At 61.2% G+C, this 56,410-nt stretch carries 50 protein-coding genes and 3 pseudogenes (2 of these 53 only partly in view); 15 read left to right on the top strand and 38 right to left on the bottom strand.

What is annotated here, in order from left to right:
- Positions 1–3,044, top strand: partial view of a DEAD/DEAH box helicase gene (locus E4Q08_RS06230; RefSeq protein WP_169069730.1) — the 3' portion only. Its footprint begins 91 nt before the window's first position; the window shows 3,044 of its 3,135 coding nt (coding positions 92–3,135); its start codon lies off the left edge, out of view; its stop codon occupies positions 3,042–3,044.
- Positions 3,045–3,593: 549 nt separating this feature from the next.
- Here the strand turns inward: E4Q08_RS06230 and accC are convergent.
- The 4 genes and pseudogenes from accC to scpA form a co-directional block, all read right to left on the bottom strand.
- Positions 3,594–5,582: an acetyl-CoA carboxylase biotin carboxylase subunit gene (gene accC / locus E4Q08_RS06225; protein ID WP_169069729.1), complete on the bottom strand. Its 1,989-nt coding sequence runs from the start codon at positions 5,580–5,582 to the stop codon at positions 3,594–3,596.
- A gap of 19 nt (positions 5,583–5,601) precedes the next feature.
- On the bottom strand, positions 5,602–7,134 hold the full coding sequence (locus E4Q08_RS06220) for an acyl-CoA carboxylase subunit beta (RefSeq protein ID WP_034926362.1): 1,533 nt from the start codon (positions 7,132–7,134) through the stop codon (positions 5,602–5,604).
- Positions 7,135–7,206: 72 nt separating this feature from the next.
- The gene (meaB, locus tag E4Q08_RS06215; RefSeq protein WP_169069728.1) at positions 7,207–8,205 is read right to left on the bottom strand and encodes a methylmalonyl Co-A mutase-associated GTPase MeaB; all 999 of its coding nucleotides are present in this window, start codon (positions 8,203–8,205) and stop codon (positions 7,207–7,209) included.
- 30 nt (positions 8,206–8,235) lie between these two features.
- Positions 8,236–10,411, bottom strand: a pseudogene (gene scpA, locus E4Q08_RS06210) (methylmalonyl-CoA mutase).
- Between the two features lie 195 nt (positions 10,412–10,606).
- On the opposite strand from scpA, the gene E4Q08_RS06205 reads away from it, so the two are divergent.
- The gene (locus E4Q08_RS06205) at positions 10,607–11,278 is read left to right on the top strand and encodes a GntR family transcriptional regulator (RefSeq protein ID WP_034908811.1); all 672 of its coding nucleotides are present in this window, start codon (positions 10,607–10,609) and stop codon (positions 11,276–11,278) included.
- A complete protein-coding gene (locus E4Q08_RS06200; protein WP_169069727.1) occupies positions 11,275–12,054 on the top strand; it encodes an enoyl-CoA hydratase/isomerase family protein in 780 nt (259 codons plus the stop codon). Before E4Q08_RS06205 ends, E4Q08_RS06200 begins: the two co-directional genes overlap by 4 nt.
- A 12-nt stretch (positions 12,055–12,066) precedes the next feature.
- Here the strand turns inward: E4Q08_RS06200 and E4Q08_RS06195 are convergent, their stop codons facing one another.
- The 4 genes from E4Q08_RS06195 to E4Q08_RS06180 all read right to left on the bottom strand — a co-directional run bounded on the left by E4Q08_RS06195 (position 12,067) and on the right by E4Q08_RS06180 (position 16,408).
- Positions 12,067–12,876: a sulfite exporter TauE/SafE family protein gene (locus E4Q08_RS06195; protein ID WP_034908806.1), complete on the bottom strand. Its 810-nt coding sequence runs from the start codon at positions 12,874–12,876 to the stop codon at positions 12,067–12,069.
- A 53-nt stretch (positions 12,877–12,929) separates the two neighbouring features.
- Positions 12,930–13,826 (bottom strand): dTDP-4-dehydrorhamnose reductase, encoded by an 897-nt coding sequence (gene rfbD / locus E4Q08_RS06190; protein WP_034908804.1) that lies wholly within the window; start codon positions 13,824–13,826, stop codon positions 12,930–12,932.
- Positions 13,823–14,890 carry a dTDP-glucose 4,6-dehydratase gene (rfbB, locus tag E4Q08_RS06185; RefSeq protein WP_034908802.1) on the bottom strand — a complete coding sequence of 356 codons (1,068 nt, stop codon included), beginning with the start codon at positions 14,888–14,890 and terminating at the stop codon, positions 13,823–13,825. Before rfbB ends, rfbD begins: the two co-directional genes overlap by 4 nt.
- A gap of 96 nt (positions 14,891–14,986) precedes the next feature.
- The gene (locus tag E4Q08_RS06180; RefSeq protein WP_169069726.1) at positions 14,987–16,408 is read right to left on the bottom strand and encodes a mannose-1-phosphate guanylyltransferase/mannose-6-phosphate isomerase; all 1,422 of its coding nucleotides are present in this window, start codon (positions 16,406–16,408) and stop codon (positions 14,987–14,989) included.
- A gap of 152 nt (positions 16,409–16,560) precedes the next feature.
- On the opposite strand from E4Q08_RS06180, the gene waaC reads away from it, so the two are divergent.
- Positions 16,561–17,517 (top strand): lipopolysaccharide heptosyltransferase I, encoded by a 957-nt coding sequence (gene waaC, locus E4Q08_RS06175; protein ID WP_169069725.1) that lies wholly within the window; start codon positions 16,561–16,563, stop codon positions 17,515–17,517.
- On the top strand, positions 17,514–18,788 hold the full coding sequence (waaA, locus tag E4Q08_RS06170) for a lipid IV(A) 3-deoxy-D-manno-octulosonic acid transferase (RefSeq protein WP_169069724.1): 1,275 nt from the start codon (positions 17,514–17,516) through the stop codon (positions 18,786–18,788). The genes waaC and waaA overlap by 4 nt, the downstream gene beginning before the upstream one ends.
- Here waaA and E4Q08_RS06165 read toward each other — a convergent pair.
- The 12 genes from E4Q08_RS06165 to E4Q08_RS06110 all read right to left on the bottom strand — a co-directional run bounded on the left by E4Q08_RS06165 (position 18,763) and on the right by E4Q08_RS06110 (position 32,359).
- Positions 18,763–20,106, bottom strand: coding sequence for a TolC family outer membrane protein (locus E4Q08_RS06165; protein ID WP_169069723.1), 1,344 nt, complete (start codon positions 20,104–20,106; stop codon positions 18,763–18,765). The genes waaA and E4Q08_RS06165 overlap by 26 nt on opposite strands.
- Positions 20,107–20,206: 100 nt before the next feature.
- The gene (locus E4Q08_RS06160; RefSeq protein ID WP_169069746.1) at positions 20,207–20,857 is read right to left on the bottom strand and encodes a protein-L-isoaspartate O-methyltransferase family protein; all 651 of its coding nucleotides are present in this window, start codon (positions 20,855–20,857) and stop codon (positions 20,207–20,209) included.
- Positions 20,858–21,107: 250 nt separating this feature from the next.
- A complete protein-coding gene (rpsT, locus tag E4Q08_RS06155; protein ID WP_169069722.1) occupies positions 21,108–21,374 on the bottom strand; it encodes a 30S ribosomal protein S20 in 267 nt (88 codons plus the stop codon).
- Between the two features lie 157 nt (positions 21,375–21,531).
- The gene (locus E4Q08_RS06150; RefSeq protein ID WP_169069721.1) at positions 21,532–22,689 is read right to left on the bottom strand and encodes a porin; all 1,158 of its coding nucleotides are present in this window, start codon (positions 22,687–22,689) and stop codon (positions 21,532–21,534) included.
- 287 nt (positions 22,690–22,976) lie between these two features.
- Positions 22,977–24,173, bottom strand: coding sequence for a porin (locus E4Q08_RS06145; protein WP_169069720.1), 1,197 nt, complete (start codon positions 24,171–24,173; stop codon positions 22,977–22,979).
- 336 nt (positions 24,174–24,509) lie between these two features.
- Complete coding sequence (gene trpC, locus E4Q08_RS06140) at positions 24,510–25,298, bottom strand: indole-3-glycerol phosphate synthase TrpC (protein WP_169069719.1); 789 nt, start codon at positions 25,296–25,298, stop codon at positions 24,510–24,512.
- Positions 25,295–25,474 (bottom strand): PDDEXK family nuclease, encoded by a 180-nt coding sequence (locus E4Q08_RS24455; protein ID WP_034920260.1) that lies wholly within the window; start codon positions 25,472–25,474, stop codon positions 25,295–25,297. The genes trpC and E4Q08_RS24455 overlap by 4 nt, the downstream gene beginning before the upstream one ends.
- Positions 25,475–25,497: 23 nt before the next feature.
- Positions 25,498–26,523, bottom strand: a complete 1,026-nt coding sequence (gene trpD, locus E4Q08_RS06130; protein ID WP_169069718.1) for an anthranilate phosphoribosyltransferase — start codon at positions 26,521–26,523, stop codon at positions 25,498–25,500.
- Entirely contained in the window at positions 26,520–27,089 is a 570-nt protein-coding gene (locus E4Q08_RS06125) for an aminodeoxychorismate/anthranilate synthase component II (protein WP_169069717.1), read from the bottom strand. Before E4Q08_RS06125 ends, trpD begins: the two co-directional genes overlap by 4 nt.
- A 136-nt stretch (positions 27,090–27,225) precedes the next feature.
- Positions 27,226–28,368 (bottom strand): acyltransferase family protein, encoded by a 1,143-nt coding sequence (locus E4Q08_RS06120; protein ID WP_169069716.1) that lies wholly within the window; start codon positions 28,366–28,368, stop codon positions 27,226–27,228.
- A gap of 251 nt (positions 28,369–28,619) precedes the next feature.
- Positions 28,620–29,606, bottom strand: a complete 987-nt coding sequence (gene ybiB / locus E4Q08_RS06115; protein WP_169069715.1) for a DNA-binding protein YbiB — start codon at positions 29,604–29,606, stop codon at positions 28,620–28,622.
- Positions 29,607–29,623: 17 nt separating this feature from the next.
- On the bottom strand, positions 29,624–32,359 hold the full coding sequence (locus tag E4Q08_RS06110) for a nitrate reductase (RefSeq protein WP_169069714.1): 2,736 nt from the start codon (positions 32,357–32,359) through the stop codon (positions 29,624–29,626).
- A 578-nt stretch (positions 32,360–32,937) separates the two neighbouring features.
- On the opposite strand from E4Q08_RS06110, the gene E4Q08_RS06105 reads away from it, so the two are divergent.
- On the top strand, positions 32,938–33,129 hold the full coding sequence (locus E4Q08_RS06105; RefSeq protein ID WP_034918016.1) for a YjfB family protein: 192 nt from the start codon (positions 32,938–32,940) through the stop codon (positions 33,127–33,129).
- A 33-nt stretch (positions 33,130–33,162) separates the two neighbouring features.
- Here the strand turns inward: E4Q08_RS06105 and E4Q08_RS06100 are convergent.
- Positions 33,163–34,143: pseudogene (locus E4Q08_RS06100) on the bottom strand (tartrate dehydrogenase); the annotation flags it as partial.
- 124 nt (positions 34,144–34,267) lie between these two features.
- On the opposite strand from E4Q08_RS06100, the gene E4Q08_RS06095 reads away from it, so the two are divergent.
- From E4Q08_RS06095 to E4Q08_RS06085, 3 genes are read left to right on the top strand one after another with little or no spacing between them, the layout of a single operon-like run.
- Complete coding sequence (locus E4Q08_RS06095; protein ID WP_034918041.1) at positions 34,268–34,978, top strand: TIGR04283 family arsenosugar biosynthesis glycosyltransferase; 711 nt, start codon at positions 34,268–34,270, stop codon at positions 34,976–34,978.
- On the top strand, positions 34,953–35,606 hold the full coding sequence (locus E4Q08_RS06090; protein ID WP_034918018.1) for a TIGR04282 family arsenosugar biosynthesis glycosyltransferase: 654 nt from the start codon (positions 34,953–34,955) through the stop codon (positions 35,604–35,606). Before E4Q08_RS06095 ends, E4Q08_RS06090 begins: the two co-directional genes overlap by 26 nt.
- Complete coding sequence (locus E4Q08_RS06085; RefSeq protein ID WP_248594727.1) at positions 35,603–36,367, top strand: DUF3047 domain-containing protein; 765 nt, start codon at positions 35,603–35,605, stop codon at positions 36,365–36,367. The genes E4Q08_RS06090 and E4Q08_RS06085 overlap by 4 nt, the downstream gene beginning before the upstream one ends.
- 101 nt (positions 36,368–36,468) lie before the next feature.
- Here E4Q08_RS06085 and E4Q08_RS06080 read toward each other — a convergent pair whose 3' ends face one another.
- The gene (locus tag E4Q08_RS06080) at positions 36,469–37,335 is read right to left on the bottom strand and encodes a Tim44 domain-containing protein (RefSeq protein ID WP_169069712.1); all 867 of its coding nucleotides are present in this window, start codon (positions 37,333–37,335) and stop codon (positions 36,469–36,471) included.
- A gap of 125 nt (positions 37,336–37,460) precedes the next feature.
- Complete coding sequence (gene nhaR, locus E4Q08_RS06075) at positions 37,461–38,471, bottom strand: transcriptional activator NhaR (protein WP_169069711.1); 1,011 nt, start codon at positions 38,469–38,471, stop codon at positions 37,461–37,463.
- Between the two features lie 124 nt (positions 38,472–38,595).
- On the opposite strand from nhaR, the gene E4Q08_RS06070 reads away from it, so the two are divergent.
- The 5 genes and pseudogenes from E4Q08_RS06070 (at position 38,596) to E4Q08_RS06050 (ending at position 41,778) form a co-directional block, all read left to right on the top strand.
- Positions 38,596–39,003: an HPF/RaiA family ribosome-associated protein gene (locus E4Q08_RS06070; RefSeq protein WP_169069710.1), complete on the top strand. Its 408-nt coding sequence runs from the start codon at positions 38,596–38,598 to the stop codon at positions 39,001–39,003.
- 31 nt (positions 39,004–39,034) lie between these two features.
- A pseudogene (gene htpX, locus E4Q08_RS06065) lies at positions 39,035–39,914 on the top strand (protease HtpX).
- Positions 39,915–39,965: 51 nt separating this feature from the next.
- Positions 39,966–40,175 carry a carbonic anhydrase gene (locus E4Q08_RS06060; RefSeq protein WP_034918024.1) on the top strand — a complete coding sequence of 70 codons (210 nt, stop codon included), beginning with the start codon at positions 39,966–39,968 and terminating at the stop codon, positions 40,173–40,175.
- Between the two features lie 29 nt (positions 40,176–40,204).
- Positions 40,205–41,158, top strand: coding sequence for a TerC family protein (locus E4Q08_RS06055; RefSeq protein ID WP_034918052.1), 954 nt, complete (start codon positions 40,205–40,207; stop codon positions 41,156–41,158).
- Positions 41,159–41,289: 131 nt separating this feature from the next.
- Complete coding sequence (locus tag E4Q08_RS06050; RefSeq protein WP_034918028.1) at positions 41,290–41,778, top strand: phosphate-starvation-inducible PsiE family protein; 489 nt, start codon at positions 41,290–41,292, stop codon at positions 41,776–41,778.
- 265 nt (positions 41,779–42,043) lie between these two features.
- Here the strand turns inward: E4Q08_RS06050 and E4Q08_RS06045 are convergent, their stop codons facing one another.
- The 4 genes from E4Q08_RS06045 to E4Q08_RS06030 all read right to left on the bottom strand — a co-directional run bounded on the left by E4Q08_RS06045 (position 42,044) and on the right by E4Q08_RS06030 (position 46,130).
- On the bottom strand, positions 42,044–42,550 hold the full coding sequence (locus E4Q08_RS06045; RefSeq protein WP_034918034.1) for a tetratricopeptide repeat protein: 507 nt from the start codon (positions 42,548–42,550) through the stop codon (positions 42,044–42,046).
- A gap of 66 nt (positions 42,551–42,616) precedes the next feature.
- Positions 42,617–44,056, bottom strand: coding sequence for a DegQ family serine endoprotease (locus tag E4Q08_RS06040; protein ID WP_169069709.1), 1,440 nt, complete (start codon positions 44,054–44,056; stop codon positions 42,617–42,619).
- A 98-nt stretch (positions 44,057–44,154) separates the two neighbouring features.
- Positions 44,155–45,444 carry an ATP-binding protein gene (locus E4Q08_RS06035; protein WP_248594726.1) on the bottom strand — a complete coding sequence of 430 codons (1,290 nt, stop codon included), beginning with the start codon at positions 45,442–45,444 and terminating at the stop codon, positions 44,155–44,157.
- 23 nt (positions 45,445–45,467) lie between these two features.
- Positions 45,468–46,130, bottom strand: coding sequence for a response regulator (locus E4Q08_RS06030; protein ID WP_034918748.1), 663 nt, complete (start codon positions 46,128–46,130; stop codon positions 45,468–45,470).
- 206 nt (positions 46,131–46,336) lie between these two features.
- Between E4Q08_RS06030 and E4Q08_RS06025 the strand changes: the two genes are divergently transcribed.
- Positions 46,337–48,289 (top strand): hypothetical protein, encoded by a 1,953-nt coding sequence (locus E4Q08_RS06025; protein WP_169069708.1) that lies wholly within the window; start codon positions 46,337–46,339, stop codon positions 48,287–48,289.
- Positions 48,290–48,399: 110 nt separating this feature from the next.
- Here E4Q08_RS06025 and E4Q08_RS06020 read toward each other — a convergent pair whose 3' ends face one another.
- The 11 genes from E4Q08_RS06020 to E4Q08_RS05970 all read right to left on the bottom strand — a co-directional run.
- Complete coding sequence (locus E4Q08_RS06020) at positions 48,400–48,741, bottom strand: hypothetical protein (RefSeq protein WP_034918743.1); 342 nt, start codon at positions 48,739–48,741, stop codon at positions 48,400–48,402.
- A 46-nt stretch (positions 48,742–48,787) separates the two neighbouring features.
- Complete coding sequence (locus E4Q08_RS06015; protein ID WP_169069707.1) at positions 48,788–49,102, bottom strand: hypothetical protein; 315 nt, start codon at positions 49,100–49,102, stop codon at positions 48,788–48,790.
- A 41-nt stretch (positions 49,103–49,143) separates the two neighbouring features.
- Positions 49,144–49,761, bottom strand: a complete 618-nt coding sequence (locus E4Q08_RS06010) for an OmpA family protein (RefSeq protein WP_169069706.1) — start codon at positions 49,759–49,761, stop codon at positions 49,144–49,146.
- A gap of 7 nt (positions 49,762–49,768) precedes the next feature.
- Positions 49,769–50,080, bottom strand: a complete 312-nt coding sequence (locus E4Q08_RS06005; RefSeq protein WP_169069705.1) for a hypothetical protein — start codon at positions 50,078–50,080, stop codon at positions 49,769–49,771.
- On the bottom strand, positions 50,067–50,372 hold the full coding sequence (locus E4Q08_RS06000; protein ID WP_169069704.1) for a hypothetical protein: 306 nt from the start codon (positions 50,370–50,372) through the stop codon (positions 50,067–50,069). The genes E4Q08_RS06005 and E4Q08_RS06000 overlap by 14 nt, the downstream gene beginning before the upstream one ends.
- A gap of 10 nt (positions 50,373–50,382) precedes the next feature.
- A complete protein-coding gene (locus E4Q08_RS05995) occupies positions 50,383–51,273 on the bottom strand; it encodes a hypothetical protein (protein WP_169069703.1) in 891 nt (296 codons plus the stop codon).
- Between the two features lie 438 nt (positions 51,274–51,711).
- Complete coding sequence (locus E4Q08_RS05990; RefSeq protein WP_169069702.1) at positions 51,712–52,017, bottom strand: hypothetical protein; 306 nt, start codon at positions 52,015–52,017, stop codon at positions 51,712–51,714.
- A 70-nt stretch (positions 52,018–52,087) separates the two neighbouring features.
- On the bottom strand, positions 52,088–52,675 hold the full coding sequence (locus tag E4Q08_RS05985; protein ID WP_169069701.1) for a hypothetical protein: 588 nt from the start codon (positions 52,673–52,675) through the stop codon (positions 52,088–52,090).
- Positions 52,676–52,689: 14 nt separating this feature from the next.
- On the bottom strand, positions 52,690–54,252 hold the full coding sequence (locus E4Q08_RS05980) for a DUF4384 domain-containing protein (RefSeq protein ID WP_169069700.1): 1,563 nt from the start codon (positions 54,250–54,252) through the stop codon (positions 52,690–52,692).
- Positions 54,253–54,485: 233 nt separating this feature from the next.
- Positions 54,486–56,165 (bottom strand): bifunctional protein-serine/threonine kinase/phosphatase, encoded by a 1,680-nt coding sequence (locus tag E4Q08_RS05975; RefSeq protein ID WP_169069699.1) that lies wholly within the window; start codon positions 56,163–56,165, stop codon positions 54,486–54,488.
- Positions 56,166–56,243: 78 nt separating this feature from the next.
- Positions 56,244–56,410, bottom strand: the end of a protein-coding gene (locus tag E4Q08_RS05970; protein ID WP_169069698.1) for a nitrate/nitrite transporter. The gene runs 1,045 nt beyond the window's last position; the window shows 167 of its 1,212 coding nt (coding positions 1,046–1,212); its start codon lies off the right edge, out of view — the gene reads right to left on this strand; it ends in the stop codon at positions 56,244–56,246.

The raw sequence follows: 56,410 nt of genomic DNA, 5'->3' as shown, positions 1-56,410 counted from the left end.
TCAAGCCCCTGACGGCGGAGGAAGCCCCCGGGCGCCTGGCCGATGCGATTGCTTCCCAGTTGACCCGAATCCTCGATGACCTGAAAGGCGAGGGTGCGGAGAAGCTGCAGCATCAGCTTGACCTGGTCAATTCCGTCCTCGTTGGCCTGCGTCATCGCCTTGGGAATGATGCTGAGGGTGCGGACACCCTCCTCTCTCCACCCCGACTCCTGCAGGCTATCCACCGGCAGTCGTCAAGCCCGGTGATGCCGGAGACCGGCCTGGCTTCGCCTTGGCTCTTCACGGCCGGTAAAGGCTCACCCTCGCTGCTGACCGAATTGCGCCGCGAACTGGCAGCCTGCGATCACGTTGACATCCTGGTCAGCTTCATCACCCACTCCGGGGTGCGCAAGCTGCTTGACATCCTCAAATCCGTGACCGCAGTGAGCGCCGATGGCCAGCCGCGAACGCGCCTGCGCGTCCTGACGACCACCTACACAGGTGCCACGGAAATCCTGGCCCTGGATGAGCTGGCCGACCTGCCGGGTTGCGAGATTCGCGTTTCGCTCGACGGCCGCCGGACCCGGCTGCATGCCAAGGCCTGGCTGTTCCGGCGCCAGACCGGCTTTGGTTCGGCCTACGTAGGCAGCGCCAACTTGTCAGGGGCCGCGCTGATGGGCGGGCTAGAGTGGACGGTGAAATTCACCGAGCGTGGTCAGCCGGATTTGTTTGAACGTGCCAGTGCGCACTTCGAGATGCTCTGGGAAGACAACGAATTCCAGGGCTACGACCCCGCCAACCCGGCACACCGGACCGCCCTCGGGGAGGCGCTCAAACGGGAGTCGGGAGAAGACATCGTTGCCCGGCCCACCTATTTTGACCTTGAGCCGAAAGCCTATCAGCAGGAAATGCTCGATCAGCTGCAAGTTGAACGGAATCACGATCGCCGGCGTAATCTTGTCGTCGCCGCCACCGGCACCGGTAAGACCGTCGTGGCCGCCTTCGACTATAAGCGTCTCTGCATGCAGGAGGGTGGGCAGCCGCGATTGCTGTTCGTGGCCCATCGGGAGGAGATATTGAAGCAGGCGCTGCGGACCTATCGTGAAGTGCTGCGCGACCATTCCTTTGGCGAGCTGCTTACCGGAGGCACCCAACCACAAAGATTCGATCACGTCTTTGCCACCATCGACAGCGTAGTGGCGCGCGATGTGGCGACACGCCACGGCACCGACCACTGGTACGTCGTGGTGGTGGATGAGTGCCACCGCCTGGCGGCCGATCGTTTCGAGGCCTTGGTGACCACCGTTCGGCCGCACATTCTCCTTGGCCTGACAGCGACTCCCGAACGCAGTGACGGCAAGCCGATCCTGGGTTATTTCAACAACCGGCCGGATGGCTCGCCCGCCGTCGAACTCCGACTCTGGCACGCCCTCGACCAACAGTTGCTGAGCCCTTTCGAGTATTACGCCTGCGACGACGATACCGACTTCTCTGAAGTGCCCTGGCAGCAGCCCGGGGAACTGGTCGCCATCGACAGCTTGGTCACTGGCAACGAAGTGCGCGCTCGGCTGGTGCTCAACGAATGGCGCCGTTTGGCGGGTGACCCGGCCCGCGGCCGCGCCCTGGTGTTCTGTGTCTCCGTGGCTCATGCGCAATACATGACCGAAAGACTGAAACAGGCCGGCATCAAGACGCTATGCGTGGTGGGCGACACCTCTCAGGAGGAAAGGCGGAGGGCACCGGAAATGCTGGCCCGGGGAGAGGTTACTGCGCTTGTGACCTGTGATCTCTATAACGAAGGTGTCGATCTGCCGCTGGTCGATACCCTGCTCCTTCTTCGACCCACGCAAAGCCCGGTGCTGTTCCAGCAGCAGATCGGCCGCGGCCTGCGTCTGGCCAGGGGAAAGGAAAGCTGCCTGGTTCTCGATTTCGTCGGTCGCCATCGGGAAGAATTCCGCTTCGACCGCCTGTTGTCCACCATCACCGGACTTTCGCGCAGCCAGTTGATCGAGGCGGTGGACAAAGGTTTCGGCACCTTGCCACCGGGTTGCCACATCCATCTGCAACGTCAGACCCGCGAACAGGTTTTGCGCAGTCTGAGAAAGCTGGTGCAGCAGAACTGGCGTCGACTGCGTACCGAGCTGCAGACCTACGCAGCCCTGCGCGGGCGAAACAACATCCGCCTGGCAAACTTTCTACGCGAACAGGCCATCGACCTGGGTGACATCTACCGTGACAACGGTCGGTCCGGCTGGACCAACCTTAAGCGCGATGCCGGCCTGCTGGGGACGCCGCCGGGAGACGAGGACGACTATTTCGGTCGCCGCTTCGGCGACTTGCTGCACATGGATGATCCGGCACGCACCGACCTGTTGCTCAAGGTCGACGAATCCACTGCGCCCTACCATCCGCAGGAGGAAGGGGAACGCCTTCTGCTCCAGATGCTAGCCTATCAGGTGGACGCGCAGCATCCCCAAACCGGCAGCGGCGAGGATTTTCTGGGACGACTGCAGCTTCACCCGGACCATCGCGCCGAGCTTGCGGAGATCGGAGAGGTCCTGCAGGCAAGAAGCACGTTGCAGCAGCAGGCCATTCCGGGTCTGGAGGATGTTCCCCTCTGCCTTCATGGTGCCTACGGCATCCGCGAAATCCTCACCGCCACAGGCTGGTTGACCGCCAACCGGCGCACACCTTTTCAGGCTGGCGTCCTGCCTCTCCACGAGCGCAAGGTCGAGTTGCTTTTCGTGACCCTCGACAAACGCGAGGGATATCACGAACACATCGCCTACCGCGACTTCGCCATCAGCCCCGGGCGCTTCCACTGGCAATCGCAGAATTCGGCGGGGCCGGATACCCCGGTGGGCCGCCGCTATCTGGAGAGTCCCGGCAACGGCTGGAGCTTCCAGCTTTTCGTTCGCACAGCAAAAGGGAAGCCCTATCGTGCATGTGGCCCGGTTACGCTGGAGCGTGCCGAGGGCGAAAAGCCCATGAGCATCTACTGGCAGCTGGCAGTACATCTGCCGAACCAGTTATTCCGGGAATTCTGTATCCTGCGGGGCGAATAGCCGCGGACGCGATCACACTCTTTAGTTTGCCAATTTTGTTGGCATCGCCGTCATTGAGGCCGAAGCGCGTTCGCAACACTTCGGCATCCTTGGGAGGCAAACTGGCCAGCTGCCGACCCAGCACCTCGCGCAGGGCACACTGCATTGCCTATCCCTCGGGTTTCGGAGTTGCGGTAGGTCGAGCGTAATGGAAACAGGCGGTCGTTCCGCTTTCGGTAGTCACACTACAGCCGGCAGGTGGCTGTCGGTGATAGCGGGAAAGGCAGCCGCGGATTACGAATGATTTCTGCCCAGCGTCAGGTTTCGCTCGATCACCGGAGAAGCGAGCCCGGGTCCTCCCCCCGTCGAGTGCGCGCATGGGCGCACCAAGCAAGAAGCCCGCCATTCGGCGGGCTTCTTGCTTCACAAACGGTCATGACTTTGCAAGACACCACCGATGATGAAAGTCATGACCGTTTCCCCTCACTCCCGACCCCTCTCACGCGAGTCGAGAGGGGAGTTCGAGAGTCGCTCACGACTTTCATGGTAATGCTTGCCACGACGCGAGGCTCACTCGAATTCGATGATCACCTGATCGACCGACAGACTCTCACCGGGTGCGGCGACGACCTTCTTGACCTTGCAATCGAGTTCGGCCTTGAGGACGTTTTCCATCTTCATTGCCTCGATGACGGCCAGCTTCTCGCCGGCGCTAACCTGCTGTCCGGCGGTCACCGAGACCTCGCGCAGCAGGCCCGGCATCGGCGAGAGCAGGAACTTCGAGAGGTCCGGCGGCAGCTTCTTGGGCATCAAGGCCAGCATGCGGGCGGCGTTGGCGGTCATCACCGTGGCCTTGACCTGCTTGCCGAAGTGCACTACGCGATACAGGAGACCAATGCGCTCGAGCTGCAGGCAGATCGGTGTACCGTTGCAGGTGCCGCGAAAAACGAGTTCGCCGAACTTCCAGTCGGAAACGAGATCGTAGCGATCGACACCATGCGTCACCGAGTAGCCGCCAGGGATCGGCGTGACGACCACCGGGTAGTCCTTGCCCTCCATCTGGACGACCCACTCACTGCCGACCTTGCGCTGATGGCCCGGCATCTGGCCGCTGACCTGCACCGCGCGATCGATATAGCGACGACGGCCGAAGGCAGCCAGTGCGGCGAGCAGCCCCGGATCGTCGTGCACCACGTCGGCGGCAACGAAGCCTTCCGGATATTCTTCGGCAAGGAAGGCGGTGGTGAACACCCCCGACAGGAAGCGCGGATTCTGCATCAGCGCCGCCTGGAACGGAATGTTGGAATCAATGCCGCGAATCACGAAAGCATTCAGTGCGTCGCGCATCCGGCTGACTGCCTGGTCACGGGTCGCACCGTGGCAGATCAGCTTGGCGATCATCGAGTCGTAGTACATCGAAATCTCGCCGCCTTCGAAGACGCCGGTATCGACGCGGACCTGTCCTTCGGCGGTTTCCGGTGGCCGATACTTGACCAGGCGACCCACCGAGGGCAGGAAGCCGCGGAAGGGATCCTCGGCATTGATCCGACATTCGATCGCCCAGCCGTTGGGCTTGATGTCCTCCTGCCGGAATGGCAGGGGTTCGCCGGCGGCGACGCGGATCATCAGTTCGACGAGATCGACGCCGGTGATCATTTCGGTGACCGGATGTTCGACCTGCAGGCGGGTGTTCATTTCCAGGAAGTAGAACGACTTGTCCGAGCCGACGACGAACTCGACGGTGCCTGCGCTCTGGTAGTTGACGGCCTTGGCGAGTGCCACCGCTTGCTCGCCCATCGCCTTGCGGATCGTGTCGTCGATGAATGGCGAGGGGGCTTCCTCGAGAACCTTCTGGTGCCGCCGCTGAATCGAGCATTCGCGCTCGAGCAGATAGACGGTGTTGCCGAAGGAATCGGCGATGACCTGGATCTCGATGTGGTGCGGGCCTTCAACGAATTTCTCGATGAACACGCGATCGTCGCCGAAGCTGTTACGGGCCTCGTTGCGGCAGGCCTCGAAGCCCTCGAAGGCCTCCTTGTCGTTGAAGGCGACGCGCAGACCCTTGCCGCCACCACCGGCAGACGCCTTGATCATCACCGGGTAGCCGATTCCCTTGGCGATTTCGACGGCCTGCGCCGAGTCGACGATCTCGGCATTGTAGCCGGGGATGGTATTGACTTTGGCTTCCATCGCCAGCTTCTTGGAAGCGATCTTGTCGCCCATCGCGGCCACCGAATAGTGCTTCGGGCCGATGAATATGACGCCGTTGTCTTCGAGGCGGCGCGAGAACTCTTCATTCTCGGAGAGGAAGCCGTAGCCGGGGTGTACCGCCTCGGCGCCGGTGGCCTTGCAGGCGTCGATGATCTTGTCGATCACCAGGTACGACTCCTTGGAGGCTGCGGGGCCGATACATACCGCTTCATCGGCCATCAGTACGTGCATCGAGTCCTTGTCGGCCTCGGAATAGACCGCGACCGTCTTGATGCCCATTTTCTTGGCGGTCTTCATGACCCGGCAGGCGATCTCGCCGCGGTTGGCGATCAGAATTTTCTTGAACATCTCTATTTCTCCCCGTCGATCAAAGCGGAATGTTGCCGTGCTTGCGCCACGGGTTTTCCAGCTGCTTGTTGCGCAACATTGCCAGAGAGCGGCAAATGCGCTTGCGGGTCTCGTTGGGCATGATCACATCGTCGATGAAGCCGCGTGCGCCGGCGACAAAGGGATTGGCGAACTTGGCCTTGTACTCGGCCTCGCGCGCTGCCAGTTTGGCCGGGTCGCCCTTCTCCTCGCGGAAGATGATCTCGACTGCACCTTTCGGTCCCATCACCGCGATTTCGGCAGATGGCCAGGCGAAGTTGACGTCGCCGCGCAGGTGCTTCGACGCCATCACGTCATAGGCGCCGCCATAGGCCTTGCGGGTGATCACGGTGATCTTCGGCACCGTACATTCGGCGTAGGCGTAGAGCAGCTTGGCGCCATGCTTGATGATGCCACCGTATTCCTGCGCGGTGCCGGGCATGAAGCCGGGGACATCGACGAAGGTCACCACCGGGATGTTGAAGGCATCGCAATAACGGACGAAGCGCGCCGCCTTGATCGAACTCTTGATATCCAGGCAGCCGGCGAGGACCAGCGGCTGGTTGGCGACGATACCGACGGTGGAGCCGTCCATGCGCGCGAAGCCGATGACGATGTTTTTGGCGTATTCGCGCTGCAGTTCAAAGAAGTCGCCATCATCGGCGATCTTGATGATCAGTTCCTTGATGTTGTACGGCTTGTTAGGGTTGTCCGGGACCAGCGTATCGAGCGAGAAGTCGAGACGGTCGGCCGGATCCTGCGACGGCAGACGCGGCGGCTTCTCGCGGTTGTTCGACGGCAGGAAACTGATGAACCGGCGAATCATCATCAAGGCTTCGACATCGTTCTCGAAAGCCAGATCGGCGACGCCGGATTTGGTCGTATGCGTGATCGCGCCGCCGAGTTCTTCGGAGGTGACGTCTTCGTGCGTCACTGTCTTGACCACTTCCGGGCCGGTGACGAACATGTACGACGAATCCTTGACCATGAAGATGAAGTCGGTCATCGACGGGCTATACACCGCACCACCCGCGCACGGTCCCATGATCAGCGAGATCTGTGGCACGACGCCCGAGGCGAGGACGTTGCGCTGGAAGACGTCGGCGTAACCGGCGAGCGAAGCCACGCCTTCCTGGATGCGGGCACCGCCCGAGTCGTTGAGGCCGATCACCGGCGCTCCGACCTTGATCGCGTGGTCCATGACCTTGCAGATCTTCTCGGCATGCGCTTCCGACAGCGAGCCGCCGAAAACGGTGAAATCCTGCGAGAACACGAACATCAGGCGGCCGTTGATGGTGCCGCAGCCGATCACCACCCCGTCGCCGGGTACCGACTGCGCGGCCATGCCGAAGTCGTTGCAGCGGTGCTCCTTGAACATGTCCCACTCTTCGAACGAGCCACTATCGAGCAGAAGCTCGATGCGTTCGCGGGCAGCCAGTTTGCCCTTGCTGTGCTGGCTGTCGATACGCTTCTGGCCACCACCCAGACAGGCCGCCGCGCGCTTTTCTGCAAGCTGGCGAATGATGTCGTGCATATGCTCTACTCCCTAACGGTCGCGTCAATCAGAACTACTCAAACAAGTCGGAGGATCTCGGTATTTTTGCAATCAGTGCTTTAGATACGCCAGCAGACGTGACGCTGCTGCGCCGGGCGTCGTGCGCCCTTCGGCGACGTCGCTCAACAATTCCGGCAGCGCCGAGCGCACTGCCGGATGGGAACGGAAATAGCGGCGCAGGCCGGAATCGATCAGGCTCCACATCCAGTCGACGGCCTGCCGGCGGCGTTTTTCTTCGAATTCGCCGGTAGCGGTCAGGGTGCTCTGGTAGCGCTCGATTTCGGCCCAGAATTCGGCGATGCCGCGTTTTGCAAGCGCGCTGACGGTCAGCACCGGTGGACGCCAGTTGGGGCTGGCGCTGCGCAGCATGGTCAGCGCTGCTCTCATCTGCCCGCGCGCGAATGCGGCGGCGCGTTCATCGATGTCGGCCTTGTTGAAGACGATCAGGTCGGCGATCTCGACGATTCCCTTCTTGATCGCCTGCAGGTCGTCGCCGGCGTTGGGCAATTGCAGCAGGACGAACACATCGACCATACCGGCGACCGTCGTCTCGGATTGTCCGACGCCGACCGTTTCGACAATGATGACGTCGAAACCGGCCGCTTCGCAAACCAGCATCGCTTCACGCGTCTTGTCAGCGACGCCACCCAACGAACCCGAGGAAGGGCTGGGCCGGATGAACGCTTCGTCGCGCTGGCAGAGCAACTCCATGCGAGTCTTGTCACCGAGGATCGAACCGCCGGAAACCGACGACGATGGATCAACGGCGAGAACGGCAACGCGCTTGCCGGCTTCGATCAGATGAACGCCCAGCGATTCGATGAAGGTCGATTTGCCGGCCCCTGGCGAGCCCGAGATGCCGACCCGAATCGTTCTTCCCGTGTGCGGCAGCAGCGCTGCCAACACCTGTCGCGCACGTCGATGGTGATCATGGTGCGTCGACTCGACGAGGGTGATGGTTTTGGCCAGCGCCCGCCGGCGACCGGCAAGAACGCCATCGACGAGGTGCTGGTCGGCAGCCGTGAGGCTGCCGGCGGACGCGCTGGACATGTCCATGACCTTTGCAGATGGTGGCGCCGTTCAGGCAGTTACTTGCGCGCGGGCCTTGCGGATTTCCGCGAGAACGGTCATCGCCGAGTCCTCGATGCGGGTACCGGGACCGAAGATGGCCTTGGCGCCGGCGGCAAACAGGAAGTCATAATCCTGCGGCGGTATGACGCCGCCAGCAAAGACGATGATGTCGTCGGCGCCCTGATCCTTGAGGGCCTGCACCAGCGCCGGCAACAGTGTCTTGTGCCCGGCGGCGAGTGAGGAGACGCCAATGGCGTGCACGTCATTCTCGATCGCCAGACGGGCAGCTTCTTCCGGGGTCTGGAAAAGCGGGCCGACGTCGATGTCGAAGCCGAGGTCGGCAAAAGCGGTGGCTACCACCTTGGCGCCCCGGTCGTGGCCGTCCTGGCCGAGCTTGGCAATCATGATCCGCGGCCGCCGGCCTTCTTCATCGTTGAACTTGGCGATTTCGGCCTTCAGCGTTTCCCAACTCGCCATGCCCTCGACGACTGCGCCATAGACTCCCGAGACGGTCTGCTGCGTGGCGCGGAAACGGCCAAAGATTTTTTCCATCGCGTCCGAGACCTCCCCAACCGTCGCGCGCAGGCGCATCGCCTTGACCGCGAAGTCGAGCAGGTTGCCTTCACCGGTTTCGGCGCAGCGCGTCAGATCGGCGAGCGCGGCGTTGACCTGGTCGGAATCACGGTTTGCGCGCACCGTCTTCAGGCGCGCGATCTGTGAGTCTCGGACGGCGTTGTTGTCGATGTCGCGAATGTCGATCATGTCTTCCTTGGCGAGCTTGTACTTGTTCACACCGACGATCACGTCCTTGCCGGAATCGATGCGTGCCTGCTTGTCGGCCGCGCAGCCCTCGATCTTCATCTTCGCCCAGCCGGATTCGACGGCATGCGTCATGCCGCCCATACTTTCTACCTCTTCGATGATCTTCCAGGCTTCGTCGACCAGATCCTGCGTCAGCTTCTCCATCATGTACGAACCGGCCCAGGGATCGATGACGTTGGTGATGTGCGTCTCTTCCTGGATGACCAGTTGCGTATTGCGCGCGATGCGCGACGAGAATTCGGTCGGCAGGGCGATCGCCTCATCCAGCGCGTTGGTGTGCAGCGACTGGGTGCCGCCGAAAACCGCCGCCATCGCCTCGATGGTGGTGCGCACGACGTTGTTGTAGGGATCCTGTTCGGTCAGCGACCAGCCGGAGGTCTGGCAGTGGGTGCGCAACATCATTGATTTCGGGCTCTTCGGTGAAAACTCCTGCATGATCTTCCACCAGAGCAGGCGAGCGGCGCGTAGCTTGGCCACTTCGAGATAGAAGTTCATCCCGATGGCGAAAAAAGAACGACAGGCGGCCGGCAAAGAAGTCGACGTCGAGGCCGGAGGCAATCGCCGTTTTCACGTACTCGCGGCCGTCAGCCAGCGTGAACGCGAGTTCGAGCGCCTGTGTGGCGCCGGCTTCCTGCATGTGATAACCCGAAATCGAGATCGAGTTGAACTTCGGCATGTGGTTTGCGGTGTAGCCGATGATGTCGGCGATGATTTTCATCGACGGCTTCGGCGGGTAGATGTAGGTGTTGCGAACCATGAACTCCTTGAGGATGTCGTTCTGGATAGTCCCCGAGAGTTTGTCCTGCGGCACACCCTGCTCTTCGGCGGCAACGATGTAACCGGCGAGAATCGGCAGCACGGCGCCATTCATGGTCATCGACACCGAGATCTTTTCGAGCGGGATGCCGTCGAACAGGATCTTCATGTCCTCGACCGAATCGATCGCCACTCCGGCCTTGCCGACATCACCTGTGACGCGCGGATGATCGGAGTCGTAACCGCGGTGCGTCGCCAGATCGAAAGCCACCGAAACCCCCTGGCCGCCGGCGGCCAGCGCCTTGCGGTAGAAAGCGTTCGACGCTTCGGCGGTGGAGAAGCCGGCGTACTGGCGAATGGTCCACGGACGCACGGCATACATCGTTGCCTGCGGGCCGCGCACGAAAGGGGCCAAGCCGGGCAGCGTGTCGGTGTATTCCAGACCTTCGATATCGGCCTTGGTATATAGCGGCTTGACGACGATTCCTTCGGGTGTCACCCAGTTCAGTGCGTCAACATTCCCTCCGGGCGCCGACTTGGCGGCTGCCTTTTTCCAGGCATCAAGATTTGCAGAATCACTTTTTGCAGCATTGTTCGCGTTGGACATGACGGAACCTTTCGAGAAATCTGTGGATTGAGGCGGTTCTTCCGCCTGACGATGCACAAGCCATGGCGCTCAGGGGAGTCGCGCTGCACAGGCTATTTTAACGCTTGACACCCCGCTCCGCGAATAATACTGTATCCATAATTATGAAAGCAAGGTCCCTTGGGGGACCTGAACAAGGCTGCGAAAAAAAGATCGATGGTTGCGAGTCGTATAGCCCAGACTGCCCTCTACCAGGAAGTTGCTGAAAGACTGAGGCAGCGCATCTTTGCGCACGAACTGCCGCCGGGAACACGCATCGACGAGCAGTTGCTGACGGTCGATTACGGCATCAGTCGAACCCCCTTGCGCGAAGCACTGAAGGTTCTGGCTGCAGAAGGGCTGGTGACGCTGAAGCCACGCCGTGGTTGTTTCGTGACCGAAATATCGGAGCAGGATCTGGACGAGATTTTCCCCTTGATGGCGATGCTCGAAGGGCGTTGCGCACTCGAAGCGACCAGGCGCGCGCAGCCCGAGCAGATCGCCAGGCTTGAAACCATCCATCGACAGCTCGAACGCTTCGCCGCCAGCAATCAGATCGAGCGCTTCTTCGTGGCGAATCAGGAGTTTCACGCACGCATCCAGCAGCTTTCCGGAAACCGCTGGCTACAACAGGTGATCCAGGATCTGCGCAAGGTGCTCAAGCTGACGCGCCTTTTTTCGTTGAGCATCGATGGTCGTCTGCAGCAGTCGCTGGCGGAACATACTGCCATTCTCGAGGCCATCAAGGCCGGTGACGCGACGCGGGCGCAGAACCTGATGCACGATCACATTCTGTCCGGACGGCAGGCGCTGGCCAGGAACCCCGTTCATCAGGAGTTGGTGGCATGACCGGCAGCATTCTCTGCGCGCGCGCGGACGCCGTCGCGACCGTCACCTTGGCGAATCCGGGCAAGCGCAACGCGCTCGACCTGGCGATGTGGCAGACCCTGGCGGCAGTGGTCAGCGAGCTGTCCGCCGACGATCAACTGCGCTGTGTCGTCCTGCGCGGCGACGGAGAGCAGGCTTTCGCTGCGGGTGGCGACATCGAGGAGTTCCGGAGCCAGCGCGATACCCTGGAGCGTGCGATGGCGTATCACGCACAGGCGGGTGCCGCCTTGCAGGCGGTTTTCGATTGTCGCCACCCAACGATCGCCATGGTGCAGGGGGCGTGCATCGGGGGAGGGCTGGAGATCGCCGCGCAGTGTGACCTGCGCATCTGTGGCGAGTCTGCGCGCTTCGGTGCGCCGATCAACCAGCTCGGATTTTCGATGTATCCCGTCGAAATGGCGAGTCTGCTGCGTCTCGCCGGGCCGGCGACGGTGCTCGAAATTCTGCTCGAAGGGCGCATTCTCGGATCAGGAGAGGCTCTGGCCAAGGGCCTCGTCACGCGCGTCGTCGCTGATCCGGAGCTCGTTCCGGAAGCCTACACGAGTGCCCGGCGCATCTGCGAAGGCGCGCCGCTGGTCGCCCGCTGGCACAAACAGTGGGTACGCCGCCTGCAGCACGCTCGACCGCTCAGTGAGCAGGAACTGCGCGCTTCGTTCGCTTTCCTCGACAGCGAAGATTACCACGAGGGCCTGTCGGCTTTTCTCGAAAAACGCAAACCGCAGTTCAACGGTCGCTGATCACCCCGCAGTTCATCCTTTTCCGACGAAGAGTCCCCACAGCATTTTTGCCGCCAGCAGGATCAGGACGCCTGCGAAAACGCGTTTCAAGGTGGCCACCGGCAGACGGTGCGCCAGCCCCGCCCCCAGCGGGGCCGTCAGCATGCTCGCAGGCACCAGCCAGAGCAAGGCCGGCAGATACACGTAGCCAAGGCTCCACTGTGGCAATTCGGCGTGCCCCCAGCCGTTGAAGATGTAGCCCAGCGAGCCGCCCAGCGCGATCGGAAAACCGACCGCTGCCGAAGTGCCGATGGCATGCTGCACGCGCACGTTGCACCAGGTCAGGAAGGGCACGGTCAGCGCACCGCCGCCGATGGCGACCAGTGCCGAGACCGCACCGATGCCGCTACCGACGGCAAAAACGCCGCCGGCACCCGGCAATTCGCGCGATGCTTTCGGCTTCAGGTTGAGGATCATCTGCACGGCCACGCAGCAAACGAAAGCCGTGAAGAACACGGCCAGTGGTTTTGCCGGGACACTGGCGGCGAAGAGCGTGCCGAGCAGTGTCCCGACGAGAATCCCCGGCGTGATCTGGGCGACGATCTTCCACAACACTGCGCCATGCTGGTGATGCGCACGCAGACTGGCCAGCGAGGTGAACAGGATCGCCGCCATCGCCGTTCCAAGGGCCAGATGGAGAACTTCCGCCGGCGGAAAGCCCGCCTGCGCGGCGAACATCATGGTCAGCGCCGGCACCATCACCAGTCCGCCGCCAATGCCGAGCATGCCGGCGAAGAAACCGGTAAACAGACCCAGTGCGATATATGCCAGCCACCAGAGCAATTTTGCTTCCCCTCAGAATCTGTGCGCTGCGTTGTTCACCATCACTTATGGACTTATTGGTCGAGGATTTCCAGCAACATGCGGTCCACCCCCGTTTGCCAATCCGGCAGGACCAGGTCAAAGGCGGCCTGCAGCTTGCGCGTGTCGAGACGAGAGTTGCGGGGGCGTGGCGCGGGGAGCGGGTAGGCGCTGCTGGGCACGGCTTCGATGGCTTCCGGAGCGACCCGAATCGCTCGGCCGGCCTGGCGGGCATGTTCGATGACGTGCCGTGCGTAGCCGTGCCAACTGGTTTCGCCGCCGGCCACCAAATGGTAGAGACCGGCGAGGGCAGGACGCTGCTGCACGCTGCGAATGGCGTGTGCGGTGACGTCCGCCAGCAGTTCGGCGCCAGTCGGCGCGCCGATCTGGTCAGCGACGACCTGGAGTTGATCGCGCTCGCTCGCCAAGCGCAGCATGGTCCGAGCAAAGTTGTTGCCGCGCGCGGCAAAGACCCAACTGGTGCGGAAGATCAGATGCCGGTCGCAGCAGGCCACGGCCTGCTCGCCTGCGAGTTTGGTCTTTCCGTAGACCCCGAGCGGGCCGGTCGGGTCGCTTTCCCGCCACGGCGAGTCGCCGCTGCCGTCAAACACGTAGTCGGTCGAGTAATGCACCAGCCAGGCACCGAGGCGCTCGGCTTCCTCGGCCAGAACGCCGGGAGCCAGGGCGTTGATGGTTCTCGCCAGATCGGGTTCCGACTCGGCCTTGTCGACCGCCGTATGAGCGGCAGCGTTGACGATGACGTCGGGAGCGACTGCGCGCACGCAGGCGGCCAGTCCCGCGAGATCGGTGAAACTGCCGCACAGGCTGCCTTCCCCTTCGTAATCGAGGGCGACGATCTGACCAAGCGGCGCCAGGCTGCGCTGCAATTCCCAGCCGACCTGTCCGCGCTTGCCGAAGAGCAGGATCTTCATGGCTGGCGCTCGCCGTAGTTCTTCTCGACCCAATCGCGGTAGGCGCCGGACTGGACATGGCGAACCCAGTCCTGATTTTGCAGATACCACTGCACAGTCTTGCGAATACCGGTGTCGAAGGTTTCGGCCGGTTTCCAGCCCAGTTCCCTTTCGATCTTGCGGGCGTCGATGGCGTAGCGTCGATCGTGGCCTGGCCGATCGGTCACGTAGCGGATCTGTTCGTGGTAGGGCTTGCCGTCGGCGCGCGGACTGATCTCGTCGAGCAGCGCACAGACCGTATGCACAATGTCGAGATTGGTTTTTTCGTTCCAGCCGCCGATATTGTAGGTCTCGCCGGGACGACCGGCATCGAGTACGCGCCGGATGGCACTGCAGTGGTCCTTGACGTACAGCCAGTCGCGAATCTGCTGACCGTCGCCATAGATCGGCAAGGGTTTGCCGGCGAGAGCGTTGACGATGATCAGCGGGATCAGCTTCTCGGGGAAGTGGTAGGGGCCGTAGTTGTTCGAGCAGTTGGTGGTGAGCACCGGCAGGCCATAGGTGTGGTGGTAGGCGCGTACCAGGTGGTCGCTCGCTGCCTTGCTCGCCGAGTAGGGACTGTTGGGTTCGTAGCGATGGGTTTCGCTGAAGGCGGGTTCGTCTCTGGACAAGGAGCCATAGACCTCGTCGGTGGATACCTGCAGGAAGCGGAAGCCCCGTCTGGCCTCGTCGGGCAGGCCGTTCCAGTAAGCGCGCACGGCTTCCAGCAGATGGAAGGTGCCGACGATGTTGGTCTGGATGAAGTCTTCCGGGCCGTGGATCGAGCGGTCGACGTGCGATTCGGCGGCGAAGTTGAGGATCGCGCGCGGCTGGTATTGCGCCAGCAGGCGGTCCGTCAGTTCGCTGTCGCCAATGTCGCCGTGCACGAAGAGGTGCCGCGGGTCATTGGTCAGCGAGGCGAGGTTTTCGCGATTGCCCGCATAGCTCAGCTTGTCGAGGTTGAGCAGCGCCTCGTCGCTCTGTGCCAGCCAGTCGAGAACGAAGTTGGCTCCGATAAAGCCGGCACCGCCAGTAACCAGAATCATGGGGAGAGCCTTTCAAGCAGGGTGGGGGGAATGCGTGTCGCGACCGGCGGGCGGATCATGGCGTAATCCAGGTCAAGGTGGTATCGGCGATCGGACTCATCTGCCGTAGCTGTCTTCCAGACGAACGATGTCATCTTCTCCCAGGTAGCTGCCGGACTGAACCTCGACGATTTCGAGGTCGATCTTGCCGGGGTTTTCCAGGCGATGCACCACGCCGAGCGGAATATAGGTCGACTGGTTTTCGGAGAGCAGCAGCGATTCGTTGCCGCGCGCGATCAGCGCCGTGCCCTTGACGACGACCCAGTGCTCGGCACGATGATGATGCTTCTGCAGACTGAGGCTCGCGCCTGGCTTGACCAGGATGCGCTTGACCTGATAGCGCGGGCCGTTCGCCAACCCCTCGTAGCTACCCCAGGGGCGATGCACGATGTGCCGGAATTCGGTTTCGCAACGTGTCGCGCACTTCAATTCTTCGACCAGCGCCTTGACCTCCTGCGCTTTCGACTTGTCGGCCACCAATACCGCGTCGGGGGTGGCGATCACGATCAGATCCCTGACCCCCACCGTGGCGAGCAATCGTCCTTCGGAGATCAGGACGCAATCGCGGGTGTCGACGCTGTGCACGTCGCCGCGTTGTGTGTTGCTGTTGGCACCGGTCTGGCCGATGGTCGATAGCGCATCCCAGGCACCGATGTCGTTCCAGCCGGCAGAGAGCGGAATGACCACCCCCCGCTCGGTCTTTTCCATGACTGCGTAATCGATCGAGATCGACGGGCTGGCCGCGAAAGCGACCGGGTCGAGGCGGAGAAAATCGAGATCGCGGCGCGCACTCGCCATCGATGTGGCAACGCAGTTGCGGATGGCCGGCGCGAAGCGGTCGAGTGCCTCGAGATAAGTGTCGGCGCGGAACAGGAACATGCCGCTATTCCAGAAGTAGTCGCCCGAATCCAGGTAGGCTTGCGCAGTTTCAGGATCGGGTTTTTCGACGAAACGAGCGAGGGCATAGCCCCCGCTGACTGGATCGCCACGGCGAATATAGCCGTAGCCGGTTTCCGGGCGGTCAGCCAACACACCAAAGGTGACCAGAGCTCCGGCGTTGGCGTGCGGAATCGCCCCCCTGACTGCGTCCTGGAAAGCGGCGACATCGGCAATCACGTGATCCGAGGGAAGCACCAGCAGCAGCGGCGCAGCTTTCTCCCCTTCCTCACCGAGTGCCTGCAGCGCTGCCGCTGCGACCGCAGGCGCGGTATTGCGCGCGGCCGGCTCAAGCAGGATGTCGGCCTGCAGCCCGATCTCCAGGAGTTGTTCGGCGACCAGGAAACGGTGGTTTTCGTTGGCCACGGCAATTGCCCTGCCAAGTCCTGCGAGGCCGTCGAGTCGTCGCAAGGTGTTCTGGAGCAGCGAAAAATCATCCACCAGACGCAGAAACTGCTTGGGATAATGCGTTCGCGAAAGCGGCCACAGACGGGTCCCGGATCCTCCACAAAGGACGACCGGACGAATCATGGGGGAGTTCATTTGCAGCGTCTCCAGAACAGGGCCGACTCGCCGCGAAGGGATGGCAAGAGGCGGCATTATAGCGCTTCAATGGTGCGCCAGCCGTGCAGCAGGCTGGGCATCTCCTATAATGCGCACTTCCCGGCTACCGCCTTCATCACCCTGGCCCAGCGATGCGCATCCTACTGGTAAAGACCTCGTCGCTCGGTGACGTAATTCACAACCTGCCGGTGCTCAGCGATCTGCGTCATGTCTTTCCCGGAGCGCGGATTGACTGGTGTGTCGAGGAGTCCTTTGCCGATATTCCCCGTCTGCATCCGGCGCTCGACCAAGTCATTCCGGTTGCCCTCAGACGTTGGCGCCGGCACCTTGGCCGGCTTGCCACCTGGCGTGAACTGCGCGATTTCCGGCGACTCATCAGCCGCAAGGCGTACGACATCGTGCTCGATACGCAAGGATTGCTGAAGAGCGCGCTGATTGCTCGGCAAGCGCAGGGCAGGCATTGCGGTTATGCCGCCGAAGCCGCGCGTGAACCCCTGGCAGCGCGGTTCTATGACCAGACCTTCGTCATTCCTCGCAATGTGCATGCGGTACAACGCAACCGCTGGCTGGCTGCTGCTGCTTTCGACTACCCGGTCGACCTGCCGCTCGACTACGGGATTTCGGCGCCGACGATCGAAACCGACTGGCTCAGTGCAGATCGTCTGGTGGTTCTGCTGACGGCGACCAGTCGCGACGACAAGCTGTGGGATGAAATGCACTGGTGCGAGCTTGGCCAGGCTCTTGGCGAGCGCGGACTGACGCCGGTCCTGCCGGCCGGCAACGCGGTCGAACGGCAACGTGCCGAACGTATCGCCGCCGCGGTCACGGCTGCAGTGCTGGCGCCACCTCTGAGCCTGCCGCAGGTCGCCGCGCTGATTGCACGGGCCAGCCTGACCATTGGCGTCGATACCGGCCTCGCGCACCTCGCCGCGGCCCTGCGCGTACCGGTCATCGCCCTGTACATCGCGACCGACCCGGCGCTGACCGGAGTCCATGGCAGCGGCATCGTACGCAATCTCGGCGGCGCCGGTGCTCCGCCGTCGGTCAGCGAGGTGCTGACGGTCACCGAGCAGATCCTGCGCCGATGAGCCGTCTGCTGTATTCGCTGCTCTTCTATCTGGCCATGCCGCTGGTCTGGCTGCGCCTGCTCTGGCGAGCGCGCCGGCAGCCCGAGTACCTGCAGCAGCTGGGCGAGCGGCACGGCTTCTACGCCTCGCGTCCACCCCTGCCGCTGCTCTGGCTGCACGCCGTTTCGGTCGGCGAGACACGTGCCGCGGCACCGCTGATCGATTCGCTGCTGCGTGCCTACCCTGGGCACGGTGTGCTGCTGACGCACATGACGCCGACCGGTCGGACGACCGCTCAGGAGTTGCTGGCGCGGCATCCCGGGCGGCTGATGCAGGCCTATCTGCCTTATGACCTGCCTGCTGCCTGCGGGCGCTTTCTCGACCACTTTCAGCCCCAAATCGGCTTGCTGATGGAAACTGAAGTGTGGCCCAACCTGATCGAGGCGGCCAGGCGACGCAAGCTGCCGATGGCTTTGATCAACGCTCGCCTGTCCGCACGTTCGCAGCGCGGCTATGCACGCTTGCCGAGCCTGATCCGGCCAGCCCTGGCATCGTTGAGCGCGATTGCGGCACAGACCGCCGCCGACGCCGAACGCCTGCAGAAGATCGGCGCTCGCCAGGTCAGCGTCTGCGGCAACCTCAAGTTCGATGTAACCCCGGCGCCGGCCATGCTCCGGCAGGGAGCTTGCTGGCGGCAGGCGCTCTCTGCCCGCCCGGTCTGGCTGGCCGCCAGTACACGAGAAGGCGAGGAAGCGCTGATTCTCGAAGCCTTCATGGGAATGAACATTCCCGACTTGCTCTTGCTGCTGGTGCCGCGTCATCCGCAACGTTTTGCCGAGGTCGCCGAACTGATTGGCAAGCGCGGGCTGGCATTCTGCCGCAGAAGTGCGGAAACCTTGCCAGGCCGCGAAATGCAGGTCTGGCTGGGCGACAGCATGGGTGAAATGGCCGCCTTTTACGCGCTCGCTGATCTGACCCTGATGGGGGGTACCTTGCTGCCTTTTGGCGGCCAGAACCTGATCGAGGCGGCTGCCTGCGGCTGCCCGGTCCTGCTTGGCCCGCATCGCTTCAACTTTGCCCAGGCCAGTGCAGATGCCATTGCTTGCGGGGCTGCGCGTGCGGTTTCGAATGCCAGCGAAGCGGCCATTGCGGCAAGAGATCTGCTCCAGCATCCGCAAGCGCTGCTGGCCATGCGTGCTGCCGCGAAAACTTTCAGTCAGACGCACCGCGGAGCGACGGCGCGCACCATGGCATTGATCGAGCGGCTTATGGCGCTTCGAACAGCGAATTGATCCGTTCCAGGTCGCTTTCGGCGAGCGATCCAACCGCAGCCTTCAACCTGAGCTGGCTGATCAGGGTGTCGAAACGAGCTTTGGCCAGATCGCGCCGGGTGACGTAGACCTGATTCTCGGCATTGAGCACGTCGATGTTGATACGTACCCCGACCTCGTAGCCCAGCCGGTTCGACTCCAGTGAGCTGAGACTGGAAACCAGCGCCGCTTCGAGTGCGCGAACTCCGGCGAGGCCATTGACCACGCCGAGATAGGACTGGCGCGCGCCGAGGGCTGCGTTGCGGATTGCATTGTCCAGCGAGGCCCGTTCCCCGTCGCGCCTGGCAATGGCTTCACGGGTTCGCGAGTTGACAGCCCCGCCCTGAAAAATCGGGATATTGAGCTGTAGGCCAATCTGGCCGGTGCTGGTGTCGATCGAGCCGACCCCAAACTGCCCCGGGCCATTGTTCTGCCCGTAGTTGGCGACTACATCGAGCGTCGGATAATGAGCCGCACGGCTGATGTCGACTCCCTTGCTGGCCGCTTCGGCTGCTGCCTGTTGTGCCTGGACGATAAAACTGTCACGTTCTGCCGCCTCTACCCATGGTTCCATGCTTGCCGGTTGCGGTGGTTCCATCACCGCTTGCGGTTTCAGCCGATTCAGTTCCCCCGGATCCTTGCCGACCAGCACGCGTAGCGCATAACGCTTCACTTCCAGGTCATTGTCGGCAGCGATCTCCTGCGCAGTCGCCAGGTCGAAGCGCGATTGCGATTCATAGGTATCGGTGATGGTTGCCGTGCCGACCTCGAAATTCTTCTTCGCCTGTTCGAGTTGCTGAGCGATCGCCGTCTTGTTGGCCTGCACCGCGCGCAGGTTCTCGATCGCGAAGAGCACGTCAAAATACGCCTGGGCGACGCGCAGGATCAGATCCTGTCCGGCCTGCGCAAAGTTGGCCTCGGTCTGCATCAGCAGCAGCTTCGACTGACCGTACTGGACGAAATTCTGCCAGCGGAACAGCGGTTGCGTCAGGTTCACGCCAAAGCTGTTGCTGTTGTACTTGTTCTGGTAGCTTTGCCGGTCGGGTCCGATCGTGACCTTGTAGTTGGTGTCGTTCCAGAAGGTGTTGCCGGTCGCCCCGATGGTCGGCAACAGGCCGGCGAGCGCCTGCGGTAGCTTCTCGCGTCCGGCTTCGGCGGCCGCACGCGCAGCCGCGTACTGGGCGTCGTAGGCGAGGGCATTGCGATAGACCTGCAGCAGGTCGGCTGCCCTTGCGGAAGCAGCCGACAGGAGAGCCACCAGCACGAGGCTGATCCTGCCGGCGCGGAGTTTCAGGGGCATGACACGAACTCACTTTCAGCAGGCGACGGAGTTGTTGCCGCCAACAGCCAGTTGGCCAGTTCGAGCGCAGGGAGGTGCTGCATCGAGCGCCAGGAGGCCGTTAGAAGACGAAGCTCTGGCGCTTCCTGGTGGTCAAGGGCGCGACCACGGTTTCAAAGAAATTGATGGTGTTGAACGCCTTGTCATCGGTGCGAATGATCAACTGAGCTTCCATCACCGGCGCTTCACCGATGAACGCCGTGAGGCGGCCGCCAAGCTTGAGTTGCTGCAGAAATACGTCGGGCAGTTCGGGCAGGGAACCCGAGATGACGATCAGATCGTAGGGGGAGTGGCCGGACCAGCCCTGTGAGGCGTCACCCGTTTCGACGCTGACGTTGGTTACGCCGGCACGCCGCAGGTTACGGCGGGCGGTTTCGGCGAGGACCGGATCGATCTCGACGCTATAGACATACTCGGCCTTTGAAGCGAGAAGAGCGGCCATATGCCCACTGCCGGTACCCACCTCAAGAACGATGTCGGTGTTCCTGACCCCCACTTCCTGGAGAATGCGCGCCTCGATCTTCGGCGGCAGCATCGTCTGGCCGTTGCCAATCGGTAACTCCAGGTCGGCAAACGCCAGTGCCTTGAACGCCTCGGGGACGAAGACTTCACGCTTGACTGCTGCAAGCACTCCCAGTACTTCCGGATCCAGCACCTCCCAAGGGCGGATCTGTTGCTCGATCATGTTGAAGCGAGCCTGTTCCATGTCCATCTTCACCGCAGCCATAACATTCCCCGTCACAATGGTAATATTAGCACGATCTAATATTGACTCTCGATCGCAAGATTATACCTTGATCGCCAAGCCCCCGCCCACTGCGATTCGGCGCAAGGGGTATGCGGGCAGCGTGAGCACGGGCCAAGCGGATGGCACTGGGCGGGTTTTGCCTGTGGATGGGGCCCAGCCTGTCGACCAAAAGAAACGGCGCCCGCAGGCGCCGCTTCAGACGATCCAGGAAAGCTTATGCGCCGAGGCTCTTGACCTGAGCCGAAAGGCGGCTCTTGTGGCGTGCGGCCTTGTTCTTGTGGATGATCTTCTTGTCGGCGATGCGGTCGATCACCGATACCGACTCCTGGTAAATGCTCTGCGCCGCCGCTTTGTCGCCAGCCAGAATGGCCTTTTGCACACGCTTGACGGCGGTCCGCAGGCTGGAGCGCAGGCTGGTGTTGTGGGCGCGTTGCTTGACGGCTTGGCGGGCACGCTTGCGAGCTTGTGCGCTATTGGCCATGGATGTTTTTCCCTATCAAAAACTGGTGCTTGGGTCGAAAGGCGAAAATTATACAGAATGCCAGCTCTGGACGCAAGCGAGATGTTTGGTCGGTGTTGCTTCTTCGGTGAAAAAAACGGGCGCCAGGGCGCCCGTTGATGCTGCGAACAGACTGGAATCAGAAGCTGTGTGTAATGCCGGTACCGAGTGCGTAGTTGCTTTCGCCTGTGGCACCGACGATTCCCGGTATGGCGATTGCTTGACCAGGAAGGAGAACGTTGTTGTTGTTGCTGAAATAGCTGTAGGCTGCATACAAGGAGGTACGCTTCGACAGCGGATAGGTGTACTGGGTTCCGGCACCCCAGCTGACGCCATCCGAGGCATAGTTGCGGTCGGTCGTCAGCCTGCCATAGCTCAGCCCGAGGGTGCCGCGACCGATCGGTGCGGTCAGACCAACGGTCCAGAGGTCGCTGGAATCGATCCCGCCGTACCTGCGCACATTGTTGTTGTTGTCGAGAGCCTGGTAGCTGGCAAAAGCCTTGACGATCTTGAAGTCGTAACTGCCGCCGACGTACCATTCGTTGATGCTCTTGCCGGTACCGGCCAACTGGTATGGAGGGGCAGCGGTCGGGACAACGACATTGGTACGCGATTGCCAGACGGCGTCGAAATTGATCGGACCATTGGCATAGTTGAGGCCAAGACCGTATTTGCCGTTATCCGTGGTACTGACCTGCTTGTCGTTGTAGCCGCCAGAAGCGTCGCGGGTCTCGCCGAAGCTGTAAATGGCACTTGCCTTGAAGCCGGACAGATCGGGACTGGTATAGGTGATGGCGTTGTTGAAACGGGCCGGGCTGTTCGGCGTGATCGTCATGCCATTGATCGCACTGAGGCTCGATTGAATGCCAAAATCGCTCGCGTCGAGTGCGTCGTTGTTGGCGGTCGCGTTAAAACCCGGAGCGTATTGACGACCGAGTGCGACGGTACCATAGTTGCTCGCCAGTCCGACGAACTGCTGGCGGGCGTTCAGACCGCAGGTGCCGATGCCGCAGTTGAGGTCCGGGTCGAGGCCGTACTCGAGGGTAAACACTGCTTTCAGGCCATTGCCCAGCGCTTCTTCGCCCTTGAAGCCGAGGCGATTCCCGGCGCCGACGCCGGTAATACCGCTGAAGGTGTTCGTGCCCGGAATCTTGATTCCGAGACCATTGCGTCCGGCGTTACCTGAACTGTAAGCATAGGCCAAGTCAAGTACGCCGTACATGGTGACGTTGGTCTGCGCGGAAGCAATACCCGATGCCAGACCGGCAACTGCCAGGGCAATCAGTTTCTTTTGCATTTGTGAGTTCTCCTGTAGGTCAAAAAAAATGAAGAAAAAATATTTCTTCACCAGTCGTCTGTATCGATGCGTCTGCGCAGCCAACGGCGAAAGTCGACTCGATTGTGGCAGGCGGCACGGGGGTGGGGCAAGCTTTATGAGTGATCATGAAAAGCCGAGCAGAGAGATTGTTGTATTTTAGTCACGTTGCTGAACGGATCAAGATTCGCAGCCTGGTCAGCACGATTCACGAAAAAAAAAACGGGCGCCGAAGCGCCCGTTTCAGGAAGCAATGGAGCAACGTCAAATTAGAAGGTGTGACGGATGCCCGCCAGGAAGGTATTGTTGTCCTCGCCACGCGAGCCAATCGCGCCGGTCAGGAGGCCACCACCCACCGGGGCTGCGGCAATGCCCTTTTTGTCGTTCGAGGCCCAGACATAACCTGCATAGAAGGTGGTGCGCTTCGACAAGGCGGTCGTCCAGGCCAGGGTGGCAGACTGCGAGTCGCCGGTCAGCGGAACCACAGCCCGATTGTTGCCATCCATCATCAGCTGGGCATAGCCCAGATGAATGTTGCTGGCGGCGAGAACCGGGATGACTGCGCCAACCTGCCAGAGCTGGCTGTCGACCTGGCTGTTGTTGATCAGCCGCGAAGAGTTGCTGACGTTCATGCCCTGCCAGCTACCCATGAGCTTGACCATTTTCAGGTCAAAGCTGGCACCAATGTACCATTCCTGGGTATCAAACGAGTTGATGGCGAGAGTGCCAGACGGCCGGATGTTGTCGCGTGCCTGATAGACCAGGTCGACGTTGAGCGGGCCGTTGGCATAGTTGGCACCGACAGCCCACTTGCTGTTATCCGTTACGCTGACGTTCTTGTCGTTGTAGGTGCCGGCGGCGTCCGTGGTCTCACCGAAGGAGTAGATGGCCTTGGCGCTGAAACCGCCCCAATTCGGGCTGGTGTAGGTCAGAGCGTTGTCCCAGCGAGCGGGGCTGTTCGGGGTGATGGTGTAACCGGCGTTGGCGGAAAGGAAGGATTGCGATTCGACCAGGGCACCACCCATCGGGTCGTTATTGACCGTTGCCTGGTAACCCGGAGAATACTGGCGACCAAGAGCGACGGTACCCCAGGTGGCGCCGGAGAGGCCGACGTACTGCTGGCGGGCGTTGAGGCCGCCGGTGTTGCCGACGCCGCTGTTGTTGTCGATGTTGAGCGAGTACTCGAGCGTGAAGATCGCCTTCAGGCCGTTGCCGAGTGCTTCCTCACCACGAAAACCGAGGCGCGAGCCGCTGAGAATGCCGGAAACGATGCCGCTGAAGGTGTTGGTGCCCGGAACATTTACGCGTACCGGGACGCCGGCGACGTTGCGAATACCATTGCCGGCGTCGCCGGTGCTATACGCATAGCCGGCATCGGCAATACCGTACATGGTGACGTTGGTCTGGGCAAAAGCAGCGCCCGAGGCCAGGCTGGCGACTGCCAGTGCGATGAGTTTCTTTTGCATGGTGAATCTCCTCTAGGTTTGAGATCAATGAAGCTCGCTGCTGCTCCATCAAACTGGACCTCTCGAAAAAGAAACGAGAAGTTGCAGCGATTCTGGCAAACGGCGATGGCCTGAGCAAGTTCCCTGAACGCTTTCCTGGAATGCGGGCCAGAGGTTGTTGGGTTTTTGCAACAGGACTCGCCATTTGTCTTGGGAAAGTGCGCCTCGGCAGCCTGGTTGCTGCGCATGGGCAGTTTGTATTCAGGTCAGGCTTGGGGGCCGGTCGGTCGAACACGATGCAAGCGCGCAGAAGCATTCGTTCCGCTTGCCGTACGGGCTGGACGGCGCTAATAAGATTCAGGTGAACAACTCGGCCAGCGCTTCGCCAGGGTCGACAGCACGCATGAAGGCTTCGCCAACGAGAAAGGCATTGACGCCATGGTCGCGCACCAGTTGCACGTCGCGGGTAGAGAGGATGCCGCTTTCAGTGACGACGATGCGGTCAGCCGGGAGATAGGGCAGAAGTTCAAGGGTGTTTTGCAGGTTGACTTCGAAGCTGCGCAGGTTGCGGTTGTTGATACCGATCAGCAAGGTGCGAAGCTGCAAGGCGAGATCAAGCTCCTGAGCATTATGCACTTCGACGAGCACCGCCATGCCGAGACTGTCGGCGATGGCTTCAAAATCACGCATCGCTGGCAGATCGAGTGCCGCAGCGATGAGCAGGATCGCATCGGCATCCATCGCCCTGGTTTCGTGAACCTGATACGCGTCAATCAGAAAGTCCTTGCGCAACACCGGCAATTCACAGGCGGCACGCGCCGCCTGCAGGTATGCTGGTGCCCCCTGGAAAAACCGACGGTCGGTGAGCACCGATAGACATGCCGCGCCATGTTGTTCATAACTGGCAGCGATCCGGGCGGGGCGAAAATCAGAACGCAGGACGCCTCTGGACGGGCTGGCCTTCTTGATCTCGGCGATCACTGCCGGCTTGCCGGCGGCGATTCGGTTCCGGATTGCGCCAAGAAAATCGCGCGGCACTGGCTGTGCTTCGGCTGCGCTGCGCATCGCGGCGAGCGGGGTTTCGACTTTCGACGTGGCGACTTCGTCACGCTTGACGGCAAGAATCCGCTTGAGGACGTCGCTCATTTGAGCGCCTGGCGCAAACTGGTATACGGGTTCAGGGTCGCGAGATTGTGTGCCTGGCGCACGCCCAGCATGGCGAACACTTCACCCGACAGGTATTCGTGACGCTCTTCCTGAGTCTCTTCCCAGGCGAGATAAGCTGCCGCGTCGAAGTGTCGTTCAAGCTGTGGTCTTGCCATGGCAAATCCTCCCGGCAAGTCCATCAGGCCGCAAAGCGTCGCGTGAATTTCACGAAATCGTCGAGCCGGGCGCGCGCGGCACCCGAGGTGAGCGCTTCGAAAGCCTTATCGACTCCATCCGCCAGCGTCGCGGCCAGGCCACTGACGTAGATGCTGGCGCCGGCGTTGAGGGCGACGATGTCGCGCGCGGCACCAATCCGGTCTTCGAGCGCGGCCAGCAACATGGTTTTGGACTCCTCGACGTTGGCCACGCGCAGAACCCTCGGGTCGTGCACCGGCAGGTTGAACTGCTCGGGGTGGAGCGTGTATTCCTCGACGCGGCCGTTCTTCAGTTCGCCGACCAGGGTTTCGCCGGAGATCGAGATTTCGTCGAGGCCTTCGCGGCCGAAAACGACGAGTGCGTGCGAACTGCCGAGGCGCTGCAAGACACGCACCTGGATGCCGACCAGATCGGGATGAAAGACGCCCAGTACCTGATTGGCCGCGTTGGCCGGGTTGGTCAATGGCCCCAGGATGTTGAACAGCGTGCGCACGCCGAGTTCGCGGCGTACCGGCGCCGCGTGCTTCATGGCACTGTGATGATTGGGAGCAAACATGAAGCCGATGCCGACCTCGTCGACGCTCTGTCCGACCTGTGCCGGTGTGAGGTGGATATTGACACCGAGGGCTTCGAGAACGTCGGCGCTGCCTGACTGCGACGAGACGGATCGCCCACCATGCTTGGCAACGCGTGCCCCGGCCGCGGCTGCAACGAACATCGCAGCGGTCGAGATGTTGAAGGTCTGGGCACCGTCACCACCGGTCCCGCAGGTATCGACCAGGCGGGCGCGGTCACTGACCTGCACCTTGGTCGACAATTCGCGCATGACCTGCGCCGCTGCCGAGATTTCGCCGATCGTTTCCTTTTTGACGCGCAGGCCGACGATGATCGCCGCAATCATCACTGGTGTGACTTCACCGCTCATGATCTGGCGCATCAGGGAAATCATTTCGTCGTGGAAGATTTCGCGGTGTTCGATGACCCGCGCCAGTGCATCCTGGGGCTTCATTTGTACTCCTCGAGGAAGTTCTGCAAGAGATCGTGGCCGCGCTCGGTCAGGATCGATTCCGGATGGAACTGGACTCCCTCGACGGCCAGTGTTTTGTGGCGCAGGCCCATGATCTCGCCGTCGTCCGTCCAGGCGGTGATTTCCAGGCAGGCCGGCAGGGAGTCGCGTTCGACGGCCAGAGAATGATAGCGTGTGCAGGTCAGCGGGCTGGGCAGGCCACGAAAGACACCCTGGTCCGTGTGCTTGACCGGCGATACCTTGCCATGCATCAACTTGCGGGCGTGCACGACGCGGCCACCGAAAGCCTCACCGATTGCCTGATGGCCAAGGCATACCCCGAGCAGGGGAATCCTGCCCGCAAATTCGCGAATCGCCGCCAGAGAAATGCCGGCTTGTGCCGGTGCGCACGGGCCGGGAGAGATCACCAGCAAGGCCGGCTTCAGGCGCGTGATCTCGGCAATCGAGATGGCATCGTTACGGAAGACTCTGACATCCTGTCCGAGCTCGCCAAAATACTGGACGAGATTGTAGGTGAATGAGTCATAGTTATCGATCATCAGCAGCATGTTTGGAGCGATCTCCCTGATTGATTCGCCCCGATCACCGATCCGTGGAGATTCCATCCAGCCACTGGTCTGTCATCCGCTGCGGGCGGTTGGCGCCGATACGCCCTTACATATGGCATTGTCGCATACAATCGAGTTAACTCGGAGAGGTGGCTCTCTGGGCTTGGGGATGGTCATGCGGCCGGGCAGAGCCGCCTATTTTGAGCCATTCCCGGCACTTGGCGAGAACGGGTTTTTCAATCCACTTGTGAATGATGATGCCGCAGGCAATCGAAATGGCCATGATCACGGCCAGCAGCAGGAGCGCCTTGGCCTGCGTCTTCTCGCCCGCAGGTACCCAGTCGAGCGAACGGAGCCCGTTGGATACGCGTTTCTGGAAAAAGAAATGTACCAGGTAGATCGAGTACGAGGCGTCGCCGATCAACAGGAGCCAGCGCTGTCTTTTCCACAAGCCTTCGAGTCTTGCCGAGACCGAAGCGAGCAGGAGCAGCGCGCTGCCTGTTCCGAAACCCAGGGTCAAGGTCAGATTGTCCCAGACGGGCAGTTTTGGATCGTCGAGCAGAATGTACCAACAGGCGGTGCCGACGAAAACCAGCGTGCCGGCGACGAGACTGACGATGCCGATCCAGTCGCGACTGTTCTTGCTTAGCTGCTTGCGCAGCGCCATCACCGTGGCCGAGGTGAGCAGGCCGAGCATGAACAGGGTATTGATCAGGTTGAGGCCGATCAGGTTGGCGAAGTGGTAGTGATCATTGAGCGCGACCAGCACGAACCAGGTGGCGAAGACCAGCATCCCCAGCGACCTCTTGAGGATGAAGGTGATGAAAATGCCGTAGAACACCATCTCGTAAGCCAGCGTCCAGGCGACTGCGACGAGCAAGGATTTGCTGGACGTGAATAACAGGGCGTTCAGGAAAAAGTCGCCGACCTCCATGCGGTTGGCGAACACCTTCCAGCCGCCCGAGACGATGAACACGATCCAGTACAGCGGATAAATGCGCACCAGCCGCTTGAGAAGGTAATCCGGAACCCTGTAGAAATTGTCCACGTCGTGGCGGTGCGCATGGTAGATGATCAGGCCGCTGATCACGAAGAACATGTGCACGCCGGAAAACCCGAAATTGCTCAGGGTAAGCAGCGGCTTTTCACCGTACCAGGAACCAATCAAGGCCGCTCCGTGGTAGACGGCCACCAGCAGGCAGGCCAGACCTCGGCAGATCTGGGGAGTGTACAGGGTGGCCTCAGGCCTTTCGATCCTTGGGGGTGCGCTCGTACTCATCGTCCTCGGCCGGGAAACACTCGCCCAAAGGGCGGATTGTCGCACATCACATGCCCAAGCAGGCCTGCCGGCCCACCGCTGCTAGCATAAGGCAAAGGTCTCCTGATGGAAGCGCACTCTGCCGCGCCAGATCTCGCGCAGGCCGTCCTGCAGCGACTCGGCGAGCGTCTGAATCGATGCCGGGGCGTTACGAGAGATCTGCCCTACTGTCGTCACCCGACTCCGCTACCGATCTTGCTCCTGCCCAACGACTAAACCATCGCCAACCTGTTTCCCTCCACCGCCACCAAGGCCTTCGCCTGATGAAAGCTGCTTGCCCGACCGCAGGCATAAAGACAGCAGGCAAGCTGGTTGGCGATCGGTAGTGGCAGCGAGACTTCGCCGGCGAGGACGCGGCGCATCCAGGCGACGGTGGCTTTGGCGTCGCAGTGCTCGGGGAGTTGCGGCAGGTTTCTGAGGCTGTCGTGTTCGGCTTCGAAGAGGATGTCGATCACGCCGTCATGGAGGTGCTCGATCAGCGGGCGGCGCTTGGGATTGGCGAAGGGTTCGCCCTCGGTGCCGCGCAGCAGGAGCGCGTTGGCGCCGGTGCCGGTGAGCAGCGCGCGCATGCTGCCGAGGTAATCGGGGTGCGTCGCCGCGGCGAGCAGCAGGGAATCGCCCTGAAAAGGATCAATCATCTTGACCAGGCTGTGCGCGCTGTTGCGCAGGCCGAGACGGATGCGCAGTGCAAGCTGGCGGTCGAGGCCGGGAGAGAGCAGCGGCAGCGGCAGGTAGGCGACGCGGCGTTGATCGATCAGGTACTGCGCCTCCTGCACGCTGCCGCACGCCAGCAGACCGTACTCGCTGAACACCTGCTCGCTGGTGACCCGCCCGTAATCGTCGCGCACGCCGTGCAGCAGCACCGGAACGCCGAAGCGTTGCAGCAACAGCGCCAGCAATGGCGTCAGATTGGCGTTGCGGCGCGCGCCGTTGTAGGTCGGAATGACCACCGGGCGGATCTTTCCGCAGGGAGGGCGTCGCAGGGTCGGTAGGCGCGCGTTCGCGGCGGCGAGAAAACCGCCCATTTCATCGACCGTCTCGGTCTTCATGCGCAGCGCGATGGCGATCGCCCCGAGTTCGACATCCGGGACCTCGCCATCGAGCATCGCGCCGTAGAGCTGCTGCGCGTCGCCGCGTGACAGGTCGCGCGATCCTGTCGCGCCACGTCCGATTTCCCTGATGATCAACGCGAAATCCATACCCCCTCCCGCTGTGTTCACAGCACGGCTGCATCGCTGGCGTGCTGTGCCTGGTCAGAAATCATCTGCCGAAGTTCCGGCAGACATGAACCGCAGAAGGTACCGCATTTCCGCTGCTCCTGTAGCACGGCGAGCGTCGCGCCACTAGCGATGTCGGTCGCGATCTGCGCGGCGGTGACGTCGGCGCATTTGCAGACGACGCGACTGCGTACCGGCAGTTTTCCGGGGCGCTTGCCGATCGGCGCGACGGCCCAGCGGATCAGCTCGGCGTCGAGCGTGTCGTCGGCCATCACCTCCTTGAGCCACACCTCTGCCTGTGTCTCGCCGGCGAGACGAACACCGATCAGCTTGCCCTCCGGTGCCAGCGCGCGCTTGCTGATCTGGCGGCGTTGGTCTACATAAACGATCGCTGCCGCTTCGTCGCCGAGACCGAACAGGCTGTCGATTTCCTGCAGGCGACTTTCCGGCAGCGCCTGCGGGTGCGCTGCACGGAAGATCACCAGCGGCTCGTCGCGACCGTAGAGTCCGACGCTGGCAAAAGCGAACTCGCCGAGCAGCGTCCGCGCCCTGGCGAGCAGGGCGAGCGCGGCCAGCTCGCCAACCCCGGCCTTGCGCAGGATTACCAGTTGCCACGGCAGTTCGGCCTTGTTGACCGCGACCGCGGCGTGCTTGAGTTCGGGTTGATGCGAGTAGGGATCGCGTGCCGAGGTGGTCAGTGCATTGACGCCGGCGCTGTTCATGAACTGGCTGCCCCAGTGCATCGGCAGCCAGGCGCTGCCTCGAGTCAGACCGGCATCCGACTTGACGCGTATGACGATGTCGCCGCGCGCACTGTCCACCTGCGCCAGATCGCCGGCGACCAGGCCGCGTTGCTGCAGGTCGTCCGGGTGCATCGACAGCAGCGGCTCGTCGTCGAGGTTGAACAGCCGCGCGACGCTGCCGGTACGGCTCATGCCGTGCCACTGGTCACGCAGACGGCCGGAGAGCAGGCTGAGCGGGCGCGCTGCGTCGGTGCTTTCGGCCGTCGGCTGGTGCTCGACCTGGACGAAACGCGCACGCCCGCCGGGGGTCGCAAAGACACCGTCTTCGTACAGGCGCTGGCGTCCGTGGCTGGCACCCTCGGGCATGGGCCACTGCTGCGGGCCGGCTGCGTCGAGCAGCGCATAGCTCAGGCCGGTGATGTCGAGATCGCGTCCGCGCGTACTCTCGCGATGCTCGTTGAAGATCGCTTCGGCGTTGGTGTAGGGAAACAATTTGCCGGTCAGCGGCTGATCGAGGCGGGCGCCGAGACGACGCGCGAAATCGACGGCGATCTGCCAATCGTGGCGGGCCTCGCCGGGCGGGGCAAGCGCCGGGGTCAGGTGCGTGATGCAACGCTCGGAATTGGTGACCGTTCCCTCCTTTTCCCCCCAGGTAGTAGCCGGTAGCAGCAGGTCGGCATAGGCGGCGGTGTCGGTGTTGGCGTAGGCTTCCTGCAGCACGACGAAATCGGCGGCCTGCAGCGCAGCGCGTACTTCGGCCTGGTCGGGCAGCGATTGCGCAGGATTGGTGCAGGCGATCCAGACCGCTTTGACCACCCCGCGCTTGAGCCCCGCAAAGAGTTCGATGGCGGTTCTGCCGGGCGCTGCGGGTACCGACGGGACACCCCACAGGCTCGCCACTTCATCCCGGTGTTTGGAGTTGGCGAGGTCGCGGTGTGCTGAAAGCAGGTTGGCCAGGCCACCGACTTCACGGCCGCCCATGGCGTTCGGCTGCCCGGTCAGCGAGAAAGGACCGGCGCCGGGGCGACCGATCTGGCCGGTCGCCAGATGCAGGTGGATCAGCGCTGCGTTGTTGTGCGTGCCGTGCGACGACTGGTTGAGTCCCTGGCAGTACAGCGACAGCGCCGCGCCGGCAGTACCGAACCAGCGTGCCGCCTGGATGATGTCGGTTTCGGCGAGGCCGCAGATCTCGGCCACCGCCGCTGGCGGGTAGGCGGCAACGATTGCTTCGAGTTCGTCGAAGCCCTCGGTATGCAGCGCGATGTAGTCGCGATCGACGAGTTGTTCGCCGAGCAGGACGTTGAGCAGGCCATTGTAAAGCGCAATGTCGGTGCCGGGCTTGATCGCCAGGTGCAGATCGGCAAGCGCGGCGGTTTCGCTGCGGCGCGGATCGATGACGATGATCCGCAGCTCCGGATGGGCTGCGCGCGCATCCTCAATGCGACGAAAAACGATCGGATGCGCGACCGCCGGGTTGGCGCCGGCAATCAGCAGGCAGTCGGCCAGGGCGATGTCCTCGTAACAGCACGGTGGTGCATCGGCGCCGAGTGTCTGCTTGTAACCGGCCACCGCCGAGGACATGCACAGGCGCGAGTTGGTGTCGATGTTGTTGGTGCCGATCAGCCCCTTGGCGAGCTTGTTGAAGACGTAATAGTCCTCGGTGAGCAACTGCCCGGAGACGTAGAAGGCGACGCTGTCCGGCCCATGCGCGCGAATGATCTCGGCAAAGCGGCCGGCAGCATGATCGAGCGCCGCTTCCCAGCCGACACGCTGGCGCGGCTGACTGCGATCCAGGCGCAGTTCCGGATGCAGCAGGCGATAGTCCGGCCGCGCCGTCAGGTGCAGCGTCGCGCCCTTGCTGCACAGACGGCCGAGGTTGGCGGGGTGCTCGGGGTCGCCGCGCACCCCGACGATCTGCCCGTCTGCGGATTCAATCAGCAGCCCGCAACCGACGCCGCAGTAACAACAGGTGGATTTGATTTGCTGGTTCATGACTATTGCTCCTGATTGTGCATAGCAATAGGTGTGCCACCATGATAAATCATGGAGATGGCGTGTCTGACCGGCATTTTGCCGGCAATTGCGCCTCGTCATGGTGCGCTGCGGGGCGCTGCTGCCTCAATGCGGGGCATTTTGACCGCTCGTCAGCAATTGCCGACACTGCTGCAGGGAGCCTGGCGCTCGGCCGGCGAACCGGATGATCCCTTCCTGCCGCCCGGCTACCTGTAGACCAGGGCATGTTTCGAGGTCGGCGCTGCGGTCCGTGCTGCCGTGTCAACGCGCAGCAGTACGTCGTCCAGGATGCTGAGGTCCTGGCGTCGAACTGGCCGATAGTGGCGTCCTGGTCTCTGGCGCGCCACTGCCAATTGGCGGCCAGAGAAGCTTACCGGTGCAGCGGCAGTCTCTGGGATGCCTTGATGGCGGCCGGGACGCTGCTCGTCGAGCCGGGCTTGTCGCCCATCGAGAGCTGGAGCAGTTTTCCTGCAAGGGAGCTACAGTTCTACCCTCAAGAATCGGCCGGATGTGCCGTGAAACCATATACGGGGTAACCAATCATAGGAGTAGAGATCATGAACGTAACCGGAATCGCCGCTGCGGCGACTGAAATGAGTCAGGCCAGAACTGCAGAGGCGGTGCAGATGGCGGTACTGAAAAAGGCCATCGACGTACAGGAGAAAGGCGCGCTGCAACTGCTTGAAGCGGCTTCGCCGGTGGCCAGCAATCCGCCGAATCTGGGCAATCGAGTCGATATCTCGGCTTAGGTCGTAGCAGCGCCCGCTGTCGGTGGTCCCGGATCAAGCGTCCTCGCCGGATGGGCGTGCGGCGCTTGCGACCAGCGCGGCGATCGCCTTGCCGACGTCGACGGTACTCGCCTTGCCGCCCATGTCCGGCGTGCGCGTCCCCTCGGCAAGGACCGTTTCGATTGCCGCCATGACCGCTGCCGCCGCTGCGCTGTAGCCCAGATGTTCGAGCATCATCGCGCCGCACCAGATCTGGCCGACCGGGTTGGCAATGCCCTGGCCGTAGATGTCCGGTGCTGAGCCATGCACCGGTTCGAACAACGAGGGATGCCGGCGCTCGGGATTGAGGTTGGCCGATGGCGCGATGCCGATGGTGCCGGTGCAGGCGGGACCGAGGTCCGAGAGGATGTCGCCGAACAGGTTCGAGGCGACGACCACGTCGAACCAGTCGGGGTGGCGAACGAAGTGCGCAGTGAGAATGTCGATGTGGTACTTGTCGCTGCGGATGTCGGGATACTGCGCGGCCATCGCCGCGAAGCGCTCGTCCCAGTAGGGCATCGAGATCGCGATGCCGTTCGACTTGGTCGCCGAGGTGACATGTTGCTTTGCTCGCTGCCGCGCGAGTTCGAAGGCGAATTTGAGGATCCGGTCGACGCCGCGGCGGGTGAAGATACTTTCCTGGACGACCGTCTCGTTCTCGCTGCCCTCGAAAATGCGGCCGCCGATGCTCGAATACTCACCCTCGGTGTTTTCGCGGACGACGTAGAAATCGATGTCACCGACCTCGCGGCCAGCGAGCGGCGTCGGGATGCCCGGCATCAGGCGCACCGGGCGCAGGTTGGCGTACTGGTCGAACTCGCGCCGGAACTTGAGCAGCGAACCCCATAGCGACACGTGGTCGGGTACCTTCTCCGGCCAGCCGACGGCGCCGAAGAATATCGCAGCGTGCTGGCCGATCCGCTCCTTCCAGTCATCGGGCAGCATGCGGCCGTGCTTGAGGTAGTAGTCGCAGCTCCAGTCGAACTCGTCCCACTGGATTTTCCAGACAATCCCGACAATCCAGATCGCCGACGGCCTTGATCACTCGCCAGCCAAGCCCCAGAATCTCTGCCCGGCAAGGCGCTTTCCGCCCTAGCTCATGCACCATTCCCTGCTGACCATGCAAATCTCGACCAAGCGCCCTTTCCTTTCGCTGATCCTCCCCGTGCTCAATGAAGCGGCGACAATCCGCGCGCAGGTAGCGGTGCTTCAGGAACTGCGCGGCCGCGGCGCCGAGCTGCTGCTGGTCGATGGCGGCAGTAGCGACGGCACGCCGGATCTGGCGCGGCCAGGGGTCGACCGGCTGCTCGAATCGCCGCGTGGCCGGGCATCGCAGATGAACGCGGGGGCAAATGCGAGCCAGGGCGAGGTGCTGCTCTTTCTGCACGCCGACACCACGCTGCCGCCAGCGGCCGACGGGCTGATCCGAGCCGCGATTGCGGGCGGTGCCGCCTGGGGACGCTTCGACGTGCGCATTGACGGACGCCAGCCACTGCTGCGAGTCGTCGAATCGATGATGAACTGGCGCTCGCGCCTGAGCGGCATTGCCACCGGCGATCAGGCGATTTTCGTTCGCCGCGAGGTTTTCGAGCGCCTTGGCGGCTATCCCGAACTGCCATTGATGGAGGACATTGCCTTGTCGAAGCGGCTCAAGCGCATCTGCCGACCAGCCTGCCTGCGCGAACGGGTACTGACCTCCGGGCGACGCTGGCAGAAACACGGCGTTCTGCGAACGATTTTGCTGATGTGGCGCCTGCGCGCGAGTTATTTTCTGGGTGCGGACCCGCAGCAACTGGCGATTCGCTATGGCTATCTGCCGCGCCAGCGCTGAGCCACTCGGCATCGCCGTCTTTGCGCGCGCGCCACAGGCCGGTGCCGCCAAGACCCGCCTGATTCCAGCCCTCGGTGCGGTCGGCGCCGCCCGCCTGCAACGCCGGCTGATCCTGCATGCGCTGGCGGTCGCGCAGGCTGCGGCGATCGGCAGAGTGACGCTTTGGGGAACACCGGACGACCAGCAGCGCTTCTTTCGTGCCGTGCAGCGCTGTTGCGATGTCGATCTGTGCGGCCAGTCGGGCCTGGACCTCGGCGAACGCATGGCGGCGGCTTTTGCGGCGCAGGCCGGACCGTTGCTGCTGATCGGCAGCGACTGTCCGGCGCTGCAGCCGGCGCATCTGGTGGCTGCCGCCAAGATCCTGCTCGAAGAGCGCCAGCACGCCAAGGACGCGGTGTTCATTCCCGCTGAAGATGGTGGTTACGTGCTCGTCGGCCTGCGTTGTCCGCAGCCGCAACTCTTCGCGGCCATCGAGTGGGGGAGCGAGCGGGTCATGGCCCAGACGCGGCAGCGCCTGTCCGGGTCGGGGCTGCGCTGGGGCGAGCTGCCCCGGCTGTGGGATGTCGATCGGCCGGCCGACCTGCTGCGCCTGGCCACTCTGGAAGGATTTGTCGAATGGAGCCAATGAATACCAGACGCCGGTGGGCTTCGCTGGCGCTGCTGATGACCCCGGTCATCGGCGTCGTCAGCGGGTTTTCAGTCTGCCCGGCGCGCGCCGACGCCAGGCGAGTCGAGCTGCCGAGGTTTTCTGCCGCGCTGCCGGGAAATCATTTGCCGAAGGAATGGCTGCATCAGACCTTGCCCTCGGTCGAGCGGCCGAACCGTTTCGATCTGCTGGCCGATGCTGGCGTGACGGTGCTGCGGGTGATTTCCGACCACTCGGCGTCGAGTCTGGCAATCGCAGAGCGCGTTGACCCGGCGGTGACACCCTTGCTGCGATGGCGCTGGCGAGTTTCCAAGGCAGTTTCCGGATCGGACCTGCGGCGCAAGGCCGGTGACGATTACGCCGCGCGTGTCTATGTCCTGTTCGATCTGCCACCGGAGCGGCTCGGTGTCGGCGACCGCATGAAGATCGCTGCGGCGCGCGTCCTGTATGGCGCCAATCTGCCGGCAGCAGCGCTGTGCTACGTCTGGGGTACGGCGCAAGTCGCCGGCGAATCGGGATGGAATGCCTATAGCGATCGCCTGCGGATGATCGTCGTCGATTCCGGCAACGCGCACTCCGGAAAATGGCGGGAGGTCGTTCGCGATGTCGCCGCCGATTTTCGTGCGGCCTTCGGCGATCCGGTGCCGGCGATCTCGGGTGTTGCCCTCGCCGCCGACACCGACAACACCGGCGATCGCGTCGAGACCCACTTCGGTGACCTGTGGTTCGAGGCACGACCGTGAAGATCTCATGGACCGTCCGTCGATCGTCGATGATCGCGCCAGCCGCCGCCGGAGCCTGTCATGTCAGGAGGGATGGCTCCGGTCAGCGGTTTTGCAGCAGCTTACTGAGTCTGCTGAATGCCGGCGACAACCCAACCGGACTTGCCGTCACGTGGCTTGACCAAGTGCCAGATTTCGTCGAAGGGCTCGGCGGCGGCGTCCTGGTTTTCGCGGATCATGCCGCTGAAACGCGTGCTGACAACGTAGCGGCCTGGCTCTTCGGCGACATCGATCACTGCTGCCTCGACGCTGACGACATCGGTTTCCTGCCTGGCGTTGCCGCGCTCGCGAATCTGCAGGCTGATCTCGGCAAACATCTCTGGCGTGGTGAATTCACGGATGTCGTCGAGATTGCCGACGTCGTTGGCGGCCTGCAGGCGGATGAAGCTGAGCTTGGCGTTGCGCACGAAACCGGCGACGTCGAAGTCGGTCGGGATGTGTCCGGTGGCGACACCGGCTGCGTCGTTGCTACCGGATGCCGGCAGGGAAAGCTCATGGTTGCCCGTAGGCGCGCCGCCGGCACCCGCCGCCGCGTACTGCAGGCCGCCGCCAGCAGGTTCGCGAGCAGCGGCGCGGCGACGCATGACGAGGCCGATCACCATCAGTACGGCCATTACCAACAGGCCAATCATTAGCATCGAAGCGAGTTCCTCGCCGAAGCCGAAGTACGAGGCCAGCGCGGCCAGGCCCAGGCCGGCGGCGAGTCCGGCCAGCGGCCCCATCCACGAACGCTTGGGTTGCGCGGCTGCCGCGGGCATCGCGCCTGGCGTCTGCGCTGGCGAGACGGCGGCTTTGTCGGGGGTGGTGGACTGACGTTGCATGCCGGTGGACTGGCCGCCGCCCAAACGTTTGCTGGCGGCTTCCGCATCGCCGAACGCAAGTGTACAGCCCAGTGCCAGAACGGCGGCGAGCAGTGAAAAGGTTTTCATGGATGTCTCCTGTGAGTGGTCGAACAGGCTCGAGAATAGACACTTGGAGATCATCAGAAAAGCAGAATTATCTGGAACGATACTTCGTAAAAAACTGATGATTGACGTCCGCAAGGCGTATCCTGCTATACCGCGCTCTTGTTCCTCGGCCTGGAGAGCCCCGGATGCCGCGCCTTGCGTACCGGCAGCAGCGGCCCGTCAAGCGCGTTCACGACATCGGTGTGGGCGCTCGACGCCTCACCAAACACCTCCTTGTGCGCCGCTTCGCTGATGGCGACGATTGCTGGGTGGGTCAGCCGTCGCTCGGTGGTAATCGCGAAGAGCTGTTCGCCGATGGCGTCGATGTGTCCGACGATGTCGACACGATACTGTTCACAAACGTAGGCGGCGATTGCGCTCGGGGCGACGAAGAGTCCGGCAGCGGCTTGTCCGAAAGCCTTGAGCAGCGCGCTGTCGTCGAATTCGCCAACGATGCGCGGATGCAGCCGTTGCGCTTCGAACCATTGTTCGAGCCGCGGGCGGATCGCGACATCGTCACCCGGCATCAGGAAAGGAGCGCCGTCGAGCAGCGCCGGGAAGGCGCCGTTCAGGGTCTTGATCAGCGCCGCTGCGCCGAACACCATCAGCGTACTCTCACCGAGCAGGTGACTGTAGCCGCGGACATTGAGATTGGCCGGGATCGGGCGGTCGGCGATCACCATGTCCAGACGATGGATGGCCAACTCCGCGAGCAGCGAGGTCAGGCGGCCCTCGCGGCAGATCAGTCGCACTGGTTCCGGCAAGCGCAGGGCTGGTTCGACCAGCCGGTGTGCCACAGATTTGGCGACCGAATCGGCGATGCCGATGGTAAAAGGCAGGCTCTTCCTCACGCTCTGGTCGCGCGCCGCGTCGAGCAGTTCGTCGCCGAGAGCAAAGATCTCTTCGGCGTAGCTGAGGATGCGCCGGCCGGCGTCGGTCAATTCTAGGCCGCGCCCGGCGCGGCGGAACAGCGCTACGCCGAGACTTTCCTCCAGCTCGTGCAACTGGCCGCTGATCGATTGCGGCGTGAGATGCAACTGTTCGCTGGCGCGGGCGATCGAACCGGACTTGGCGACCGCCCAGAAGTAGCGAAGGTGCTTGTAGTTGAGTGTGCTCATGGTTCCAGAATCATCCAAAAAATCGATGTTTCTTTAAATTATATTCGATTTGTTGGATTCGTCACCCTGCGCTACAGTGGCCCCCGCTGTCACCACTCAACTCTCAACTTCAAGGTGCCCTCCCATGCAGATATTCATTCAGGCCCGAGGCTTCGATCTCAGCGCAGATTTGCGCAAGCATGTCGAGCGTCGCATTCACTTCGCGCTCGACTGGGCCGATCAGCACGTGCGCAAGGTTTCGATCCGTCTCTCCGATCTCAATGGTCCTCGTGGTGGAGAAGACAAGCGCTGCAGCATCCAGGTGGCGGTTCCCGGCGCCGCGGACGTGCTGATCGAAGATACAGAGCCCGACCTCTATGTCGCCATCGATCGCGCCGCCGATCGAGCCGGCAGGACGTTGGCGCGTCAGGTAGCGCGGCAGCGCGAATATCGCCATGACAGTCCGCGTGATGGCAACACGAAGAATGCCGCAATCGCCGGGGAAGCGGAAAGCACGAGTGCTGCTTCCCCATTCATCCACTCTGGCAAGTGACACGGCCAACAGTATTCACGGAGATCGAATCATGAAACGGATCCTCTTGCTCATCGGCACCAACCTGGCGATAATGCTGGTCCTGGGCATCGTCTGCACGCTCACCGGAGCGCACAAGTTTTTTTTCGGGCAACGGGCTCGACCTTGGCAAGCTGCTGTTCTTTGCGCTGCTGATGGGTTTCGGGGGGGCTTTTCTCTCGTTGTGGATGTCGAAGACCATCGCCAAGTGGAGTACCGGCGCACGCGTCATCGATACGCCGGCCAACTCCTCCGAGCTGTGGCTGGTCGATAGCGTGCGCCGCTTCGCTGACAAAGCCGGAGTGGCCATGCCTGAAGTCGCGATCTACGAAGGTGAGCCGAATGCCTTCGCCACTGGCGCCAGTCGCAACAGCTCGCTGGTTGCGGTATCCACCGGCCTGCTGCAAAGCATGACGCGCAGTGAAGCCGAGGCAGTGATCGCTCACGAAGTCGCACACATCGCCAATGGCGACATGGTGACCCTGACGCTGATCCAGGGGGTAGTCAACACTTTCGTCATCTTCATCGCTCGCGTCGTCGGCTGGCTGGTGGATTCGCTGCTGCGCAGGGGCGGCGGCGAAGAGTCGGGACCAGGCATTGGCTACACTATCACCGTGGTGGTTTGCGACATCGTCTTCGGCATCCTGGCGAGCATCATCGTCATGTACTTTTCGCGGCAACGTGAATTCCGCGCTGACGCCGGTGCTGCACAGTTGATGGGATCGCCGCGGCCGATGGCAGCGGCGCTGCGTCGCCTCGGCGGCATGGAAGCCGGCGAACTGCCACAGAACGTCGCCACCGCCGGCATCAATGGACACCCCGGCTGGATGGCCCTGTTTTCCAGCCACCCACCGATCGAGGAACGCATCGCGGTGCTGGAAAGCCGATCCTGACCCACCGGGCAGACCATTTCAATCGACAGCAATCAATCAGAGATAAATCCCATGAAAGATATCGCCAGGTTCACCGCCGGCTTCGAACGTTTCCAGGAAAAGTATTTCGCCGAGGAGCGTGAACTTTTCGAACAGCTTGTCCGCAGCCAGAGCCCCAAGGCGCTGATCGTCGCCTGCGCCGACTCACATGTTGATCCTGCACGAAACGCCTTCGAGGGCACCCGCTCGAGCCAGCAACCCGTTTCCGGAATCCGCTCGTGAGCGCCGTCGAAACCTTCGCCACCGGCTCGATGTGGGCCGGCTTCATTGTCTTTGTCCTGATCATGCTGGCGCTTGATCTGTTCGTCTTCGGCGGACGCCAGGCGCATCGTGTCTCGGTTAGGGAGGCATTGGCCTGGGTGCTGGCCTGGATGGCGCTGAGCATGGCTTTCGCCGGCCTCATGTGGTGGTATCTGGACGGCGCACTCGGTCGCGAGATCGCCAACCGCAAGACCCTGGAGTTTCTCGCCGGTTATCTGATCGAGCAATCGCTGTCGGTTGACAACATGTTCGTTTTCGTGATGATCTTCGGCTATTTTGCGGTGCCACCGGAATTGCAGCGTCGTGTCCTGCTGTATGGCGTACTTGGTGCGATCGTCATGCGCGCGACGATGATTCTCGCCGGCGTCTGGCTGGTGACGCAGTTCTCCTGGTTGCTCTATGTCTTCGGCGCCTTTCTGGTCGTCACCGGCATCAAGATGCTGATCTTCGCCGAGCACGAACCCGATCTCGAAGCCAACCCGATCCTGCGCTGGCTGCGCGGCCACCTGCGCATTACCGGCGCTTTCCACGGCGAGAGTTTCTTCGTGCGCCAGAATGGTATCCTCTGGGCGACGCCGATGTTCCTGGTGCTGGTGCTGATCGAGGCCAGCGACGTGGTCTTCGCGGTGGACAGCATCCCGGCCATCTTCGCTGTCACCACCGACCCGTTCATCGTCTTCACCTCGAATATCTTCGCGATCATGGGCCTGCGCGCGCTCTACTTTTTGCTCGCTGACATGGCCGACCGCTTTCATCTGCTCAAGTATGGCCTCGCCGTCGTGCTGATGTTTATTGGCGGCAAGATGCTCGCGGCACCATGGTTCCATCTGCCGATCCAGTGGTCCCTGGGAATCGTCGCCGGCATCCTGCTGATTTCGGTTGCGGCAAGCCTGGCCTTGACGCAGGGAAAGCCGAGTGCGACCAGTGCTGGAGATGCATCCTGAGCGAAGCGATGCCGATACCCGCAGGCGGAGAACGCAAGGCCCAGGATCGCCTGCGCACACTGTTTCCCATGCGGTGCGGCGCCCCGGAATAAGCTTTTGTATTTCCACGGCGGTTGATTCAAGGGAGCGATATGCTGGAAAGCAATACAAGTAACGACAAAACGATCGATTTTCTCAATCGGGTGATCCGTCAGGTCTCCAGAGTGGTTGCGGTGATCATGGTGCTGGTGATCATCTGGGGCGTTGCCGATATCGTGTATGTCCTTTATGAGCGCCTGATGGCACCGCCCTTCATGCTGCTGGAGATCAAGGACATCCTGGCCACCTTCGGCGCTTTCATGGCCGTGTTGATCGCCATCGAGATTTACCACAACATCATTCTGTACGTGGCGGATCACCGCGACCACCGGCTCGCCGTGGAAATCGTGCTCGGCACCGCCTTGATGGCGATTTCTCGAAAGGTGATTGTGTTCGATTTCAAGGAAATGACTGCAGAATACATGTACGGGTCGGCGGCGGTCATCTTCGCGCTGGTAATAGGCTACTACCTGATCGCGGTACGTGGCGCCCAAACCGCGCAGGCTTCTCGGGTCAAGAGGAATCTCGATGAAGAACCATGACCCATGGCAGAAAATGGAACCCTGGAGCATTGATGCCGCTGCGCCTGCTGGCCTGCCTGGATGCATCCTCTCAGTCAACGCGCTGCTCGGATTTTTCCAGGAACATCGTGCCGAGGCCGCGCTGGCTGCGCTCAAGAACATGCATTTGTCCAGGGCTATATGGCGCATCACTCTGAATCACACTCTTGCCACTCGGCCATAGCGACAAGATCAAGCGGGCGGTGGTGGCGTGGCACCTGGCGCACCTCGTAAGGCTTGGACGCACTCATCCTGAGCTGTCCGCCTGCGAGTTGTTCAGCGAAGAGGAATAGCCAGGCGCATATATACAGGGCGCTTTGGTGGGCGAATTCTTGGCGTCTGCTAGCCTTGCGATGCGTGCAATAGCGCGCTGCGCCTGACAAAAATCGGGGCGCGCGGAAAGCGCTGCCTGCAAGGCGCTGATCGCCTGTGGGAAGCGTCGCAGGCGGAACAGCAGCAGTCCAAGCTCATACCAGGCTCCGGCCAGGGTCGAGCCATGGCCGCTGGCAGCCTGCAGGCACTGCGCCGAGGCATGCAGGCTGCCGGTGGGCCGGTGAACGTCGCCTTCGGCCGCATTGAAGGCCTGCATGGCCTCGCTGCGACGCCTGGTGCGGTAATAGACCAGGCCGAGCAGTTGCAAGGACACGAGGTCGTCCGGGATCGCCTGCAGGATGCTGCGCGCCATCCACTCGGCCTGCGCGAACTCGCCACTCTGATAGAAGGTGCCAAGCAGGTCAAACAGGGCGTTGATCATCGCCAGTCCTCCATTGTGTTCTTGAAACGAGCGGCTTGCCTCTTGCCGCCTGGTGAAGCGAGGGCATCAACCGAGTTCGACCGGCACGAAGATCCTGGCGTTGTCACGTTCGATCAGCAGCGCCACGTTCTTGCCCGCCTTGTCGAGCAGCGCGCGCAATTGCGCGACATCCTGGACCGTCTGGCCGTTGAGCGAAACGATGACGTCGCCAGGCTGGATGCCGGCCCGCGCGGCGGGTCCGCTGACACTCTCGACGATCAGCCCGTTCGGATTTTCGACCTGCCGACGCTCGTCCGGAGTCAGGGAACGCAGCGCCAGGCCGAGTCGCGATTTGTCGGCTTCCCCGCCAACGGCTGAGGCCAGCTTGGGAGTGGCAATCTCGCCGACAGCGAGGGCAATGTCGCGGCGCATTCCCTTGCGCCACACCTGCAGTTTGACCTGGGTTCCGGGCTTGAGCGCAGCGACCAGTGGCGGCAGCTCGGACGAGCGGACGATCGTGGTGTCGTTGAGCTTGAGGATGATGTCGCCAGCTTCAAGACCGGCGACGGCAGCTGGGCCGCCTTTCTCGACAGAACTGATGAGGGCGCCGGCCGTAGCCTGCAAACCGAACGATTCCGCAAGTGCTTGTGACACTTCCTGGATTGTGACCCCCAGGCGTCCATGACTGACCTTTCCGTGCTGCACCAACTGCTCCTTGATGTTCATCGCGACGTCGATGGGGATCGCGAAGGAGACACCCTGATAACCGCCGCTGCGGCTGTAGATCTGCGAGTTGATGCCGATCACTTCACCGTCCAGATTGAGCAGTGGTCCGCCGGAATTCCCAGGGTTGATTGCCACGTCGGTCTGGATGAACGGCACATAGCTGTCGCTGGCCAGCGAGCGTGATTTTGCCGAGACGATTCCGGCGGTGACGCTGTTCTCGAAGCCGAATGGTGCCCCGATGGCGACGACCCATTCGCCGACCCGCGCGCGCGCCGGATCGCCAAGGCGCAGGACCGGCAGATTCGTGGCATCGATGCGCAGCACCGCGACGTCGGTCAGCTTGTCGAGGCCGACGACCCTGGCCTTGAATTCACGTTTGTCGGTCAGCTTGACGATCACCTCATCGGCATCGGCGACGACATGTGCGTTGGTCAGGATCAGTCCGTCGGCGCCGACGATGAAGCCGGAGCCCTGGCCGCGTGCGGGTGTACGCTCACGCGGCGGCGGCATGCCAAAGCGGCGGAAAAACTCGAACATCGGATCGTTGGGGTCGATCGTTGCGGCCGTCTTCGACAAGCCACTGACGCTGATGTTGACCACCGCCGGACCGCTGTGCTCGACGATCGCGGTGAAATCGGGCAGTACCATTCCCGACCGGGGCAGGGCTGCCGGAGCCGGTGCTGTGGCGGCGAACGCCTCACCGGGAGGGATGACTTCGCCACCGAATTTTGCGTAGCCGGCGCCGAGGGCGGCGACCAGCGTCACGGCGAACAGACTGCGCTTGAGGGGGTTTTCTTGCATGGTGATCTCCTTTTTCGTGGCAGAACCGGAAGCGCGCGTGGCTTCCCGCGCGTGGCTTCCCATTCGGAAACGATAGAAGAAAGTGACTTAAAGCGGACTTAAAGGGGCAGCAAGCGAGGGAATTCAACGCGCGCGCGCAAGCCACCCAGGTCGGCATCGTCGAGAAGCACGTGTGCCCGATGACGATCTGCGATGGCCTTGACGATCGCCAGTCCGAGACCACTGCCGGCGGTGTCGGTTTGCGCTCGGCGATAGAAGCGGTCGAAGACATGCTCTCGCTCCTCGGAGGGAATTCCTGGACCCGAGTCGCAGACTTCGATGAATGTTCCGCGTTCGTCTTCGCCGCTGCTGACGTCCACTTTACCTCCTGGTGGGGTATAGCAGACGGCGTTGCTCACCAGGTTGCCGACCAGGATACGCAGTGCTTCCGGGTCACCCGTGACCACCCCCTCGCGAGCCGTTGGCGTCACACCGAGGTCGACCCGCCGAGCATCCGCCAGTGGCAGATGCTCGGCGATGACTTGTGCTGCCAGCTCGGCAAGCTGCACCGGTACCAGTGGTCGCTCGCCACCGCCCGGTTCCTGGCGGGCCAGGGTAAGGAGTTGCTGCACCGAATGGGTGGTGCGCTGCAGCCCGCCTTTGAGTTCGGCGAATGCTTCGGCACGTGACCTGGCATCGCTGGCGCGTTCGGCGAGCTGGACCTGCAGGGTCAGCGCCGCAAGCGGCGTGCGTAGTTCGTGCGCGGCATCGGCGATGAATTCGCGTTGCGCCACCAGCGCGCGCCGCAGGCGATCGAGGAGTTCGTTGAGCGCCCGCACCAGCGGTAGGACTTCACTGGGCACCCGGCTTTCGGGCAAGGGGTCGAGGGCTACCGGTGTGCGCGTGCTGACTGCCCGCGCTATTGCATCGAGAGGGCGCAGGCCGCGGCCGACGACGATCCAGATCAGCACCCCGAGCAGTGGCAGCATCAGCAGGAACGGCGCGACGGTCCGCCAGGCGGCTGCGAGCGCCAACTGGTCTCGCACTTGCATTGGCTGCGCCACCTGGATCATCTGGCCGGCCTGCTGCATCCCGAAGACTCGCCACTGGCCATGGCCGGTGTCGATCGTCGCAAAACCGATCGGTGCCTGGTGAGGAAGTTCCTGGCGGGGATGCGAGAGGTAGATGCGAGTCCCATCCGGACCCCAGATCTGAACCGAGAAATGCTGCGCGTCTTCGTCGATCCCAAATTCACGCAGCGGCCCGTTCTGCAAGGCATGATCGCGAAGAGTGAGCGCCAGCTGGCGCAGTTGATAGTCGAACATCGCCTGTGCCTCATCGCGCGCCGTTCGGTAGGTGGCGAGCGCACCAAGCAGGGTGGTCAGCATGATCGTGGACAAAAGTGCCATCAGCAGCTGCTGGCGGATCGATTTCATCCGCTTGGGGGCACCAGATATCCGACGCCGCGGATGTTCCTGATCCGCTCGGCGCCGAGCTTTCGTCGCAGGGAATGGATGTAGACCTCGACGGCGTTGCTCTCGATTTCCTCACCCCAGCCATACAGTCTTTCTTCGAGTTTCGCTCGCGACAGCGGCACGCCGGGTTGTTCGAGCAAAGCCTGCAGCAGCGCAAACTCACGCACCGAGAGCAATACCGGCTGGCCATTCTGCGTAAGCTCATGGGTTGCCGGATTCATGCACAGCTCGCCGATGCGAATCACCGGGTCGGCGCGGCCGGCGTGTCGGCGCAGCACGGCGCGCAGGCGTGCGCACAGCTCGTCGAGATCGAATGGCTTGACGAGATAGTCGTCGGCACCGCTGTCGAGTCCGGTGATGCGATCGGCAACTGCATCGCGGGCGGTGATTACTACCACCGGGATGCGATTGGCGGCACGCCGTAGTGTCGTGAGAATGGCCAGACCGGACCTGCCAGGCAGGCCAAGATCGAGCAGCAGCATCTCGTAGGGAGTGGTCGCCAGAGCCAGTTCGGCGTCCTGGCCGTCGCGCACCCAGTCAACCGTGTAGCCGTTCTGTCGCAGACCCTGCTGAACGCTTTTGCCGATCATCGGATCGTCTTCGACGAGCAGTACGCGCATCGGATCAATGCCTGATCTGAGTGGATTTGCGGACGTACATGTACATGGCAGGCTCCGATGTGGTGATCACAGTTGTTATACTGCGCCGGCGCCTGGCTGATTTCAAGAACCTGCCGCGGAAGTCCGGCCACGATTCTGCTCCCCTTCCACCGTCACGAAAAATGTCGATCAGCGCTATAAAAACAAGCCCTTTCAGGGAGATGACCATGAAACCGATTGTCTACACTTGTTCACTGCTATTGCTGATGACCGCAATGCCTTCGATCTGCGCCGCGGGCATGTTGCGCCAATATGCCGACGAGCTGAACGAAACCGTCACCCTGGTGAAGACCGGCGCACTCAAGCAGGCTGTTGCAAAGATTGAAGGAGCCAATGAGGGGGACGACAAGGACATTCTCTACTTTTTCGAGAAAGGGGAGTTGCTCAGCCTCGGCAGCAACTTCACCAGCAGCCGCGAAACCTGGATGAAGGGCGATGAGATCATTCAGGCGTGGGAAAACGAATTTCGTACCAATCCAACGAAGATGTTTGGCGACATTGGCAGTTTTCTGATCAACGACAAGACCCGCCGTTACGATGGGCAAGACTATGAAAAGGTGTTGCTCTCGACGCGCTTGACACTGAACCACATCATGCTCGGCAATTTCGACCATGCCCGCATCGAGATGAAGAAAACCTATGAGCGTGAAAAGCTGATCGAGGCTTTCCGTGAAAAGGAGTACGACGCTCTCCAGGCCGAGTCGAACAAACAAGATTCGGGTCAGGTCAGCAGTCTTGAAGGCTATCCAATGCAGGAACTCGATACGCCGGAAGTCCGCGAGTTGAAGAACGGTTTCCAGAATGCCTTTGCGCACTATCTGGCTGGTTATTTTTTTGAAGTCACCGATGAACCTTCGCTTGCCGAACCGGGTTATCGCAACGCGCTGCAACTGGCTCCGGGCAAAGTCATGATCCAGAGTGCTCTCAATGATCTTGGCAAACGCGTACCTGGCCCGGGCGAGACCGATGTGCTTTTCGTTTTGGAGACCGGATTCGCGCCGCGCATCGACTCGTTGACTATTTCGATCCCTATCATGCGAAAAGGAGGAATGCTCATCACCCCCCTCTCCTTCCCGGTGCTCAAGGCTTCAGAACAGGTATCAGTGCCTTCCTCGCTAGCGGTTGCCGGAGGTCGATATCCGGTTGAGACACTGACCAATATCGACACCATGGCGCGGCGTCTGCTCAAGGATCAAATGCCGGGAATCATCCTGCGTACGGTCATCCGGGCGGGGCTCAAGTCAGTCGTCCAGGAACAGGCCAACAAGGCGCACTGGATCGCCGGGATGATTGCCAATGTCGTATCGGTGAGCACCGAGCAGGCCGACGACCGCAACTGGCGAACCCTGCCGGAACGTATTTCCATAGCCCGTGCCATTCTTCCGCAGGGTCGGCAAATCATCGAATTTCAGACCCAAGGCGGCCACTACCGCACGGAAGCAGACGTCTCCGGTCGCTTTACCATCGTGCCGATCCGCTTTACCGGGAACGCAGTCTATGTCGGACAACCCAACCGTGCCAAGGACGTCGCCGCTGGGTTTCTGCCTGCCAGTACGATTTCGGCAGGCGGCATTGTCCCGCCTGCACCTGACTCCAGTGGCTCTTTGGTGCCTTCCGTAGCCGCCGTACCGGCCAGGGCCGACTTGGGGAAGCGTGTGCAGGTTGGAGACACCACCTACATCGGCGACTTTCGCTTTGCCCAACCCAGTGGCCAACCCAGTGGCAAGGGGGTAATCGAGTGGCAGAATGGGCAACGCTTTGAAGGCCAGCTTGAAAACGGTGTCAAGCAAGGCTATGGTGTCTTCATTGCGCCTGGAAGTTTCCGTTATGAAGGCAATTGGGAGGACAACAAACAGAACGGTAAAGGGAAAACCATCTTTGATAACGGGGATGTTTACGAAGGTGAAATACTGAACGGCGAATTCCACGGCCAAGGCAGTTACACGACAAAAGCCGGTTCCCGCTACGAAGGTTCCTGGAAAAATGGCGTCAAGGAAGGGCCGGGAAAAATTACCTTCCCCGATGGCGATTCCTGGGAAGGAATCTTCAGCAATAACGAAAGAACCGACCAGGGGAAAATGACTTTTTTGCCCAAGCCTGAGATGGGATCAAGGCCGTAAGAAGAGCCCAAGCCGACCTCCGCCAACAAGAAATAAAAAAGGCTGGGCGGGAATGTCCCGTCCAGCCATCATTTCTAACTGGGTAGCCGCAATGGCCAGGTTCCAGTTGCTTACTTTCCGCCGATAACACCAGCTTCATTGGCCGCGGTGTTGTTCTTGCCCACCGCAACAGCGGTCGCGTTCTTTTGCGAGGCCTGGATTTTGGTGTTGCCCTGGATCTGGGTACCACCCTTGATGGCACCGGTCGTGTTCTTGGCGGTGTTGCCTTCGCCAACAGCAACAGCCGTCACGTTCTCGTTTTTAGCCTTGATGTCGGTATTGCCCTGAATCTGAACACCTTGGGCATTCGGTGAGGACATGCTGCCCTTCGGGCCACTTTGCGAGGCTTGACCGAAAGCAGCGGTAGAAATGACAGCAGAAGCCAGGGCGATGATAGCGAATTGAGCGCGCATTGTTGTTTCCTCCGGTATGGGAATGATGAACTATGGGGACGACGTATTACTTGCCGCCGATGACGCCGGCTTCGTTGGCAGCGGTGTTGTTCTTGCCCACCGCAACGGCGGTCGCGTTCTTCTGCGAAGCCTGGATTTTGGTGTTGCCCTGAATCTGGGTGCCACCCTTGATGGCGCCGGTCGTATTCTTGGCTTCATTGCCTTCGCCGACAGCGACAGCTGTCACGTTCTCGTTTTTCGCCTTGATGTCGGTATTGCCCTGGATCTGCACGCCCTGCGGGTTGCTGGAACGCTGGGTTTGTTGAGCGAAAGCCGGGGAAGCAACAACGGCAGCAGCAATCATCATAGAAATTAAACGCATGTGAGTCTCCTTGGTTCAGTTAAAAAAGTACTGCGAAAGGATCAACCAGTTACTACCTTGAATACGACGCGACGATTCTTCGGATCGCGCGCGTCGAGGTTCGGCATCGTCTCGGTCGAGCCCTTGCCTACCGGCACAAAGCGCTTCCGATCGATTCCGTGTCGGGTGGAGATGAAAATCACCACCGCATTGGCGCGGTCGCGAGACAGCGCCATGTTTTTTTCATAATTACCGATCACGTCGGTGTGCCCTTCGACGATGATGCAGCGATCCGGCGACAATGCCAGGACTTTAGCGATCTGGTTCAAGGTGCCTTCAGAGGCAGAAGAAACCGTTGCACTGCCGGCATTGAACTGGATGGGGAAATCTACCCCCACCGTGCGTACGTCAGGCGGTAGCGAGCCGCAATCACGAGAGCCTGCTGCAGTAGTAGAGGATGGCGCAACTTGGGCAGAGGGTTCGGCTGCCTGAGAGCCGGATTGCTGTTGATTGTCAAAAACGATTGCGCGGGTACGTTTCTGCTGTGGCATGCCGGTGTCGGACGGCATGTTCATCGCGCGCTCGAGTTCCTTAAGCTTGTCTTCATCCGATGCGGCCTGGGCTGCGCCTACGCCGGCGATCAACATCAAACCCATCAAAACCCTGGAAATGTTATTCATTGCGATCTCACTTGCAAACGTTGATGACTTCTTTTGTTGTTACGACAACGTCGTTCTTGCGTCCACCACGAGTGTTGGGTTGTGTCGTTCCGACATTGACATTACAGGTGCCTTGTTTCTTGCTTCCGACATTGACGACCTGCTTCTCGTCGGTCGGGGTTTTCTGGCCCTTGGCTTGTTCGGACCAGCGTTTGGCCATCGCACTGTTGACTTTCTGGTTTCCATGAGCATCCAGGCCCTCAACGGCGTAAGCGCTTAGCGTAGTCGAAGCCATCGCCAAGGTGATCGCAAGACTCGTCAATTGCTTATTTGCATTCATTACTGACTACTCCTCCAATATTTGTACATGCCTTTTTTGTTTCGCCCAATGGCCACTGTAGTGACGTTGCCCGCAGCGACGTTAACTCTGGTGTTGCCCTTTGGGTCACCTTGAACGACGCCGACACGATTTTTTTGCGACGTTGTTGTCTCCAGCGGCAACCGCAGTCATGTTTTTTTGTGGTCGCATTGATTTCCGTGTTGCCCTGAACCTTCGTGCGCTGACTGTTTTGTGCGAGAGTTGAACCGGCAAAGGTCGCCAAAACAATTATAATCAAGCCAAGTCTTTTCATGTCATGCCTCCTAGCGCATGGGCAATCGGATGGGCGGACTACCGCGACGGAAGGTCTCTCGCAGCGATTGCAATTCCGCATCGGAGACGCCCAACTTGCGGGCACTGAATGATTTCGGATCTGGCGTGAACATCAGGTACGCCTGCATTTCGTTGATCAGAAGTTCTTCATTATTGACTGCATAATTGAAATTTGCGAGAAAGCGCTTGAAGAGTTCCCTTTGGTTTTCCGTCATGGTTTCGTACCAGAAACGCTGACAGAATTTGGCATAGTGCGGGTTTGCGTAATACTCGCCGTGAGCCAGTTCATGCAACAGGATGGCATAGCGTGCACCAGGAGAAACCATCGGTTCAGTAGCTTTTCGGTCCTGAGTTTGCGGTATGGCAAGCACGACAACACCTGGTTTCATGGCCTGGTAGAAACCCCGCCAGAAGCGCACCAGCCCCTGTTCCATCAGGAACTCGCGAATGACAATTTCTTCCGGGTTCAATTCAACCTTGTCACGCAATGCAAAGTTGAAGAACTGCACCAGTTCGGAGATCAGCACATCGTGACCGAAAGCAAAATCGGCCTGTGTGCGGCGTGCTGCTTCGACATAGCGAGCCAGTTCCTGATTGCTCAGTACCTTGGGATAAGGCTCGGTGGTCTGTTGTTCCGTAAATTGAGTAATGCGGTTGAAGCTGCGACCTTGATAGGTCAAGCCTGGGAAATCAAATATGTAAATGCTGGGATTTTCGGCCATCTGCCAGACAGTCAGTTCTCCCGTGCGGGAATCGAACACCTGCGAAAAGTCGGCTTGCACGGCATCCAGCGCCCAAGCCGATTGCGTCATCGCCATGAGCACACTGGTTCCGATCATTTTCCTGATGCGTCCGGCAATAGTGTCAAATCCTGATTTCACTTGTATATCCCATACAGATCATTCGGGAACCTATCCTGAGCAGTACCAGATAAGTAATTGGACAATATTTTTGCAGCGTGGTTCCAATTCATGTCGGATGTTAATCGTCAAAAATCTTATTCACGGGGGCTTAGGCGATACGCCTGGGCACGTGATATATTGTTACGAACTTCGACTTGTCGCAACGAGGTCGGCGCACCAATCGAGCCCGATACCCACGGATAAACCAGCAAAGCGCCCGTACGTGGACGGTCCTGGTTGTAAACGCGCCAGGCATTGCTTCTCTGCATGAGATATCCCGGCTCTGTCTCTGCCAGAGGAACGAAGCGTGACGTCAAACCTCCCGGAGGTGGTGGCGGTCTCACGACACTGTAATCAATGACGATCACGGCCTGGGCTGAAGAAACAAGAAAACCAATGGTAAAAATGCCCAGGAGGCTATTTTTCCTGAATTGCGACATTTCCATCTTTCTCCCACTTAATTACATAGGTCTTGCCTGACTTCTTGGAGGTATAGGGCGATTTTCCCTTTGGAACCTTTTCACCATCCACAAACACCTCGCCGTTGATCACGGCAACACCATCCATCTGCACATCCGGGTCAATCGTCCCCGCAGTATTACTTGCAACCGATCCGCCTTTTCCTGTCTGTACTTTCACGCCGAGTCCAGATACATCAACAGATACTTGCGCCAGTGCAAGCGTAGCCATACCGAGAATGGCAATAGCAACCCACCATTTCATTACTGTCTCCATATTGCACGATTCATAGACTATATAACGCAGTGGCGGAGTGTTCGGTTGACATGGAAAATCACCGACAACGAACTTTGACTTGCCGCCCATCGCGAAAGATATGCACGATGCTACCTGACATGGTGTCGTCCCCGATTCTTCCGGAAACATTGTCGACCTCATGGCATGGCACGAGTGGAATGCCGTCGCGACCGACGTGGCTCAAATCCATGTCCTGAGCGTTTCCTGTCCCGGTATAGGCGCGTGCGCGATTGCGTTGCTCCATGTGACGCGGTTGGCCACCATCGGAACCAGCAGCCCCGGACCCGGAAAAGGATGGAGGTGAAGAATTATCACCACTTGGTTGATATGCCCTGGCCTTATTGCGGTTTTCGAAAGCTTTCTCTTCTGTTGGTGCGCCGCCACGAGGCGCAAGAATTCCGACCTCGTCGTCCTCCAGGTTTGCCGGTGCTTCGCCTTGATATCTCCCTGCCTTCTCGCGCTGTGATTGCGAGGTTGACTTCGAAGGTGCCTTTTCCGGCACAATGATCAATTCTGCCAACAGCATGACCTTCCCAGCCTGACCGTCTGCCGCCATCGCCATGGGCGACATGACTGAGAGCATCAATGCGCTGTTCTGGAGAAGAAGTCTGACCAGGGGGGGCATGGCGATCTCGTCGATTACCGGGTAACCGTGATGTCGATGTAACTGCTCATGGCAGTCGGATTGCCTTGACGGTACTGGCTCACCACTTCATCAAGCGAGCGGACGGGCAAGGGGGCCAGATCCCGGGCGCCTTTCAGTGCGGCCGGGACGACCAGTTCGCGGTCAGCGCCAATACAGGCGACCCGCTCCTTGCCAGCCTGATCGAAGCGAATCTTGAAGCCGCCGCTGGGAAGCCTGATGGTGCTGCCAGATCGCAAGGTAGGATTGCCGACGAACTGGTTGGGGAAAATTCGTGCCACGGAACGATTGATATCTTCGTAGTAGCAATACACGGTGCCATCACCCATCAAGGACAGTGACATGTTCAGGAACTCGCCGACCTTGTAGCTTGGCTTCGAACCTTTGTCGCTTTCGAGATTCACCCGGAATGCAGAGGCAGCGGGTGCCGCCTGCTGTGGAGGGAGCAACGCTGGCGCAGGTGCAGGTGGCCTGTACGCCGCTGCTTTGGCCGGTGGCGTGCCGGGCACATAAGCCAGGTTGTTCTGGATATCATCGAACAGACTGGCGTAGAGCTCGAAACTGATTCGCCCATCCGCCACGAGATGGTTTTGCGCCTGGTATTCAAGGATGGCGTCCTTGAGCGTGTCATTCATCTTGCCGTCGATCGGGCCATTGTAGCGGTTCATGCTGCCACCCAGCTTGCGCTGAACAAAAGTGATTCTTTCGCTTTCTTTCAGTGTTTCGTAGGTTTCCAGCGCCTGTTCACGAATCACCGGATTGGTGATGTCCGCATCCAGGCAACGCCAGTAAGGAACCTGGGTGAATTGGCCCAGAGTCTCGATCAGACCGAGTTCAAGCAGGGTTCGCGTCGTTGCGCCCAAGCCTTCCGAGCGGCTGAAATCGAGATTGAACGAGAGGCCGACCTTGCCCAACTTGCCACCGGCTTCACCGGACTTGCCGGTCTTGATGATGACCATCGTGTTGGAAGTGCTGGTTTGCGGAAGGATCTTTCGGGTGGCCGCATCACCGATACTCATGTCCATGCTGATCAGGTCATAGGAGGCATCGGAAGAAAAGCCAAAATCGAAGAAAGCTGCCGCCAAACCGAATCCACTGTTCTTGCGAATGGTGTTGTCATCCATCTGGGTGATCGAGCCCCGGATGTAGTAATCCGGAATCTTCATCATGGACTGACCCTTGGTGTCGAAAAGTCGTGCCAGATCGTCACCACCGCCATGGAAATCGATGAACTCAAAGGCGTTGCTCTTGACCGTCATTTTGGCGATGGCGGTAATCAGCATTTCCTTGGTGCCTGTGCGCACCTTGCCGGTCTCATCCGGAATGCCGGTCGAGGTCACGACGATACCGCTCTTGCCATAGGCGAGGAACAATTCATCCATGCATCGCAAGGCCTGGGAAAAATTGGTGATCGTCTTGATGGCAGGGGTCTTTGGGGCGGCGGCGTTGGAAACGGTTGCCGCCGGATCTTGCGACTTGCCGAGCACGTCCTGCGCCGAAGCAAAGTTGCAGAGCAGAGCCAATGGAAGCATCGTTAAACCGGGGATCAGTTTCGACATGGTCAACCCTTTTTGATGAAATCGATCGTTCAGCGCAATCGGAAAAATTTCGCCTATCAATATACTTTACCATCAAGAGGAGCGTATCCAACAAGCAAATATTTCACGGTTTGCTCGTATCAGGGGTGCATGAATGGGTCTCTCAATGGGCAAGCAGTCTTCGAAAACGGACCATGCGGCTACCCTGGCGTCGATTGACTACGGCGAACGGTCAGGCGAATGGCCTGAAATATTCAGCGTGTCAGCAGCATCAGCAGCAGATTGACGAGCAAGGAGACGCCGGCGATGATCCGCCAGGTGAGCAGCGGGTTGCGTAGTGCCAGCGGGGTCACCGGCGGGCGGTTGACCGGGCGGCTGGCACCGCGTTCGAGCGCCAGAAGAAACTCCTCGGCGGTTTCGAAGCGTTGCGCAGGGTCTTTTGCGACCGCCTTGAGCAGGACGTTTTCGAGCCAGCCCGGGATATCCGGTCGGTAGCGCGTTGGTGCCACCGGCTCGGAAAATTTCGGGTGCTGGAAAGGTTCGATCTCGCCGTAGGGATACTTGCGGGTCAGCAGGTGGTAGAGCGTGACGCCCGCGGCATAGAGGTCATGCGCGGCACCGGCCTGCTCGCCAGCGAAGAGTTCCGGCGCCATATAGCTCGGCGTGCCCGGGCTGCCGATAGCGACTTCGTCTTCAGAGAGACTGACGGCGACGCCAAGGTCAAGAATGCGCAGGCAGCCGTCGCGGCCGAGGTGAATGTTCGCCGGCTTGATGTCGCGGTGCGCGATGTCGAGGCGGTGCAGTGCACAGAGCCCCTTCATCAGCCGGATACCGTTCTGGACGGCTTCGGCGACGGTGAAGTGCATATCCGCATCAAGCATCCGCTGCAGCGTCGCTCCCTCGTGCCAGCTCTGAAGATAGTAGAGGCAGCTACGTCTTTCAGTCGGTAGCATTTGTGCGAAAAAAGGCGAGACGATGCGCCGGGAGCGCCATTCTTCCATGATCAGCGCCCGGATTTCGTCAGGATCGTCAGCGAGTTCCGGGCGCAGCGTCTTGAGCACCATTGGCTGGCCGGAGAGCTGATCGGTGACACGGTACAGCAGCGTCGCCCGTGAGTCGTGCAGCACTTCGTCGATGCGCAGGCCGTCGAAGGACTGGCCGGGCTTGAAACGCGGCGGCAAGGGCAAGCGCGCCGAGCCTTCGAGCGAGTCGCGCAGCTTCTCTGCCGGCAGTTCGGCGACACGCAAGACCACGGCGCTGGCGTTGTCCTGTCCGCCCGAGGCCAGTGCAAGACTGGTCAGCGATGCAGCAGCCTGTTGCGCGTCGGGATGCGCAATCAGTAGGCCACAGATACGCTGGTTGTCGAGTGCGCCCCAGACGCCATCGGAGCAAAGCAAAAAGCAGTCTCCCTGGCGCAATTCGCCGTCGGCGAAATCGAGGTGGAAATGGCGGTCGAGGCCTACTGCGCGCGACAGGACGTTCCGGAGTTCCGGATGTTCCCAGACGTGGTCGGTAGTCAGTCGCCGACAGACGCCATTGCGCAGCAGGTAGAGTCGCGAGTCGCCGACGTGAGCGCACACATAACGCCGGCCGCGCAGCACCAGGGTAGTGAGCGTCGTCGCCATGCCGGCAAGTTCCGGCTGGCGGCCGGCTTCGGCGATGACCCAGCGATTGAGCGGGACGACGACCTTTTCCAGCGCATGCGGCACACTCCAGGTGTCGGGGGTCGCGTAGTAGTCCGAAAGCAGGCCGCGCACCGTGTATTCGGCGGCCTCACGACCGCCCTTGTGGCCGCCGATGCCGTCGGCGACGGCTGCGATCAGCCCCTTGTTTTCGAGGTCGGTTCCCTGCGGGGTGACCATGCCGCAAAAATCCTCGTTACGTTCGCGGGGTCCGGTGAGCGAGGAGTGACCGACGTCGACTCTAAGCGGCATGCCAGCATGGCTCCAGAAAAGGGCGGCAGGTCACAATGTACCTTGCCACCCCACACTCTGCGCAAAGAAATTTTCGGATCAGATCTTCGCCACGGTAAGGTGCGCAGCACCCCAGGTCGTACGCCAGCGAGTCTTGACGCCGGTCAGTCCGGCCAGAGCCAGCAGAGCGAGTGCAGCAAAGATCAGGAAGCCGATCTGATAGCTGCCGGTGAGTTCCTTGGCGTAGCCGAGCGAAGAGGCCAGGT

This window comes from Candidatus Accumulibacter contiguus, assembly GCF_012940005.1.
Taxonomy (GTDB): domain Bacteria; phylum Pseudomonadota; class Gammaproteobacteria; order Burkholderiales; family Rhodocyclaceae; genus Accumulibacter; species Accumulibacter contiguus.
This window is presented reverse-complemented; position numbering and strand designations above follow the sequence as displayed.

Excerpts from the sequence above, each read along its gene's own strand:
- accC (WP_169069729.1), bottom strand. The coding sequence starts at position 5,582 with ATGTTCAAGAAAATTCTGATCGCCAACCGCGGCGAGATCGCCTGCCGG.
- E4Q08_RS06220 (WP_034926362.1), bottom strand. The coding sequence starts at position 7,134 with ATGCACGACATCATTCGCCAGCTTGCAGAAAAGCGCGCGGCGGCCTGT.
- meaB (WP_169069728.1), bottom strand. The coding sequence starts at position 8,205 with ATGTCCAGCGCGTCCGCCGGCAGCCTCACGGCTGCCGACCAGCACCTC.
- E4Q08_RS06205 (WP_034908811.1), top strand. The coding sequence starts at position 10,607 with ATGGTTGCGAGTCGTATAGCCCAGACTGCCCTCTACCAGGAAGTTGCT.
- E4Q08_RS06200 (WP_169069727.1), top strand. The coding sequence starts at position 11,275 with ATGACCGGCAGCATTCTCTGCGCGCGCGCGGACGCCGTCGCGACCGTC.
- rfbD (WP_034908804.1), bottom strand. The coding sequence starts at position 13,826 with ATGAAGATCCTGCTCTTCGGCAAGCGCGGACAGGTCGGCTGGGAATTG.
- rfbB (WP_034908802.1), bottom strand. The coding sequence starts at position 14,890 with ATGATTCTGGTTACTGGCGGTGCCGGCTTTATCGGAGCCAACTTCGTT.
- E4Q08_RS06180 (WP_169069726.1), bottom strand. The coding sequence starts at position 16,408 with ATGAACTCCCCCATGATTCGTCCGGTCGTCCTTTGTGGAGGATCCGGG.
- waaC (WP_169069725.1), top strand. The coding sequence starts at position 16,561 with ATGCGCATCCTACTGGTAAAGACCTCGTCGCTCGGTGACGTAATTCAC.
- waaA (WP_169069724.1), top strand. The coding sequence starts at position 17,514 with ATGAGCCGTCTGCTGTATTCGCTGCTCTTCTATCTGGCCATGCCGCTG.
- E4Q08_RS06165 (WP_169069723.1), bottom strand. The coding sequence starts at position 20,106 with ATGCCCCTGAAACTCCGCGCCGGCAGGATCAGCCTCGTGCTGGTGGCT.
- E4Q08_RS06160 (WP_169069746.1), bottom strand. The coding sequence starts at position 20,857 with ATGGACATGGAACAGGCTCGCTTCAACATGATCGAGCAACAGATCCGC.
- rpsT (WP_169069722.1), bottom strand. The coding sequence starts at position 21,374 with ATGGCCAATAGCGCACAAGCTCGCAAGCGTGCCCGCCAAGCCGTCAAG.
- E4Q08_RS06150 (WP_169069721.1), bottom strand. The coding sequence starts at position 22,689 with ATGCAAAAGAAACTGATTGCCCTGGCAGTTGCCGGTCTGGCATCGGGT.
- E4Q08_RS06145 (WP_169069720.1), bottom strand. The coding sequence starts at position 24,173 with ATGCAAAAGAAACTCATCGCACTGGCAGTCGCCAGCCTGGCCTCGGGC.
- trpC (WP_169069719.1), bottom strand. The coding sequence starts at position 25,298 with ATGAGCGACGTCCTCAAGCGGATTCTTGCCGTCAAGCGTGACGAAGTC.
- E4Q08_RS24455 (WP_034920260.1), bottom strand. The coding sequence starts at position 25,474 with ATGGCAAGACCACAGCTTGAACGACACTTCGACGCGGCAGCTTATCTC.
- trpD (WP_169069718.1), bottom strand. The coding sequence starts at position 26,523 with ATGAAGCCCCAGGATGCACTGGCGCGGGTCATCGAACACCGCGAAATC.
- E4Q08_RS06125 (WP_169069717.1), bottom strand. The coding sequence starts at position 27,089 with ATGCTGCTGATGATCGATAACTATGACTCATTCACCTACAATCTCGTC.
- E4Q08_RS06120 (WP_169069716.1), bottom strand. The coding sequence starts at position 28,368 with ATGAGTACGAGCGCACCCCCAAGGATCGAAAGGCCTGAGGCCACCCTG.
- ybiB (WP_169069715.1), bottom strand. The coding sequence starts at position 29,606 with ATGGATTTCGCGTTGATCATCAGGGAAATCGGACGTGGCGCGACAGGA.
- E4Q08_RS06110 (WP_169069714.1), bottom strand. The coding sequence starts at position 32,359 with ATGAACCAGCAAATCAAATCCACCTGTTGTTACTGCGGCGTCGGTTGC.
- E4Q08_RS06105 (WP_034918016.1), top strand. The coding sequence starts at position 32,938 with ATGAACGTAACCGGAATCGCCGCTGCGGCGACTGAAATGAGTCAGGCC.
- E4Q08_RS06095 (WP_034918041.1), top strand. The coding sequence starts at position 34,268 with ATGCAAATCTCGACCAAGCGCCCTTTCCTTTCGCTGATCCTCCCCGTG.
- E4Q08_RS06090 (WP_034918018.1), top strand. The coding sequence starts at position 34,953 with ATGGCTATCTGCCGCGCCAGCGCTGAGCCACTCGGCATCGCCGTCTTT.
- E4Q08_RS06085 (WP_248594727.1), top strand. The coding sequence starts at position 35,603 with ATGAATACCAGACGCCGGTGGGCTTCGCTGGCGCTGCTGATGACCCCG.
- E4Q08_RS06080 (WP_169069712.1), bottom strand. The coding sequence starts at position 37,335 with ATGAAAACCTTTTCACTGCTCGCCGCCGTTCTGGCACTGGGCTGTACA.
- nhaR (WP_169069711.1), bottom strand. The coding sequence starts at position 38,471 with ATGAGCACACTCAACTACAAGCACCTTCGCTACTTCTGGGCGGTCGCC.
- E4Q08_RS06070 (WP_169069710.1), top strand. The coding sequence starts at position 38,596 with ATGCAGATATTCATTCAGGCCCGAGGCTTCGATCTCAGCGCAGATTTG.
- E4Q08_RS06060 (WP_034918024.1), top strand. The coding sequence starts at position 39,966 with ATGAAAGATATCGCCAGGTTCACCGCCGGCTTCGAACGTTTCCAGGAA.
- E4Q08_RS06055 (WP_034918052.1), top strand. The coding sequence starts at position 40,205 with ATGTGGGCCGGCTTCATTGTCTTTGTCCTGATCATGCTGGCGCTTGAT.
- E4Q08_RS06050 (WP_034918028.1), top strand. The coding sequence starts at position 41,290 with ATGCTGGAAAGCAATACAAGTAACGACAAAACGATCGATTTTCTCAAT.
- E4Q08_RS06045 (WP_034918034.1), bottom strand. The coding sequence starts at position 42,550 with ATGATCAACGCCCTGTTTGACCTGCTTGGCACCTTCTATCAGAGTGGC.
- E4Q08_RS06040 (WP_169069709.1), bottom strand. The coding sequence starts at position 44,056 with ATGCAAGAAAACCCCCTCAAGCGCAGTCTGTTCGCCGTGACGCTGGTC.
- E4Q08_RS06035 (WP_248594726.1), bottom strand. The coding sequence starts at position 45,444 with ATGGCACTTTTGTCCACGATCATGCTGACCACCCTGCTTGGTGCGCTC.
- E4Q08_RS06030 (WP_034918748.1), bottom strand. The coding sequence starts at position 46,130 with ATGCGCGTACTGCTCGTCGAAGACGATCCGATGATCGGCAAAAGCGTT.
- E4Q08_RS06025 (WP_169069708.1), top strand. The coding sequence starts at position 46,337 with ATGAAACCGATTGTCTACACTTGTTCACTGCTATTGCTGATGACCGCA.
- E4Q08_RS06020 (WP_034918743.1), bottom strand. The coding sequence starts at position 48,741 with ATGCGCGCTCAATTCGCTATCATCGCCCTGGCTTCTGCTGTCATTTCT.
- E4Q08_RS06015 (WP_169069707.1), bottom strand. The coding sequence starts at position 49,102 with ATGCGTTTAATTTCTATGATGATTGCTGCTGCCGTTGTTGCTTCCCCG.
- E4Q08_RS06010 (WP_169069706.1), bottom strand. The coding sequence starts at position 49,761 with ATGAATAACATTTCCAGGGTTTTGATGGGTTTGATGTTGATCGCCGGC.
- E4Q08_RS06005 (WP_169069705.1), bottom strand. The coding sequence starts at position 50,080 with ATGAATGCAAATAAGCAATTGACGAGTCTTGCGATCACCTTGGCGATG.
- E4Q08_RS06000 (WP_169069704.1), bottom strand. The coding sequence starts at position 50,372 with ATGAAAAGACTTGGCTTGATTATAATTGTTTTGGCGACCTTTGCCGGT.
- E4Q08_RS05990 (WP_169069702.1), bottom strand. The coding sequence starts at position 52,017 with ATGAAATGGTGGGTTGCTATTGCCATTCTCGGTATGGCTACGCTTGCA.
- E4Q08_RS05985 (WP_169069701.1), bottom strand. The coding sequence starts at position 52,675 with ATGCCCCCCCTGGTCAGACTTCTTCTCCAGAACAGCGCATTGATGCTC.
- E4Q08_RS05980 (WP_169069700.1), bottom strand. The coding sequence starts at position 54,252 with ATGTCGAAACTGATCCCCGGTTTAACGATGCTTCCATTGGCTCTGCTC.
- E4Q08_RS05975 (WP_169069699.1), bottom strand. The coding sequence starts at position 56,165 with ATGCCGCTTAGAGTCGACGTCGGTCACTCCTCGCTCACCGGACCCCGC.